General features: G+C 70.6%; 41 protein-coding genes (1 of these 41 only partly in view). 26 read left to right on the forward strand and 15 right to left on the reverse strand.

The window, feature by feature from the left end:
• Positions 1–527 carry the 3' portion of an AAA family ATPase gene (locus ACIBLC_RS23680; RefSeq protein ID WP_399213138.1) on the forward strand. 106 nt of this gene lie to the left of the window's left edge, so 527 of the gene's 633 nt are visible here — the last part of the coding sequence; its start codon lies beyond the left edge, outside the window; the stop codon is at positions 525–527.
• A gap of 22 nt (positions 528–549) precedes the next feature.
• On the opposite strand, the gene ACIBLC_RS23685 is transcribed toward ACIBLC_RS23680, so the two are convergent.
• Positions 550–1,758: a threonine aldolase family protein gene (locus ACIBLC_RS23685; RefSeq protein WP_399213139.1), complete on the reverse strand. Its 1,209-nt coding sequence runs from the start codon at positions 1,756–1,758 to the stop codon at positions 550–552.
• 173 nt (positions 1,759–1,931) lie between these two features.
• Here ACIBLC_RS23685 and ACIBLC_RS23690 point away from each other — a divergent pair, with 173 nt between their 5' ends.
• The 10 genes from ACIBLC_RS23690 to ACIBLC_RS23735 all read left to right on the forward strand — a co-directional run bounded on the left by ACIBLC_RS23690 (position 1,932) and on the right by ACIBLC_RS23735 (position 10,039).
• Positions 1,932–2,864, forward strand: a complete 933-nt coding sequence (locus ACIBLC_RS23690) for a Rossmann-like and DUF2520 domain-containing protein (RefSeq protein ID WP_399213140.1) — start codon at positions 1,932–1,934, stop codon at positions 2,862–2,864.
• Positions 2,861–3,853, forward strand: coding sequence for a pantoate--beta-alanine ligase (panC, locus tag ACIBLC_RS23695; RefSeq protein ID WP_399213141.1), 993 nt, complete (start codon positions 2,861–2,863; stop codon positions 3,851–3,853). Before ACIBLC_RS23690 ends, panC begins: the two co-directional genes overlap by 4 nt.
• Positions 3,850–5,616, forward strand: a complete 1,767-nt coding sequence (locus tag ACIBLC_RS23700) for an L-aspartate oxidase (RefSeq protein WP_399213142.1) — start codon at positions 3,850–3,852, stop codon at positions 5,614–5,616. The genes panC and ACIBLC_RS23700 overlap by 4 nt, the downstream gene beginning before the upstream one ends.
• A 5-nt stretch (positions 5,617–5,621) precedes the next feature.
• Positions 5,622–6,614 (forward strand): carboxylating nicotinate-nucleotide diphosphorylase, encoded by a 993-nt coding sequence (nadC, locus tag ACIBLC_RS23705; RefSeq protein WP_399213143.1) that lies wholly within the window; start codon positions 5,622–5,624, stop codon positions 6,612–6,614.
• A gap of 5 nt (positions 6,615–6,619) precedes the next feature.
• Positions 6,620–7,417 (forward strand): type III pantothenate kinase, encoded by a 798-nt coding sequence (locus ACIBLC_RS23710; RefSeq protein WP_383681607.1) that lies wholly within the window; start codon positions 6,620–6,622, stop codon positions 7,415–7,417.
• A gap of 130 nt (positions 7,418–7,547) precedes the next feature.
• The gene (locus ACIBLC_RS23715; protein WP_399213144.1) at positions 7,548–8,177 is read left to right on the forward strand and encodes a hypothetical protein; all 630 of its coding nucleotides are present in this window, start codon (positions 7,548–7,550) and stop codon (positions 8,175–8,177) included.
• Between the two features lie 13 nt (positions 8,178–8,190).
• Positions 8,191–8,370, forward strand: a complete 180-nt coding sequence (locus tag ACIBLC_RS23720) for a hypothetical protein (RefSeq protein WP_399213145.1) — start codon at positions 8,191–8,193, stop codon at positions 8,368–8,370.
• Positions 8,371–8,480: 110 nt separating this feature from the next.
• Entirely contained in the window at positions 8,481–8,897 is a 417-nt protein-coding gene (locus ACIBLC_RS23725; RefSeq protein WP_399213146.1) for a BlaI/MecI/CopY family transcriptional regulator, read from the forward strand.
• Positions 8,898–8,906: 9 nt separating this feature from the next.
• Positions 8,907–9,476: an amino-acid N-acetyltransferase gene (locus ACIBLC_RS23730; RefSeq protein WP_399213147.1), complete on the forward strand. Its 570-nt coding sequence runs from the start codon at positions 8,907–8,909 to the stop codon at positions 9,474–9,476.
• Between the two features lie 227 nt (positions 9,477–9,703).
• Positions 9,704–10,039 (forward strand): Lsr2 family protein, encoded by a 336-nt coding sequence (locus ACIBLC_RS23735; protein WP_326721505.1) that lies wholly within the window; start codon positions 9,704–9,706, stop codon positions 10,037–10,039.
• Here the strand turns inward: ACIBLC_RS23735 and ACIBLC_RS23740 are convergent.
• Positions 10,018–10,692, reverse strand: a complete 675-nt coding sequence (locus tag ACIBLC_RS23740; RefSeq protein WP_399213148.1) for an SCO3374 family protein — start codon at positions 10,690–10,692, stop codon at positions 10,018–10,020. The genes ACIBLC_RS23735 and ACIBLC_RS23740 overlap by 22 nt on opposite strands.
• Positions 10,693–11,122: 430 nt before the next feature.
• Here ACIBLC_RS23740 and ACIBLC_RS23745 point away from each other — a divergent pair, with 430 nt between their 5' ends.
• Positions 11,123–13,651 (forward strand): ATP-dependent Clp protease ATP-binding subunit, encoded by a 2,529-nt coding sequence (locus tag ACIBLC_RS23745; RefSeq protein WP_399213149.1) that lies wholly within the window; start codon positions 11,123–11,125, stop codon positions 13,649–13,651.
• 83 nt (positions 13,652–13,734) lie between these two features.
• On the opposite strand, the gene ACIBLC_RS23750 is transcribed toward ACIBLC_RS23745, so the two are convergent.
• Positions 13,735–17,016 (reverse strand): NACHT domain-containing protein, encoded by a 3,282-nt coding sequence (locus ACIBLC_RS23750; protein WP_399213150.1) that lies wholly within the window; start codon positions 17,014–17,016, stop codon positions 13,735–13,737.
• A complete protein-coding gene (locus tag ACIBLC_RS23755) occupies positions 17,013–17,387 on the reverse strand; it encodes a trypco2 family protein (protein ID WP_399213151.1) in 375 nt (124 codons plus the stop codon). Before ACIBLC_RS23755 ends, ACIBLC_RS23750 begins: the two co-directional genes overlap by 4 nt.
• Before the next feature lie 544 nt (positions 17,388–17,931).
• Between ACIBLC_RS23755 and ACIBLC_RS23760 the strand changes: the two genes are divergently transcribed.
• On the forward strand, positions 17,932–18,543 hold the full coding sequence (locus ACIBLC_RS23760; protein ID WP_399213152.1) for a M23 family metallopeptidase: 612 nt from the start codon (positions 17,932–17,934) through the stop codon (positions 18,541–18,543).
• A 34-nt stretch (positions 18,544–18,577) separates the two neighbouring features.
• On the opposite strand, the gene ACIBLC_RS23765 is transcribed toward ACIBLC_RS23760, so the two are convergent.
• Entirely contained in the window at positions 18,578–19,174 is a 597-nt protein-coding gene (locus ACIBLC_RS23765) for a TetR/AcrR family transcriptional regulator (RefSeq protein ID WP_399213153.1), read from the reverse strand.
• A 168-nt stretch (positions 19,175–19,342) separates the two neighbouring features.
• Here ACIBLC_RS23765 and ACIBLC_RS23770 point away from each other — a divergent pair, with 168 nt between their 5' ends.
• A complete protein-coding gene (locus tag ACIBLC_RS23770; RefSeq protein WP_399213189.1) occupies positions 19,343–20,932 on the forward strand; it encodes an MDR family MFS transporter in 1,590 nt (529 codons plus the stop codon).
• A gap of 197 nt (positions 20,933–21,129) precedes the next feature.
• On the opposite strand, the gene cseC is transcribed toward ACIBLC_RS23770, so the two are convergent.
• The 5 genes from cseC to ACIBLC_RS23795 all read right to left on the reverse strand — a co-directional run bounded on the left by cseC (position 21,130) and on the right by ACIBLC_RS23795 (position 25,669).
• Complete coding sequence (gene cseC / locus ACIBLC_RS23775; RefSeq protein WP_399213154.1) at positions 21,130–22,488, reverse strand: two-component system sensor histidine kinase CseC; 1,359 nt, start codon at positions 22,486–22,488, stop codon at positions 21,130–21,132.
• Positions 22,489–22,496: 8 nt separating this feature from the next.
• Positions 22,497–23,213 (reverse strand): two-component system response regulator CseB, encoded by a 717-nt coding sequence (gene cseB, locus ACIBLC_RS23780; RefSeq protein WP_399213190.1) that lies wholly within the window; start codon positions 23,211–23,213, stop codon positions 22,497–22,499.
• Between the two features lie 99 nt (positions 23,214–23,312).
• Positions 23,313–24,017: a hypothetical protein gene (locus ACIBLC_RS23785; RefSeq protein WP_399213155.1), complete on the reverse strand. Its 705-nt coding sequence runs from the start codon at positions 24,015–24,017 to the stop codon at positions 23,313–23,315.
• Positions 24,005–24,556: a SigE family RNA polymerase sigma factor gene (locus tag ACIBLC_RS23790; RefSeq protein WP_399213156.1), complete on the reverse strand. Its 552-nt coding sequence runs from the start codon at positions 24,554–24,556 to the stop codon at positions 24,005–24,007. The genes ACIBLC_RS23785 and ACIBLC_RS23790 overlap by 13 nt, the downstream gene beginning before the upstream one ends.
• A 222-nt stretch (positions 24,557–24,778) precedes the next feature.
• Positions 24,779–25,669: an A/G-specific adenine glycosylase gene (locus ACIBLC_RS23795; protein WP_399213157.1), complete on the reverse strand. Its 891-nt coding sequence runs from the start codon at positions 25,667–25,669 to the stop codon at positions 24,779–24,781.
• A 350-nt stretch (positions 25,670–26,019) separates the two neighbouring features.
• On the opposite strand from ACIBLC_RS23795, the gene ACIBLC_RS23800 reads away from it, so the two are divergent.
• Positions 26,020–26,853, forward strand: a complete 834-nt coding sequence (locus ACIBLC_RS23800) for a hypothetical protein (RefSeq protein ID WP_399213158.1) — start codon at positions 26,020–26,022, stop codon at positions 26,851–26,853.
• A 143-nt stretch (positions 26,854–26,996) separates the two neighbouring features.
• On the opposite strand, the gene disA is transcribed toward ACIBLC_RS23800, so the two are convergent.
• Positions 26,997–28,121, reverse strand: a complete 1,125-nt coding sequence (gene disA / locus ACIBLC_RS23805) for a DNA integrity scanning diadenylate cyclase DisA (protein ID WP_399213159.1) — start codon at positions 28,119–28,121, stop codon at positions 26,997–26,999.
• Positions 28,122–28,188: 67 nt separating this feature from the next.
• Complete coding sequence (gene radA, locus ACIBLC_RS23810) at positions 28,189–29,598, reverse strand: DNA repair protein RadA (RefSeq protein ID WP_399213160.1); 1,410 nt, start codon at positions 29,596–29,598, stop codon at positions 28,189–28,191.
• Between the two features lie 255 nt (positions 29,599–29,853).
• On the opposite strand from radA, the gene ACIBLC_RS23815 reads away from it, so the two are divergent.
• Complete coding sequence (locus ACIBLC_RS23815; RefSeq protein WP_399213161.1) at positions 29,854–31,776, forward strand: hypothetical protein; 1,923 nt, start codon at positions 29,854–29,856, stop codon at positions 31,774–31,776.
• A 43-nt stretch (positions 31,777–31,819) separates the two neighbouring features.
• Here ACIBLC_RS23815 and ACIBLC_RS23820 read toward each other — a convergent pair whose 3' ends face one another.
• Positions 31,820–32,659, reverse strand: coding sequence for a hypothetical protein (locus tag ACIBLC_RS23820; RefSeq protein WP_399213162.1), 840 nt, complete (start codon positions 32,657–32,659; stop codon positions 31,820–31,822).
• 146 nt (positions 32,660–32,805) lie between these two features.
• On the opposite strand from ACIBLC_RS23820, the gene ACIBLC_RS23825 reads away from it, so the two are divergent.
• From ACIBLC_RS23825 to ilvD, 4 genes are all read left to right on the forward strand, one after another.
• Entirely contained in the window at positions 32,806–33,738 is a 933-nt protein-coding gene (locus tag ACIBLC_RS23825; protein ID WP_399213163.1) for a Ppx/GppA family phosphatase, read from the forward strand.
• Between the two features lie 232 nt (positions 33,739–33,970).
• On the forward strand, positions 33,971–34,795 hold the full coding sequence (locus ACIBLC_RS23830) for a sugar phosphate isomerase/epimerase family protein (RefSeq protein ID WP_399213164.1): 825 nt from the start codon (positions 33,971–33,973) through the stop codon (positions 34,793–34,795).
• On the forward strand, positions 34,792–35,424 hold the full coding sequence (locus ACIBLC_RS23835) for a TetR family transcriptional regulator (RefSeq protein WP_399213165.1): 633 nt from the start codon (positions 34,792–34,794) through the stop codon (positions 35,422–35,424). The genes ACIBLC_RS23830 and ACIBLC_RS23835 overlap by 4 nt, the downstream gene beginning before the upstream one ends.
• A gap of 284 nt (positions 35,425–35,708) precedes the next feature.
• A complete protein-coding gene (gene ilvD / locus ACIBLC_RS23840) occupies positions 35,709–37,562 on the forward strand; it encodes a dihydroxy-acid dehydratase (protein ID WP_399213166.1) in 1,854 nt (617 codons plus the stop codon).
• 68 nt (positions 37,563–37,630) lie between these two features.
• Here ilvD and ACIBLC_RS23845 read toward each other — a convergent pair whose 3' ends face one another.
• Positions 37,631–39,733, reverse strand: coding sequence for a serine/threonine-protein kinase (locus tag ACIBLC_RS23845; protein WP_399213167.1), 2,103 nt, complete (start codon positions 39,731–39,733; stop codon positions 37,631–37,633).
• 181 nt (positions 39,734–39,914) lie between these two features.
• On the opposite strand from ACIBLC_RS23845, the gene ACIBLC_RS23850 reads away from it, so the two are divergent.
• The 6 genes from ACIBLC_RS23850 to proC all read left to right on the forward strand — a co-directional run bounded on the left by ACIBLC_RS23850 (position 39,915) and on the right by proC (position 44,886).
• On the forward strand, positions 39,915–40,241 hold the full coding sequence (locus ACIBLC_RS23850; RefSeq protein ID WP_399213168.1) for an SH3 domain-containing protein: 327 nt from the start codon (positions 39,915–39,917) through the stop codon (positions 40,239–40,241).
• Positions 40,242–40,288: 47 nt separating this feature from the next.
• Complete coding sequence (locus ACIBLC_RS23855; RefSeq protein WP_399213169.1) at positions 40,289–40,777, forward strand: EamA/RhaT family transporter; 489 nt, start codon at positions 40,289–40,291, stop codon at positions 40,775–40,777.
• Positions 40,778–40,958: 181 nt separating this feature from the next.
• A complete protein-coding gene (locus ACIBLC_RS23860; protein ID WP_399213170.1) occupies positions 40,959–41,753 on the forward strand; it encodes a class I SAM-dependent methyltransferase in 795 nt (264 codons plus the stop codon).
• Between the two features lie 544 nt (positions 41,754–42,297).
• Positions 42,298–43,176: an ABC transporter ATP-binding protein gene (locus ACIBLC_RS23865; protein WP_399213171.1), complete on the forward strand. Its 879-nt coding sequence runs from the start codon at positions 42,298–42,300 to the stop codon at positions 43,174–43,176.
• The gene (locus ACIBLC_RS23870) at positions 43,173–43,979 is read left to right on the forward strand and encodes an ABC transporter permease (protein WP_399213172.1); all 807 of its coding nucleotides are present in this window, start codon (positions 43,173–43,175) and stop codon (positions 43,977–43,979) included. The genes ACIBLC_RS23865 and ACIBLC_RS23870 overlap by 4 nt, the downstream gene beginning before the upstream one ends.
• Before the next feature lie 97 nt (positions 43,980–44,076).
• Positions 44,077–44,886, forward strand: coding sequence for a pyrroline-5-carboxylate reductase (gene proC, locus ACIBLC_RS23875; protein ID WP_399213173.1), 810 nt, complete (start codon positions 44,077–44,079; stop codon positions 44,884–44,886).
• Between the two features lie 39 nt (positions 44,887–44,925).
• Here the strand turns inward: proC and trpS are convergent, their stop codons facing one another.
• On the reverse strand, positions 44,926–45,924 hold the full coding sequence (gene trpS, locus ACIBLC_RS23880; protein WP_399213174.1) for a tryptophan--tRNA ligase: 999 nt from the start codon (positions 45,922–45,924) through the stop codon (positions 44,926–44,928).
• Between the last annotated feature and the right edge of the window lie 578 nt (positions 45,925–46,502).

Genomic DNA, 46,502 nt, shown 5'->3' on the forward strand with positions numbered 1-46,502 from the left:
GCTTCGGCCTGCGACGCATGCTGCCGCCCGAACTGCGCGGTGACTTCCGGAACCTGGCGTCCTGGCGGGCCGGGGTGTACGAGGTCCTCGACCTGGCCCTCACCAAGCACGACGGCGTGGTGATCGCCCCTATGACGATCACGGACCTCGGCCACTTCGGCGAGACCGTCGGGCGGCTGCGCGAAAAGGGCCACGACGTACGGCACTTCGCGCTCCTCGCCGAGCGCGAGACCGTACTGAGACGACTGCGTGAGCGCGGCTTCGGGCACCTGCTGCGGTACGTCGCCGGGAAGAACGCGCCCCTGCGCAGGGAGAGTTGGGCCGTACAGCAGCTCGACCACTGTCTGGAGCGGCTGCGCGGGCCGGAGTTCGCCGAGCACCTGTGGACCGACCGCACGACGGTCGCCAGGACCGCGGACCGGATCGCCGTACTGGCGGGGCTGACGCTCGAACCGAACACGGAGGGCGCGGTGCGGACCCGGCTCAGGCAACTGCGGGTCGGAGTGAAGCACATCCGGTTCGACTGACCTCGCCGCGACCGTGCGGCCGTCAGCCGGCGACCCCGCCGGGCAGCCGCTCCAGGAAGTCCCGTACGGCCGCCCTGACGTCCTCGGCCGTCCACTCCAGGCCGGGCCCCGCGACCGTGACCTCGGTGTACGCGAGTCCCGGCCCGCCCCGCGCCCAGCCCTGGGCGAAGACGCCGGTCTTCGTCTCCTCGAGCTGCCGCAGCGCCGCGTCCCCGAGGGCGTCGTGGTCGTAGGGCAGCCAGACCTGGAACTGGTGGGTGTGCGGTTCCTCGGGGTGGACGCGCACCCAGGGGACCCCCGCCTCCGCGAAGCCCTCGCGCAGGGCGGCGGCGACCACGCGCGCGTGGGCCACGTATTCCGGCAGCCGGGGCAGCTCGCGCTCCAGGCCCATGAGCGCCGCGAGGGCGGTGGGGAACTGCTGGAGGATCATGCCGCCGTACCGGTGCCGCCAGGTCTTCGCCTCGTCGATGAGCGTCCTGGGGCCCGCGAGCGCCGCGCCGCCGAGGCCGTCGAGCGATTTGTAGAACGACACGTAGACGCTGTCCGCGAGGCCCGCGATCTCGTCCAGGGGGCGGCCGAAGTGTGCGGTGCACTCCCACAGCCTGGCCCCGTCGAAGTGCACCACCGCGTCACGCTCCCGCGCGGCGTCGACGGCCCCGGTCAGCTCCTCCCATGAGGGCAGTACGAAACCGGCGTCCCTGAGCGGCAGTTCGAGCATCAGCGTGCCGAAGGGCTCCGCGAGGTCGCGTACCTCCTCGGCGGTCGGCAGCCGGGGCTCGGCCGTCACGTGGACCGGGCGCAGACCGCTGACCCGGCTGAACGCGTGCTGTTCGTGGACCTCCGGATGACCGAGCGGATGCATCGCGACGGTCGCGTTCCCGGTGCGGCCCGCCCAGCAGCGCAGGGCGATCTGCTGGGCCATGGTGCCGGTGGGGAAGAAGGCGGCGGCCTCCTTGCCGAGCAGGCCCGCGACCCGCTCCTCCAGGGTCTCCACGAGCCGGTCGCCGTACATGTCGACCGGCTGGTCGAGGTCGTACACGCCCTCGGCCCCGTCGTTCAGCCACGTCAGCCGGTCGCGGACCGTGCGCTGGTGGCTGGGGCGCCACAGCACCCGCCGCGCGGCCCGCCAGGCGACGACCCGCCGCTCCCGCATCCGATCGGCCGTCCCGGCCGTCTCCTCCACCGTCTCGTCCGCGGTCTGTTCCGTCGCTTCTTCCGCCGTATCGCTCATCCCCGGATGATGCCGCGCGCCCGGCCGCCGCGGCACCTTGATTTCCGCGCTCTCGCGACCTGCGGAAACCCACAGCCTGTGGACAACGAAAACGGCTCTCGGGCCAATCGCGTTAACATGACGAGAAATCGTCCGGTACCCCGAGCGGACTGGAACGGGAAGGCCGCCGTCGAGTGAGTACATTCCAACAGCCAGACCCCAGGGACCGCCCCGCGCGGCTGACCGTCGGTGTCGTCGGCGCCGGCCGGGTGGGCCCCGCCCTGGCCGCGGCCCTCCAGCTCGCCGGCCACCGCCCGGTGGCCGTCTCGGGTGTCTCCGAAGCGTCCGTACGGCGGGCCGCGCAGCTGCTGCCCGATGTGCCGGTGGTGACCCCGGCCCAGGTCATGGAGCGGGCCGAGCTGGTGCTGCTGACCGTCCCCGACGACGCCTTGCCGGGGCTTGTGGAGGGGCTCGCCGAGACCGGGGCCGTGCGGCCCGGGCAACTGCTCGTGCACACCTCGGGGCGGTACGGCGCGCACGTGCTCGACCCGGCGCTCAGGGCCGGCGCGCTGCCGCTCGCGCTGCACCCCGCGATGACGTTCACCGGCACCGCTGTCGACGTACAGCGGCTCGTCGGATGTTCCTTCGGGGTCACCGCGCCGAAGGAACTGCGGCTGGCCGCCGAGGCGCTGGTCATCGAGATGGGCGGCGAGCCCGAGTGGATCGCCGAGGAGAACCGGCCGCTCTACCACGCGGCCCTCGCGCTCGGCGCCAACCACCTGGTGACCCTGGTCGCCGAGTCCATGGAGCTGCTGCGCGCCGCGGGCGTGGACGCCCCCGACCGGATGCTGGGCCCCCTGCTGGGCGCCGCCCTGGACAACGCCCTCAGGTCGGGCGACGCGGCCCTCACCGGGCCCGTCGCGCGCGGGGACGCGGGCACGGTCGCCGCGCACGTCGCGGAGCTGCGCAAGCACGCCCCGCAGGCCGTCCCCGGCTACCTCGCGATGGCCCGCGCGACCGCCGACCGGGCGCTCGCCCACGGGCTGCTCAAGCCGGAACTCGCCGAGGATCTGCTCGGGGTGCTCGCCGACGGGGCGCCCCTGCCCGACGACGGGAGCGACCGATGACCGCCGCCCTCCTGCGCACCGCCGACGAGCTGCACACGCGCGTGCGCGACGGCCGCCGAGCGGTCGTCATGACCATGGGCGCCCTGCACGAGGGTCACGCCACGCTGATCCGCACCGCCCGGGAGATCGCGGGCGACGCGGGTGAAGTGGTCGTCACGGTCTTCGTGAACCCCCTCCAGTTCGGCGCGGGCGAGGACCTCGACCGCTACCCGCGCACCCTCGAAGCCGACGTCAAGATCGCCGAGGAGGCGGGTGCGGACGTGGTGTTCGCCCCCTCCGTGGACGAGGTCTACCCGGGCGGCGAACCCCAGGTCCGTGTCAGCGCGGGCCCGATGGGCGAACGCCTCGAAGGAGCCGCCCGCCCCGGCCACTTCGACGGCATGCTCACCGTCGTCGCCAAGCTGCTGCACCTCACCCGGCCCGACGTGGCGCTGTACGGGCAGAAGGACGCCCAGCAGCTGGCCCTGATCCGGCGCATGGCGCGCGACCTGAACTTCGGCGTGGAGGTCGTCGGCGTCCCCACCGTGCGCGAGGACGACGGACTCGCCCTCTCCAGCCGCAACCGCTACCTCTCCGCCCAGGAGCGGCGCACCGCGCTCGCCCTCTCGCGGGCCCTGTTCGCGGGCCGCGACCGGCACGCCGCCCAGGAGGCCCTGCGCGCGCGAGCCCGCGAAGTGCCCGCCACGCGCGCGCGTGCCGAGGCCCTCAGCGCGATCGGCGAGTCCCGCGCGGCGGCCGACGCGCACGCCATGGCCAAGGCCGTCCCCGGCGGACCCGTCGGTGTCCGCGCGGCGGCCCGCCTCGCCCTGGACGAGGCGGCCCGGACGCGGCCGCCCTTGGTTCTGGACTACCTGGCCCTGGTCGACCCCTCCGACTTCACCGAGATCGACGAGGACTTCACCGGCGAGGCGGTCCTCGCGGTCGCCGCCCGGGTCGGGACCACCCGTCTGATCGACAACCTCCCCCTCACCTTCGGAGCCGCCTCGTGACCGGCAAAGGCACAGGTACGGGTACCGGTACGAGCACCGGTACCGGAATACGACTGCACGCGCCCGCCCCCGGCTGGGCCCTCACCGCCGACGTCGTGGTCGTCGGCTCCGGTGTCGCGGGCCTCACCACCGCCCTCCGCTGCGAGGCGGCGGGCCTGCGGACCGTCGTCGTCACCAAGGCCCGCCTGGACGACGGTTCCACACGCTGGGCGCAGGGCGGCATCGCCGCGGCCCTCGGCGAGGGCGACACCCCCGAGCAGCACCTCGACGACACCCTGGTGGCCGGTGCGGGCCTGTGCGACGAGGGCGCCGTACGCATCCTCGTCACCGAGGGCCCCGACGCCGTACGCCGCCTCATCGAGACCGGCGCCCACTTCGACGAGTCCGCCGAGGGCGCCCTGGAACTGACCCGCGAGGGCGGCCACCACCGCCGGCGCATCGCGCACGCGGGCGGCGACGCGACCGGCGCCGAGATCTCCCGGGCGCTCGTCGAGGCGGTACGCGCGCGTGGACTGCGTACGGTCGAGAACGCGCTCGTCCTGGACCTCCTCACGGACGCCGACGGCCGCACCGCGGGTGTGACCCTGCACGTCATGGGAGAGGGCCAGCACGACGGCGTGGGAGCCGTGCACGCCCCCACCGTGGTCCTCGCGACCGGCGGCATGGGCCAGGTCTTCTCCGCGACGACCAACCCGTCTGTGTCGACGGGCGACGGCGTGGCGCTGGCCCTGCGCGCCGGCGCCGAGGTCTCCGACCTCGAGTTCGTGCAGTTCCACCCGACGGTGCTCTTCCTGGGCGCGGACGCGGAGGGCCAGCAGCCGCTCGTCTCCGAGGCGGTACGGGGCGAGGGCGCCCACCTGGTCGACGCGGACGGCGTGCGCTTCATGGTCGGCCAGCACGAGCTAGCGGAACTGGCGCCCCGGGACATCGTCGCCAAGGGCATCATGCGCCGCATGCAGGAGCAGGACGCCGAGCACATGTTCCTCGACGCCAGGCACTTCGGCGCCGACATGTGGGAGCACCGTTTCCCGACGATCCTGGCCGCCTGCCGCGCCCACGGCATCGACCCGGTGACCGAGCCCGTTCCGGTCGCCCCGGCCGCCCACTACGCCTCCGGAGGCGTCCGCACGGACGCGCGGGGCCGCACCACGGTGCCGGGCCTCTACGCGTGCGGCGAGGTCGCCTGCACCGGCGTGCACGGCGCGAACCGGCTCGCCTCCAACTCCCTCCTGGAGGGACTGGTCTACGCCGAGCGCATCGCGGCGGACATCGCGACCCGCCACGAGGAGAACCGCCTCCACGCGCGCGTGCCCGAGCCGGTCCCGCACCCCCAGAAGCCCGCGCACCCGCTGCTCGACGCGGCGGCCCGGTTCGCGATCCAGCGGATCATGACGGACGGCGCCGGGGTCCTGCGCTCGGCCGACTCCCTGGCCCAGGCGGCCGACCGGCTGCACCGGCTGCACTCGGACGCCCGCGACGCCCTCGACGAGAACGGCAAGACCGCCGAGCCCGGCGTCGACACCTGGGAGGCCACCAACCTCCTGTGCGTGGCCCGGGCCCTGGTCACCGCCGCCCGCCTCCGCGAGGAGACCCGCGGCTGCCACTGGCGCGAGGACCACGCGGACCGGGACGACACGGACTGGCGCCGCCACATCGTCGTACAGCTGAATCCCGACCGGACGCTCGCCGTACACACCACCGACACAGCAGACTTCCCCCCGACCCGGCAGCCCCGGTCGGCCACCCGTCCCCAGGAGCAGTGACAGCAGTGAGCACCCCCGACCTTCCCCTCCTCCAGAGCGGTGGCTGCGGCGACGGCTGCGGCTGCGGCGCCGAGGCGGACGAGACGTACCTCGACTGCGGCCTCGACCCCGCGCTCGTCCAGCTCCTCGCCGACGCGGGACTCGACCCCCTGGAGGTCGAGGACATCGCGAACGTGGCGATCCAGGAGGACCTGGCCCACGGCGTGGACGTGACGACCGTCGCGACCATCCCGGGGGACGCCGTCTCCACCGCCGACTTCACCGCCCGCGACGCGGGTGTCGTGGCGGGCCTGCGGGTGGCCGAGGCGGTCATCTCCGTGGTCTGCACGGACGAGTTCGAGGTCGAGCGGCACGTCGAGGACGGCGACCGGGTGGAGGCCGGCCAGAAGCTCCTGACCGTCACCACGCTCACCCGCGACCTCCTGACGGCCGAGCGCAGCGCGCTGAACCTGCTGTGCCGCCTCTCCGGCATCGCGACCGCCACGCGCGCGTGGGCGGACGCTCTGGAGGGCACCGGCACCCGGGTGCGCGACACCCGCAAGACGACACCGGGCCTGCGCTCGCTGGAGAAGTTCGCGGTGCGCTGCGGCGGCGGGGTCAACCACCGCATGTCACTCTCGGACGCGGCGCTGGTCAAGGACAACCACGTGATCGCCGCCGGCGGCGTCTCCCAGGCCTTCAAGGCCGTGCGCGAGGCCTTCCCGGACGTGCCGATCGAGGTCGAGGTCGACACCCTGGACCAGCTGCGCGAGGTCCTGGACGCGGGCGCCGACCTGATCCTGCTGGACAACTTCACGCCCGCCGAGTGCGAGGAGGCCGTCGCCCTCGTGGACGGCCGCGCGCTCCTGGAGGCCTCCGGCCGCCTCACCCTCGGCAACGCCGGGGCGTACGCCAGGACCGGCGTCGACTTCCTGGCGGTGGGCGCCCTCACGCACTCCTCGCCGATCCTGGACATCGGCCTCGACCTGCGCGAGGCGTCGACGGACGAGGCGGCATAGGAACCATGCTGCTCACGATCGACGTCGGCAACACGCACACCGTCCTCGGCCTCTTCGACGGCGAGGAGATCGTCGAGCACTGGCGCATCTCCACGGACGCCCGCCGCACCGCGGACGAGCTGGCCGTGCTCCTCCAGGGCCTGATGGGCATGCACCCGCTGCTCGGCGAGGAGCTCGGCGACGGCATCGACGGCATCGCCATCTGCTCCACCGTCCCGTCCGTCCTGCACGAGCTGCGCGAGGTGACGCGCCGCTACTACGGCGACGTGCCCGCCGTACTGGTCGAGCCGGGCATCAAGACCGGCGTCCCGATCCTGATGGACAACCCCAAGGAGGTCGGCGCCGACCGCATCATCAACGCGGTCGCGGCGGTCGAGCTCTACGGGGGGCCCGCGATCGTCGTGGACTTCGGTACGGCGACGACGTTCGACGCGGTGTCCGCGCGCGGCGAGTACACGGGAGGTGTGATCGCTCCGGGCATCGAGATCTCCGTCGAGGCCCTCGGCGTCAAGGGCGCCCAGCTCCGCAAGATCGAGATCGCCCGCCCGCGGACCGTCATCGGCAAGAACACCGTCGAGGCCATGCAGTCGGGCATCATCTACGGTTTCGCCGGCCAGGTCGACGGCGTGGTCAACCGCATGGCCCGCGAGCTCGCCGACGATCCCGACGACGTCACCGTCATCGCCACCGGCGGCCTGGCCCCGATGGTCCTCGGCGAGGCGTCGGTCATCGACGAGCACGAGCCGTGGCTGACGCTGATCGGGCTGCGGCTGGTGTACGAGCGGAACGTGTCGCGCACGTAGGTCCCCGGCAGGCCGCCTTCACCGGGCCCGGGAATCGCCCGCGGCGGCTCCTTCGTCGCCGTGGAGGCGAAAGACGCGCCACACTCACCCGCTATGCGCGTTTTGTCTGATTAGCGCGTATCGTCGCCGCATGCCCACGCCATACGGATCCCGCGGCGGCCTGGCGTTCGGTGCGGAGGAGCTGTGTGTGCTCCGTCGCGCCCTCGACCTCGCCCTCAATCCCAGCCCCGTCTCGGCCGAGGACCTCCAGGCCTGCCTACGCCTCGCCGAGTCCGTCGACGAGGCGGCCCGTGAGGGGGCCAGACTCCGGGCCTTCCTGGTGGCCGACCTGGCCCGCTACCGGGCGGCCCTGCCCGGCACGGCGGCCGGCTACCTCCTGCTCCTGGAGGAGACGCTCGGCAACGGCTACCGCCCGAACCCCGACGACCTCGCCGCGCTCCGCGCCCTGCGCGGCAACACCACCGCGGCCCGCCTCCTGGCCCACTGCCGGGCGCTCGCCGAGCGGGACGTACGCGCCCGCCCGGCGGTCCGCGCCCTCCCGTCGTCCCGCACCCGCCTCCTCGCGCTCGTCGGCGGCCTGGCCTCCGACGAGAGCGCCGGGAAGCCCGCGGACAGGCCGACCACCCGGCCGCAGTCGAGCCCTCCGGCCAAGAACCCGCACCCGGAACGCCCCATCCCCACCCCGGGCGAGGTCTTCCCCCCGAAGCGCAAGCCCGCGCCACCACCGGCGAACCCCCCTCAACAGCTCGCGGCGGGGTAGCTACCCTGGAGGCATGGACTATGTCTCCGCGCTCGTGCCCCCCGTAGTGATGGCCGCGTTCTTCGTCGGACTGATCGTGACGATCGTGAAGAGCCAGGGCGGGGCCAACAAGGCCAAGGAGGACGCGGTCGTCGACGCCGCCCTCGCGCGCGCGGACAGCGCCCGGCAGACCCCGCGGAGCACCGAGAACTGAGCACCCGGCCCCGCCGGGACACTCATCGGCGTACGACTCATGCGTTTTTCGAGTCGTACGCCCTTTTTGTTGCCTATGTCCCACTATTGTTCTGAACTGTGCCTCGCCCATTGGGAGAACTCGAAGACTCGGTCATGACGCGGGTGTGGAAGTGGAACCGCCCGGTGACCGTTCGGGAAGTCCTGGAAGACCTTCGGCAGGAACGGTCCATCGCCTACACCACGGTGATGACCGTTTTGGACAATCTCCATCAGAAGGGCTGGGTGCGCCGGGAAGCCGAAGGCAGGGCCTATCGATATGAGGCGGTCTCCACCCGTGCCGCCTACGCGGCGGCACTGATGAACGACGCCTGGTCACAGAGTGACAACCCCGCCGCCGCTCTCGTCGCCTTCTTCGGCATGATGAGCGAGGAACAGCGACATCAGCTGCGCGACGCCGTACGTATGGTCCAAGGGCCGGAAACGCCCGAGACGCAGAACCCGGTCGGTGAGAACCCCGGCTCCGGCCGGGACGACAGCGGGCGATAGCGTCCGCACATGCCAGCAGAGCATCCCGCGGAGCTTCCGGCGAAGCTTCCGTCAGAGCGTCCCGAAGCCAGCGCAAAAGCCATCACCGTCCGGCGTGCCAGGACCGGCGATGTCACGGCCGTGCGCCGACTCCTTGACGCGAACGTCCGACAGCGCATCCTGCTCGACAAAGCGACGGTGACTCTTTACGAGGACATCCAGGAGTTCTGGGTCGCGGAACGGGACGACAACGCCGAGGTCGTCGGCTGCGGTGCGCTCCACGTGATGTGGGAAGACCTCGCGGAAGTGCGCACTCTCGCCGTGAACCCCTCGCTCAAGGGCGTCGGCGTCGGTCATCAGTTGCTGGAGAAGTTGCTCCAGACCGCCCGTTGGCTCGGTGTTCGCCGAGTTTTCTGTCTGACCTTCGAAGTGGACTTCTTCGCGAAGCACGGCTTCGTGGAGATCGGTGAGACACCCGTTGACACCGATGTCTACGCCGAGCTACTGCGTTCCTATGACGAGGGCGTGGCGGAGTTCCTCGGTCTCGAACGAGTGAAACCGAACACCTTGGGCAACAGCCGGATGCTTCTGCATCTGTGATCGCCCGACAACTATTCCGGTTGAACGCCCCGCGCGGGGTCCCTATGTCCGAAACGCGCACGTTTCCGGTCTGCTTGTGCCCCGTGAGTCTCCGCCAGGGGTTTGTGTTTTTCCAGCAAAAGCGGTTTGCTTTCCGACGTACTGCAGTACTGCATATAACAGGGGCCGTGAAACAGCGGCAACCGCCGTAGCCCCCGGCTCTGAAGTTATCGATGAAAGGAAATCCCGTGGCACAGAAGGTTCAGGTCCTTCTTGTCGACGACCTCGACGGTGGCGAGGCGGACGAGACCGTGACGTTCGCGTTGGACGGCAAGACGTACGAAATCGATCTCACGACTGCCAATGCGGACAAGCTCCGTGGCCTTCTCGACGCCTACGTGAAGGGCGGTCGCCGTACCGGAGGGCGCGCTTCGGGTGCCCGCGGAAAGGCCCGCGTCGCTTCCGGTGGCAGCCAGGACACCGCGCAGATCCGCGCGTGGGCCAAGGAGAACGGCTTCGAGGTCAATGACCGCGGCCGAGTTCCCGCGACTATTCGTGAGGCCTACGAGAAGGCCAACGGCTGAGCGCTCACGCGCCGCAGCCGGACCCGGTGGCATTGTGTCGCCATCGTGTCGACGAGTCGTACGAGATCGGGGGCGCCCCCAACGCCCCCCACGGCCGGCAGTTCCGGCAGCGCCGACATGCTCGGCAGCGAGGACTCGACCTCGCACCCAGGCTCGGGGGGCCGCAGCCAGACAGCGGCCCCCTGTGGACTGGCCTCCCCATGGGCCTCCCGGAACTCCGCTTCGCCTCCACCGGCCCCCTGTGAGACGCCCAGGCCCGGCGGCGGTGTGATCCCCGCCCTCCCCGGTGGCCGCGGCGCCTCGATGCTGCCGCCCGCGCCGATCGCCCCGATGTCCAGCGTGAGGGCGCCCCACTCGAGCCAGTCGAGCAGCCCCGGCAACTCGTCCGCGCTCCCCGCGGCGACCAGGAACCGCATCCGCCCCGCACGCGCTCCGTGGCCTCCGTGCAGCACCACCGGAGAGCCCGGGCCCAGATGCCGCAGCGCCGCGTACCCCGCCTCCGCCGGCACGTCCAGGACATCGAAGCGCAGGCCGGTGACCAGTTGTAGAGGAGTGCCGGGCACTGTCGCCCAGCCGAGTTCGTTCTCGTACCAGCGCCGCACCGGATCGCTCCGGTCGAGCGGCCGACGGGGATGGGGAACGGTGGGAACCATGCCAAGAGCAACAGCCGGAACGGCTCCGGAGTTACGCTGGGTGTTCCGGCAGGCGCACAGAGTCCGGGAAGCGGGGGCGTGCGGGGGCGATGGGCGGCGCGAAGTTGTTCGCCCGTAGCGGAGGGAACCGGCGCGCGCGGCATGGACTGTCAGTGCGTGCGGGTAAGACATCCCTAGTGGGAGGGGCGACACGCATGGCTCGGGCATCTCACGTTCGCCATCGGCGTACAGCCAGTGAGGGTATCTGCCTGGCCTGCGGGAACATCGTCTCGCACCATCAGGTTGGAGCAGATGTCGGCGTTCGGGGTCAGGAGGCCAAGGACGGTGTCGGCAGTTGGAATGAGCGGTCCCTGCTTGCGGGACTAAGCTGCGGAAGGACAGGGAGGGGAGCGTCCCCTTACTGCCTGACCGCTCTGAGGAGCGATTAACGATGTTCGAGAGGTTCACCGACCGCGCGCGGCGGGTTGTCGTCCTGGCTCAGGAAGAAGCCCGGATGCTCAACCACAACTACATCGGCACCGAGCACATCCTCCTGGGCCTGATCCACGAGGGTGAGGGTGTCGCCGCTAAGGCACTGGAGAGCCTCGGGATTTCGCTCGAGGCGGTCCGCCAGCAGGTGGAGGAGATCATCGGGCAGGGTCAGCAGGCCCCGTCCGGGCACATCCCCTTCACCCCCCGTGCCAAGAAGGTGCTGGAGCTCTCGCTCCGCGAAGCTCTTCAGCTGGGCCACAACTACATCGGCACGGAGCACATCCTGCTCGGCCTGATCCGTGAGGGCGAGGGCGTCGCCGCCCAGGTCCTGGTCAAGCTGGGTGCCGATCTCAACCGGGTGCGGCAGCAGGTCATCCAGCTGCTCTCCGGATACCAGGGCAAGGAGACCGCCGGCGCCAGTGGCGGTCCTGCCGAGGGCACCCCCTCCACGTCCCTGGTCCTCGACCAGTTCGGCCGGAACCTCACCCAGGCCGCTCGTGAGTCCAAGCTCGACCCGGTCATCGGGCGCGAGAAGGAGATCGAGCGGGTCATGCAGGTGCTGTCCCGTCGTACGAAGAACAACCCGGTCCTGATCGGTGAGCCCGGCGTCGGCAAGACCGCCGTCGTGGAGGGCCTCGCCCAGGCCATCGTCAAGGGCGAGGTGCCCGAGACCCTCAAGGACAAGCACCTCTACACCCTGGACCTCGGCGCGCTGGTCGCCGGCTCCCGCTACCGCGGTGACTTCGAGGAACGCCTCAAGAAGGTCCTCAAGGAGATCCGCACCCGCGGCGACATCATCCTGTTCATCGACGAGCTGCACACGCTCGTCGGTGCGGGTGCCGCCGAGGGCGCCATCGACGCGGCTTCGATCCTGAAGCCGATGCTGGCCCGCGGCGAGCTGCAGACCATCGGTGCGACGACTCTCGACGAGTACCGCAAGCACCTCGAGAAGGACGCGGCCCTCGAGCGCCGCTTCCAGCCGATCCAGGTGGCGGAGCCTTCCCTCCCCCACACGATCGAGATCCTCAAGGGCCTGCGCGACCGTTACGAGGCCCACCACCGCGTCTCCATCACGGACGAGGCACTGGTGCAGGCGGCGACGCTCGCCGACCGGTACATCTCGGACCGCTTCCTCCCGGACAAGGCGATCGACCTGATCGACGAGGCCGGTTCCCGGATGCGCATCCGCCGGATGACCGCTCCGCCGGACCTCCGGGAGTTCGACGAGAAGATCGCGGGCGTGCGCCGCGACAAGGAGTCCGCGATCGACTCGCAGGACTTCGAGAAGGCCGCCTCCCTCCGCGACAAGGAGAAGCAGCTCCTGGCCGCCAAGGCCAAGCGGGAGAAGGAGTGGAAGGCCGGCGACATGGACGTCGTCGCCGAGGTCGACGGCGAGCTGATCGCCGAGGTCCTCGCCACGGCCACCGGCATCCCGGTCTTCAAGCTCACCGAGGAGGAGTCCTCGCGTCTGCTGCGCATGGAGGACGAGCTCCACAAGCGGGTCATCGGCCAGAAGGACGCCATCAAGGCGCTCTCGCAGGCGATCCGTCGTACGCGAGCGGGTCTGAAGGACCCGAAGCGTCCCGGTGGTTCGTTCATCTTCGCCGGCCCCTCGGGTGTCGGTAAGACCGAGCTGTCGAAGACCCTCGCGGAGTTCCTCTTCGGCGACGAGGACGCGCTGATCTCCCTCGACATGTCGGAGTTCAGCGAGAAGCACACGGTGTCGCGTCTCTTCGGTTCGCCCCCCGGTTACGTGGGCTACGAAGAGGGTGGCCAGCTGACGGAGAAGGTGCGTCGGAAGCCGTTCTCGGTGGTTCTCTTCGACGAGGTCGAAAAGGCCCACCCGGACATCTTCAACTCGCTTCTCCAGATCCTGGAGGACGGTCGCCTGACCGACTCCCAGGGCCGGGTCGTGGACTTCAAGAACACGGTCATCATCATGACGACCAACCTCGGCACCCGGGACATCTCCAAGGGCTTCAACCTCGGCTTCGCCGCCGCGGGTGACGTCAAGAGCAACTACGAGCGCATGAAGGTCAAGGTCAACGAGGAGCTGAAGCAGCACTTCCGCCCCGAGTTCCTGAACCGTGTCGACGACACGGTGGTCTTCCACCAGCTCACCGAGGAAGACATCATCCAGATCGTCGACCTCATGATCGCCAAGGTGGACGAGCGGCTGAAGGACCGGGACATGGGCCTCGAGCTCAGCCCGACCGCCAAGTCGCTCCTCGCGAAGAAGGGCTACGACCCCGTGATGGGCGCCCGGCCGCTGCGCCGGACGATCCAGCGCGAGATCGAGGACCTGCTCTCCGAGAAGATCCTCTTCGGCGAGCTGCGCCCCGGCCAGATCGTGGTCGTCGACACGGAGGGCGAGGGTGACGCGAAGAAGTTCACCTTCCGCGGCGAGGAGAAGTCCGCCCTCCCCGACGTCCCGCCGATCGAGCAGGCCGCGGGTGGGGCCGGTCCCAACCTGAGCAAGGAGGCGTAGCCGCTTCGGCGCTCGCCTGAAAGGGGCCGCCCCGGGACTTCGGTTCCGGGGCGGCCCCTTTCGCCGTGCCGGCCCCCGGTGTGTCAGCGCTTCGTTCCGTCGGCCGCGATGCCGAAGGGTTCGCCACCGGTGACGCGCAGCGGGGAGGCGCTGGAGAGGGACACCCGGAGGTCCGGCCGTGCGTGCAGCGGGCGTAGATCCGTCTGTCCGCCGCGCCCTTCCGGGAGAAGGGCCAGCGACAGACAGGAGAGCGCCGGGAACACCGACAGCAGTACGCCGATGTCGCCGCAGTCCACGACCCCGGTGAGCCGGACACTCGTGACCTGGGGCAGCGGAAGCAGATGGCGCAGGTCCGACAGCGAATGAACCGATGTGTCGACTCGGGTGATCCGGTCCATCTCGCGCAGGCAGTCCCAGAATTCGGTGAGGTACAGCGGGAACGGCAGGGTGATGTCGGTCAGGGATCCCCATGCCTCGAGGCCCGTCGTGTCCATCAGCCGTGCCACGGTGAGCTTGAGGTGGGTGACGGTCGGGTGGACGGGGATGGACGCGACCGCGGTGAGGTGGCCGGCGACGAGCGTCAGGGACTTGAGTCCGGGCACGGACCGCACGTACTCCAGGGCGTCGAACGGCAGATGCTGGAGGTGGAGCTCGATGGAGCGCAGGGCGGACATCCGGGTCAGGGACGAGATGTCGGTGAGCGAGGGGCAGGACGAGAGACTCAGCGAGCTGAGCGACTCCGCCTGATCGCCGAGGAAGGCCAGGTCCTCCAGGACGGGCATTCTGAGCAGCGACAGTTTCCGGACCTCCGGGAGCCGGGCCGCCTGGATCTCCTTGGAGGAGAAGGGGCCGGTGAGCCGGAGGTTGCTGGCACCGGGCAGCAGCCGCAGCAGGGACAGTTGCTCCTTGGTGGTCACCGGCAGAGGGCGAGCGGCCAGGTGACGTACATGTCCGAGGACCTCGCGCGCGTACTCCTCGGCGGGGAAGTTGTCCCACATCTCGATGAGCCTCGAGATGGCCGGAGTGCTGGTGCGAGGATGCGTGGCGAAGTGACGGGCGTGGGGGATGGCCTCGGAGCCGCCGACCTTGCCCACCAGATGGGCGACCCGGTACTGCTGGGTGTCCTCCAGCTCGTCGGCGGAGGGCAGGAACGACAGGACGTAGGGGCCGAGCCGGGCCAGTTGGTCGGACTGTCCGGCGGTGACGCCGGAGGTGTAGGACGCGACGAGATCGGTGATGTGGTCGCGGATCCGGTCCCGCAGGTCTGTCTCCAGCCACGCCGCGTGCTCGGAACAGAGAGCGGAGAGGACCAGGAGCCGGGTGCGCAGCGGATCGGAAGGTGACAGGGCATCCGCCTTGGAGAGGAGTCCGGTGAGCAACTCCCGTATTTCGCGGCGGCAGTGGCCCGACGCCATCAGGACGACGTCCTGCCACAACTCGTCGTCGGCGTTGCGGACGAGTTCGTTCAGGGAGCCGCTCTCGACGAGTTCCTTCGCGGCGAGATAGTCCTGGAAGGTGCGGTGGATGAACTGGTAGGAATCCTCCGCGCTTTCCTGGAGCAGGCCCGAGCGGTTGAGCAGGTGGGTGAAGACGGCCTCGGCGGTGCCCTGGCCCCGTACGCGTTCCATGCCCGCCAGGGCGGCTTCGAGCTGGGGGCGGGCCTGAGCGCGGGTGAACTCGGCCTGGCCGCAGCGGATCAGCCAGACCGCGATGCGCTGGAGGATCTGGTGATGCTCCTCGACGGACATGGCGATGCCGTCGGGTGCCGCCACCCGGCGGCGCTTGTCGCGGTTGCCGAGGAGCATCTCCAGGGCCGACTGGTACAGCTTGAAGCGGGTCTCCGGCAGAAAGCCCTGAAGGCGCCGGTGGAGGGCGCAGATCACCGCGCAGAGGAGCGGGGTGCGGGCCAGGTCGCTGAGGGCGGGGTTGTGGCGGAACTGCTGGGACAGGTCCGCTTCCAGTTCGCGCAGCAGGTCGTGGTCGTCGTCGTTCAGGCGGGCGGCGCGGTGCCAGGCCCTGGTGAAGATCTGGATGTCCTCGTCGCGCATCGGCAGGAGGCGTAACTCCTCGAACCCCTCCGACTCGAGCCAGTCGGACTCGACGGCGAGAGGGCGCACGGTGGCCACGCAGCGTGTGTCCGGATAGTGCCGCAGCAAGGTGGACAGCCAGTGGTGCGCTTCCTCCCGGTCGGCCTGCGGGACCTCGTCCAGGCCGTCGACGAGCAGCAGGGCCCGTCCCGCGCGCAGTACCCGGCCCACCCATCCCTCCGGTGGCTCTTCGATCACCAGCCGTGCGGCGTAAGGGAGTTGGGACGGGGGAGGGAAGTCGGCACGATGGGCGCGCAGGGTCCGCAGGGGGACGACGAGGGGGACGAAACCGTTGAGCTCGGCCAGACCGGGGCCGTGTGTGCCGGCGGCGGCGTGCGCGGCCAGCCACCAGATCAGGGTGGTCTTGCCTGCGCCCGCGTCACCACGGAGCAGGACGCGGTGACGGGTGGACAGCAGGGTGTCGACGCGCTGCGGGGTGCGGTCCGTCCGGGACGAGCCCTGCCGCGTGGTGGTGGTGCTGAGGTTGCGCGCATCGGTCTCGGAGACGCGGGTCGCCGCCTCCAGGCTCAGATACGCGGTGTCCAGGTCCCATTCGGATTCGCGGCGGGTGAGGTCGTCGAGGCCGAAGACCTTGGTGTTGCGGTAGGCGGCGCCGACGGCACGCGCGTACTCGGTCTCGTACTGGTGGTCCAGCAGGTGGTGGTGGCTGATCGGCTCGCTGTGCGGCAGGTCGTACGGCATCTGTGTCAGGTCGCTGATGAGGGTGCCCTCGGCGCGGAGGTGAGCGCGGCCCCGGGGGATGCCGGTGACGATGCCGAGCAGGACGTCGCCCGCGAAGACGGGGGCTCCGGACATGCCGGCGAGTGGGGAGCGGCCGTCGGGGGGTTCGGCGGCGGGCGGCTGGTCGAAGGCGAAGGTGAGGACGGAGCGGGGGCGGCCCGCGGCCGGCAGCACGGTGCCTGTGTACTGGTCGGAGGCGAGATGACCTTCAGGGCCGCGGCGCTGGATGTCCGGGTAGCCGATGGCCTCGCACTGCGGCAGCGGCCGGGCGGTGTCCAGATGGCCGACGCGGACGTGGGAGGCACAGGGCAGGTCGGCGTCCGCGATCAGCAGCGCGGCGTCCAGGCGGGGGTCGCGCCATACGACCTCGGCGCCGATCGGTTTTGGGCGACCGGGGTGGGCGATCTCGACGGTGTCGCCGGTGCCGACGACATGGGCGCAGGTGAGGACCAGGCGGCCGTTGAGCGCGACTCCGCTGCCCTGTGTCTGCCCCAGTACGACCACCGCCCGGTCGGCCGGGCCGGCGGCCGGGGTCATCGACCCGCGGGAGGGTTGGGTACCTGGCCGAACGCCGAGGTGCTGCCCTGCCGGTCGTTGCCGACCTGCCACGGGCCGTCGGTGCGCGCGTCGCGTGGTGTGAGGGTGAACGCGACCCGGTGTGTCCGGCTCGTCGCGCGTGAGACGTCGGCTCCCGCCTCGACGACCCAGGCTCTGACCTTGCCGCTCCCCGCCGCCTCCTTGCGCAGTTCGAGAGCGAATTCCATCTCGATGGCGCCGACCTCGAAGGTCACGGGCTGATCCGTCGCCCGTGTCGCGGCCTCGATGAGCTGATCACGGACCGAGGCGATGGCGTCGGCGAGGTCTATGCCGTCCAGGTCGGTGGTGGCGCGCGGTGAAGTGGCGGTCATGATCCCCCCGGACCTGTCAGGCGTGGTGCAAGCAGTCGGATTTTACGGGGTGGTGAGGCCGGGACGGCCGGCTTTGCGGGAGTTGGAAGAGCCGGGAGGGGTTTCCCGGCCGCGCCCTCGCCGAGAGTAGGCCCCGTCACATTTCGGGGGGTGTGGATCTCGGTGGCCGGTGACATGACGCACAGGCGATTTGTCCGTTACTAGCGGGAATAGTTGGAGCGTTCTGATGGACAAATCGGACCTATGGGTTGGGGTGGCAATGCGACGTCCGATGTCCGGAGTAGGGGGAGGGGGCTGCGCGGGCTCCCCCGGGATCCGACCGCTCTAAGTGGTGTTAAACCGGTCTTCCGAGTAAAAAATGCGGAGGTTTCGCTACGGGACGGGGCGTCTGTCAAGGACGAGGAAGTTTCGGTGTCAAGTACGACCTTTCATCGTAGAAGGCGTGTTTGAGGGCGGGCGGGGGTGCGGGTTACCAAGGGGTTGTCCATCCGGCGGGAGTGTTCGCGGCGGGTGGGCTTCCTGTCCCCGTCTCCGTGAGGTCTCCATGTCGAAGCGCGCCACGTCCCGTCCCTCCCGTACGTCCCTGCTCCGCACCCGGGCGGCCGTCCTGACCGTCGGTCTCGGCGCCTCGGTCGTGCTGGGTGCCGGGGTCGCGGCAGCCGCGAGCAGCGGCGGAGCTGTCACCGCGGCGAGCGTCACGCAGGTGAAGGCCGCCGCGAAGCCCGCGGCGGCGAAGGCGACCTGGGTCGACCCGGTGAAGAAGTACACCCTGTCCGCCAGCTTCGCCCAGGCCGGCAACATGTGGTCGTCCACCCACTCCGGGCAGGACTTCGCCGTGGCCACCGGCACCAAGGTCTTCGCCGCGCACGGCGGCACCGTCGTCAAGGCCGGCGGCAACGGCGCCGGTGACGGTCCCGCGTACGGCAACGCCATCGTCATCAAGCACGGCAACGGCACCTACTCGCAGTACGCCCACCTGTCGAAGATCAAGGTGAAGGTCGGCCAGGTCGTCGCCACCGGCCAGACCATCGCGCTGTCCGGCAGCACCGGCAACTCCAGCGGCCCCCACCTGCACTTCGAGATCCGTACGACCGCCAACTACGGGTCCGCCGTCGACCCTGTCGCCTTCCTGCGCGCCAAGGGCGTCTCGGTCTAGTCGGGACGGGCCCCGACGGCCCCCGGAGAGCCGCCTAGGAAGTGGCGGCGTCTCCGTGCGCCTGCGTCACCAGATCGATCGCGACCTCCAGGACGGCCTTGCGCTTGTCCTCGGGGTCGCCTTCGACGTCTCTGAGGACGAACATCCCGGCGTGCATCGTGAAGAGCGCGCTGACGCAGCGGACCTGGTCGGTCAGCGGTGACTCCGGCTCCTTGATGATGTCGAGCATGCTGTGCATACGGTCCTTGAACGTCTCGCCGATGCTCAGTTCCCGTACGGTCGCCTGGTTCTCCTGCATGAAGCGGAAGAGGGGGACCGCGCCGGCGAGGGCCTCGCTGTACCGGCGCAGGACCTCTTTCTTGGTCTCCAGGTTGTGCGGCTGCCGCCCGCCCCACTCGATCAGCTCGTCCAGCGGGCGCGTCAGGTCCTGGAAGAGGCTGATGAGGATCTCTTCCTTGGTCTTGAAGTGGTAGTAGAGCGCGGCCTTCGTGACGTCGAGGTGCTCGGCGATCTCGCGCAGCGAGGTCTTCTCGTAGCCCTGCTCGGAGAAGAGGTCGAGGGCCACGTCCTGGATGCGCTGGCGGGTGTCGCCGCGGCGCTGTCGCTTGGTGCCGTCCATGGTGCCGCCCATTCTCGTGCTCCTCGCGCTCCCTGAAAACTTACCTGTCGCCCGACTGGTAAAGCCCAGCAAAACTTACTTGACGCCCGGCTAGTTGCGAGGCTACTTTCCCAGTGTAGTCAACTTGCCGGGCGGCAAGTAAGTAGCCGACGGGCAGCTGTACCTAGGGGAGTGGGAATGATGGCGGACAACACCGGAGTGGCGGCAGAGCCCGAGAAACAGCCACGCAGTGTGCGCGTGGTCCTGTTCGCGCTGATGGTCGCGATGATGCTGGCGATGCTCGACAACATGATCGTGGGCACCGCGATGCCGACGATCGTCGGCGAACTGGGCGGACTCGAGCACCTGTCGTGGGTGGTGACGGCGTACACCCTCGCGACCGCGGCCTCCACCCCCATCTGGGGCAAGCTCGGCGACATGTACGGGCGCAAGGGCGCCTTCATGACCTCGATCGTGATCTTCCTGATCGGGTCCGCGCTGAGCGGAATGGCCCAGGACATGGGGCAGCTCATCGGGTTCCGTGCCATTCAGGGGCTCGGCGCCGGTGGTCTGATGGTCGGCGTCATGGCGATCATCGGGGACCTGATTCCGCCGCGTGAGCGCGGCAAGTACCAGGGAATGATGGCCGGCGTGATGGCGCTCGCCATGATCGCCGGGCCGCTCGTCGGCGGCACCATCACCGACCACTGGGGCTGGCGCTGGTCCTTCTACATCAACCTGCCGCTCGGTGTCGTCGCGCTCATCGCGATCAGTGTCGTCCTGCACCTGCCGAAGAAGCGGGTCGAGGGGCGGATCGACTATCTGGGCGCCGGGTTGCTGACCATCGGCATCACGGCCATCGTCCTCGTCACCACCTGGGGCGGCAGCGAGTACGCCTGGGGCTCGGCCCGGATCATGGAGCTCATCGCGATCGGTGTCGTCGCGCTCGTCGGGTTCGTGTTCGTGCAGACCAAGGCCGCCGCGCCGGTCGTGCCGCTGCACATCTTCCGCAGCCTCAACTTCACGCTGATGTCGATCATCGGCTTCATCACCGGCTTCGTGATGTTCGGTGCGACGCTCTTCCTGCCGCTGTACCAGCAGTCGGTGCAGGGCGCGTCCGCGACCAACTCCGGTCTGCTGCTGCTCCCGATGCTCGGCGCGATGCTGGTCACGTCGATGGTGGCCGGGCGGGTCACCACCAACACCGGGCGCTACAAGGTCTTTCCGGTCGCCGGCAGTGCGCTGATGGCGGTGGGTCTGTTCCTGCTCTCGCAGATGGACACCGACACGACCCGGCTCACCTCCGGGGTCTACATGGCCGTGCTCGGCGCGGGCATGGGCTGCCTGATGCAGATCACCATGCTGGTGGCGCAGAACAGCGTCGAGATGAGGGACATGGGCGTGGCGTCCTCCACGACCACGCTCGCCCGTACGCTCGGCTCCTCCTTCGGCGTCGCGATCATGGGCGCGCTGTTCAACCAGCGGGTGCAGGACGTGATGTCCGAGCGGGCCGGGGCCATCGGGTCCAAGGTGACCGAGCAGTCCGCGCAGCTCGACGCGGCGAGCCTGGCGAAGCTGCCGGCCGCGGCGCGTGAGGCGTACCAGTTCGCGGTGTCCTCCGGTACGCACTCCGCGTTCCTGCTGGGCGCGATCGTGGCCGTGGCCTCGCTGGTGGCCGCCGTGTTCGTCAAGGAGGTCCCGCTCAAGGGTGCGGGGGCGCCGAAGCCGGCCGAGGAGGATGCGGCTGGGGACGCCGCCGGAGCGAAGCGGGCGGTTGCAGAGGCCGTCTGAGTCACGTCCACTCCTGCTCGGTCCGAAGACCCCCGGCGCTGTCCGCCCCGGGGGTCTTCGTCTGTGGCCGTACGGGGCTGGGCGCGCGTTTCTTCGCCCCCTCCGCCCCTGCCCTTCCCGTCCCTGAGGGCTCCGCCCCCAGACCCCCGTTCGCCCGAAGGACCCGTCCTCGAACGCCGGACGGGCTGAAGGCGTCCCTAGTCCGGCAGCATCGGGTAGCTTCCCGTGTTCGTCGGGGCGTGTTCCGGTAGCCAGAGGACCGCGACCGCGCCCTCGGCGGGGACGTCGTCGGGGGCGCCGGGGGCGCGGATGTTGCGGAAGGTCAGGCGGGCGCCGAGGACGCGGGCCTGGCCTGCCGCGATGGTGAGGCCGAGGCCGTGGCCATGGCCGGAGCGGTCGGTGCTGCCGGTGCGGAAGCGGCTAGGGCCGTCGGCGAGGAGCTCGGCCGGGAAGCCGGGGCCGTGATCGCGTACGCGGATGACGCGGCCCTCGACCGTGACCTGGACCGGCGGCTTGCCGTGCCGGGCCGCGTTGGCGAGGAGGTTGAACAGGACGCGCTCCAGGCGGCGCGGGTCCGTCGTGACCTCCGACTCGTGCACGACGCTGATGTCGATGTCCGCGTCCTTGGCCGCCACCCGCCGGGACACGAACTCGCCCAGCAGGATGTCCTGCAACTCGGCCCGCTCGGAGGCGCCGTCGAGCCGCGCGACCTCCAGCACGTCCTCCACGAGGGTGCGCATGGCCTGGGCCCGGTCCCGGACGAGCTCGGTCGGCCGCCCCGGAGGCAGCAGTTCCGCCGCGGTCAGCAGCCCCGTGACCGGCGTACGCAGCTCGTGCGCGATGTCGGCGGTCACCCGGCGCTCGGCCTCGATGCGCTGCTGGAGCGCGTCCGCCATCGCGTCCACCGCCCGCGCGAGGTCGTCGGTCTCGTCGCGCAGGACGCCGCCGATGGAGGCCCCCACCCGTGCGTCGGTGTCGCCGCTCGCGACCCGGTTCGCCGCGGCGGCGGCCTTGCGCAGCCGGCGCGACAACTGCCCGCCGATGAGCACACCGAGCGCGCTGCCGCCGAAGACGACCGCGATCGAGCCGATGATCAGCGCCTGGTCGAGGTCGGTCATGACGTCGGTGTTGCGGTCCGTGAAACCGGTGTGGAGCGAGAGGACGTGACCGTCCTTGAGCGGTACGGCGGCCCAGATGTCCGGCACCCCGCTGGGGCCGTCGGCCACGTAGGTGGCGCGCCGTCCCTCGGCGACCTTCGTCAGCAGGTCCTTGGGGATCGCCGGGTCGTCGACCTCGACGCCGAACGCCTGCGTCCGCCCCGACTCGTACATGCGCTGCGCGACGAGCAGGCGCTCGTCCGCCAGATCGCGCGAGTTGTCGAGCATCGACACCTGCGCCGCGTTGTGCACGACCAGGCTCAGCGCGATCGCCACGAGCGCGCCGACGAACGCGATCGCGGCGCTCAGCTTCCAGCGGACGCCGGTCCGGATGCCCGCTCCGTGCCTGGTGGCCCGGTCCGCTCTCCCCGGAACCAGGCGTTGGAATATCCCCCGCATACCCCTGCTCAGGCCTTCAACTTGTAGCCGAAGCCGCGGACCGTCTCGATCCGGTCCTGGCCGATCTTCGTACGCAGTCGCTGCACATGGACGTCGACGACGCGGGTGTCTCCGCCCCAGCCGTAGTCCCACACCCGTTCGAGCAGCTTGTCACGGCTCAGTACGGTGCCCGGCGCCGACGAGAACTCGAGGAGCAGCCGCATCTCGGTGGGGGTCAGCGCCACCGGCGTACCGCCTCTGCGGACCTCCATGCCCTCGGTGTCGATCTCCAGGCTGCCGTCGCCGAAGGAGAGCACACTGCCGTCGACCGAGGAGTGCCCCTCGGCGGCCGGGCCGTTCGCCGAACCGCTCGCGTGTCCGAAACGGCGCAGGACGGCCCGGATGCGGGCGACCAGGACGGCGCCGTCGAAGGGCTTGGTCACGTAGTCGTCGGCGCCCGCCTCCAGGCCCAGTACGACGTCGATCGAGTCGGCGCGCGCGGACAGCATGATCACGGGGACGGTCGACTCGTCGCGGATACGGCGGCACAGGCTGACGCCGTCCAGGCCGGGCACCATGACGTCCAGGAGCGCGATGTCGGGGCGGTTCGCGCGGAACGCCTCCAGGCCCGAGAGGCCGTCGGGCATCGCGGTGACCGCGAAGCCGTCGCGCTCCAGCGCGAGTTGCGTTGCCTCGCGGATGACGTCGTCGTCCTCGACGAAGAGGACGTGGGTCTGCTCTGACATCCGGTATTCCGACATCCGGTATTCCGACATCCGGTTCTCCACCATCCGGTTCTCCGACATCCGCTGGTCTGCCATCCGAGGGTCCGTCATCCCCTGCTCTCAGTTCCCGGGCGGGGCGGTGGGCTGGGCCGAGCCGCCCACCGCCTTGCTGTAGTCGTTGTGGATCCGGGACTTCTCGGCGAAGCGGGCCGCGGACCAGCCGTAGGTGATCACTTCCTCGCTGGAGGGATACGACACCGGGTCGCCCTTCGCGTAGAGCTGCTGGGTGACCACCAGGTCACCGCGGTCGATCTCGGCGTAGACCGGCGGCTCCTCGGCCTTGAAGACGTTCTCGTACCGGCCGTTCTTCTCGCGGTACACGTACGAACCGACGCCGACGGCGTCGGCGCAGGTCATCACATTGACCACGATGTCGTTCGTGGTTCCGCCGGTGAGTTTCCCGTAGGACACGTCGACCGGGTACTCGTCGGCGACGCAGGGCTTCAGGGCGCTCTTGACGTCCGGGCTGACCGACGGGTCGTCCTGGACGAGCTTGACGGCGTCGACGCTCTGGGCCGTCTTCGAGGCGGAGGCCATGGGCGTCGGGGCGGTGCCGGTCACCGCGTCGCTGCCCGCCGGGCCCTCGTCGCGGGCGCCGGTGCCGCCCGTCCCGCAGGCGGCCAGGAAAAGGCCGAGGGCGGCGAGCGCGACCGTCGCCGCACTCCCCGCCTTGAGGGTCCCCCGGGCCGAGGACCGGGGTGAGCCGGTCCGCCCCGCCTGCCGGGCCGCCCCGGTCTTACTGGCCCGGTCTTCTAGGCCGCGCAACGCTCCCGCCCCTCACTCGGTTCGAACGCGCGCGATCCGCGCTCCTCGTGGTCCCGGTTCTCCAGCTCCTCGCGGAGCCGGGCCAGCGCCCGGTGCAGTGTGCTCTTGACGGTACCGGCCGACATGCCGAGGGCGGCGGCCGTCTCCTCCGTGGACATCTGCTCCCAGTGTCGCAGCACCACGACGCTGCGCTGCTTGGGAGCCAGCACCTTCATGATGTCCATGAGGAGGGCGCGGTCCGCGTGCTGTTCGGTGGAGTCGTCGACGGAGGCGTCGGGAAGCTGCTCGGTCGGAACCTCTTCGAGCTTCCGGGCCCGCCACCACTCGGTCCGCGTATTGATCATCACGCGCCGCAGGTAGGCGTCGGCGAGCCGCTTGTCCGCGATCCCGTCCCAGCGGCCGTACGTCCGTACGAGCGCGGTCTGGAGCAGGTCCTGGGCGTCGACCGGGTCGGGGACCAGACGGCGGGCACTGCGCAGCAGCGCGTCCTGCCGGGTGCGGACGTATTCCTCGAACTCGAGCACCTCGCCGTGCGCCATGATCAACCGCCTCCATCCCCGTTTCCGGCCTTCCGGCTGTCGCCGGCGACCGGTTGTCCGTTGCCTGAGAAGAAGCTACGGAGGGGTTGTCACGGGGGTGTCCGAGCCAGCACGCGGGGAACGCTCGGCTGTCCGTCGGTTGTGTAACGGATGTAGGCCATGGGCAAGGCGAGGCGTCGGTATATTCCGATTGCGGCTGTTTTGCCGCGCCAGTTACGTCAGTTACGTCAGCGGAAGCCGATACAGACCGCCGGGAAGAGGTTCCGCCAGCCCGTCCGCGACGAGGCCGTCGAGGGCGCGGGCCCGCTGGACCGGCTCGTCCCACACCCGGTCGAGCACGGACTGCGGAACCGGGGCGACGGCTTCCCTGAGCACGGCGAGAAGCCTGCCGCGGACCTGGCGGTCGGTACCGGCGTACGTCTGGCCGCGGCGCGCCGGGCCCTCGTGCTCGGGCTTGCCCGCCAGGCGCCACGCGCACCGCTCCGCGATCGGACAGCGGTCGCAGGTCTCGTTCCTCGCCGTACAGACGAGCGCGCCCAGTTCCATGGACGCGGCGGCCCAGCGGGAGGCGGTGCGCTCGCTGTCGGGCAGCAGTGCGCGGGCGAGTTTGCGCTCCGCCGCCGTCGTCGCGTTCGGGGGGTAGCGCACGCCGGTGACCGCGCGGGCGAAGACCCGCCGTACGTTCGTGTCCAGCACGGCATGGCGCCGGCCGTACGCGAACGACGCCACCGCCGCCGCCGTGTACTCGCCGATACCGGGCAGCGCGAGCAGTTGCGCGTGCTCCGCGGGTACGTCGCCGCCGTGCCGTTCCGTTATGGCCACCGCGGCTCCGTGCAAGCGCAGGGCGCGGCGGGGATAGCCGAGGCGGCCCCAGGCGCGGACCGCTTCGCCCGGTGGTTCCTTGGCCAGGTCGGCGGGGCGGGGCCAGCGGGACAGCCACTGCTCGTACACGGGCAGCACGCGGTTCACCGGAGTCTGCTGCAGCATGAACTCGCTGACCATCACTCCCCAGGGGCCGGCGTCGGGGCGGCGCCACGGGAGGTCACGGGCGTGCGCGTCGAACCAGGCGATGACGGGAGTGTGCAGGGGCGTGGGTGTGGTGGGTGCAGTCATGGCAGGGTCGATCCTGCCATGTGAAGGGTGTCGGGTTGGTGCAGGTTGGTGCGTGCCGATGCCGGAGAGTCTTCAGCCAGTCGGGCGTTCGAGGACGGGACGTCGCCATCCCTACCCCTCACCCCGTGCGTTTTCAGCCTGTCCGGCGTGTGAGGGCGAGGCCGTTCAGGCCGATGCGGGGGTCTGGGGGCGGCAGCCCCCAGGAACAAGGGACGGGTAGGGGCGGAGGGGGCGAAATACCCAACCCCGGTGCCCTGTAAGCGCGTAGGCCGGGATGATGATCCGGAAAAGTTGCCCCGGGGCGGCGGGTGGGGCAAGTGCCGGGGCGGATCTCTCGTACAGTTTGCGCCGTGGGATCACTGCGCAATCCTGTCGGGCCGCTTCCCTCCACCATCTACTGGCGTCGGAGGGCCATTCTGCTGTCCATGCTCGCGCTGTTGGCGCTGCTGATCATGTGGGTGGTCGGCACCGGCGGTGGAGGCGGGAACAACAACGGCGACGGGTCGAACGGAAAGAACCCCGCGCCCTCGATCACTCCCGGGCCCTCCGGCTCCGGGCCCGCGATCAGTGAGAACCCCGGCGGGCGCGACGAGTCGAGCCCCGGCACGGGCGGGTCCGACGACGAGTCCGGTTCCGGCTCCAGTGCCGGGTCCACCGCCGGGTCGGGGGGCTCCGCGGGGAGCGGCGGCACCGGGTCCGACGGCGGTTCCAGCGGCGGTGCCAACGGCGGCTCCAGCGGCACCGGCGGGTCGGCCGATCAGCTTCCGGCCGGTTCCGGTATCCCCAACTGCACCGCGGGCGCCGTCCAGTTGTCGCTGCGCAGCGTGCGCAACACGTACGCGCCGGGTGAGAAGCCCAAGTTCGAGCTCATCGCCAAGAACACTTCCGGCAGCGACTGCAAGGTCGACCTCGGCCCGAAGAACACCCTCCTGACGATCACTCAGGCCGGGAGCGACGAGGACATCTGGGACTCGGGCGACTGCCCGAAGGGCTCCGCCAGTCTCCTCTTCCGGGTCGCCGCCAACGCGCAGGTGACCCACACCGTGGAGTGGGACCGCAAGGCGAGTGCCCCCGAGTGCGGCACACCGCCCGCGATCTCGGCGACCGCGGGCACCTACCTGGTGGAGGCGAAGGCGCCGGGGCTGACCAAGGCCCAGACGTCGTTCGTCCTGTCAAAGGACTGAACGGCTCCTGCGGCGCAAAGGCCAAGGGGGCGAACGGCTCCTACGGCGCGCAGGCCAAGGAGCGAACGGCCCTACGGCGCGCAGGACATGGCCGGCCCGCAGCACACCAGGCGGAGTGCCAGAACGTGGCGCTGGGCGTCGTGCTAGACGTAGCGCTCCAGGATCGACGACTCCGCCAGCCGCGAGAGGCCTTCCCGGACGCTGCGCGCCCGCGCCTCGCCGACGCCGTCGACCGTCTGGAGGTCGTCGACGCTGGCGGCGAGAAGCTTCTGAAGGCCCCCGAAGTGCTCCACCAGACGGTCGATGATCGCGCCGGGCAGCCGGGGCACCTTGGCGAGCAGGCGGTAACCGCGCGGCGAGACGGCGGAGTCCAGCGCTTCGGGGGAGCCGGTGTAGCCCAGCGCCCGCGCCACGGTGGACAGTTCGAGCAGCTCGGCGTGGCTGAGCGCGTTGAGCTCGTGGAGGGCCTCGTCGACCGTGCGGGAACGCTTGGCGGTCGGCTCGGGCACGTAGTCCCGTACGACGAGTTCACGCTCGGGCTCGACACCGGCGATCAACTCGTCGAGCTGGAGGGAGAGAAGGCGGCCGTCGGTGCCCAGCTCCACCACGTACTCGGCGATCTCGGTGGCGATCCGGCGCACCATCTCCAGCCGCTGGGCCACCGCCGAGACGTCGCGGACCGTGACCAGGTCCTCGATCTCCAGGGCCGACAGGGTGCCCGCGACCTCGTCGAGACGGAGCTTGTAGCGCTCCAGGGTCGCCAGGGCCTGGTTGGCGCGGGAGAGGATCGCCGCGGAGTCCTCGAGGACGCGGCGCTGGCCGTCCACGTAGAGGGCGATGAGGCGCATCGACTGGGAGACCGAGACGATGGGGTAGCCGACCTGCTTGCTCACCCGGTCCGCGGTGCGGTGCCGGGTGCCCGTCTCTTCCGTCGGGATCGTCGGGTCGGGCACCAGCTGGACGCCCGCCCGCAGGATCTTGGTGAGGTCCTTGTCGACAACGATGCCGCCGTCGAGCTTGCACAGCTCGCGCAGCCGCGTCGAGGTGAACTCGACATCCAGCACGAATCCGCCGGTACACATCGATTCGACGGTTTTGTCCCAGCCGAGCACGATGAGCCCGCCCGTGTTGCCGCGGAGGATCCGCTCGAGCCCGTCACGCAGGGCCGTGCCGGGTGCCACGGCGCTCAGGGCGGCGCGCATCAGGCCATCGGCACCGGAGCTCCCACCGGACTTTCCGGGAGCTGCTGCCCGGTCGTTGGCTGCCACTGCACTCCTCCGGTCGCGGTTTCCGGCCGCCCTCAGTTCGTCACGACGGGCAAGACCAGGGCAAAGTCTACCGGCGCGGTTCCTCCTCCCGTGGGGCCTCTCGACGACGGGAGCGCGGGAGGACGTTCAGCGCGGCTCCCATGTCGGCGACTTCCAGGACCTTCATGCCGGCCGGGATCTTGCCCGGGTCGGTCGGGACCAGGGCGTGCGTGAAGCCGAGACGGTGTGCTTCGGCGAGCCGGCGCTGAACGCCTGTGACCCGTCTGACCTCGCCCGCGAGGCCCACTTCGCCGATCGCCACGAGGTTCTTGGGGAGCGGGGTGTCGCTCGCCGCGGAGGCGAGGGCGAGCGCGATGGCGAGGTCCGCCGCGGGCTCGGAGAGCTTCACACCACCGACCGTCGCCGAGTAGATGTCCCGCTTCCCCAGGGCGGTGATCCGGCCGCGCTGCTCCAGGACGGCGAGCATCATCGAGACGCGGGATGTCTCCAGACCGGAGGTCGTACGCCGCGGGGAGGGGATCTGTGAGTCGACCGTGAGCGCCTGCACCTCTGCCACCAGGGGGCGGCGGCCTTCCAGAGTGACCGTCAGGCAGGTGCCGGGGACCGCCTCGGCGCGACGGGTCAGGAAGAGGCCGCTGGGGTCGGCCAGGCCGGTGATGCCCTCGTCGTGCAGCTCGAAGCAGCCGACCTCGTCCGTCGTCCCGTAGCGGTTCTTTACCCCTCGGACGAGCCTGAGGCGCGCGTGCCGGTCGCCCTCGAAGCTCAGGACGACGTCCACGAGGTGTTCGAGGAGGCGGGGGCCCGCGATCGCGCCGTCCTTGGTGACATGGCCCACAAGGAGTGTGGACATACCGCGCTCCTTGGAGGCGCGGATGAGTGCCCCGGCGACCTCTCTGACCTGGGCCATGCCGCCCGGCGCGCCGTCGATCTCGGGGGAGGCGACGGTCTGCACGGAGTCCACGATGAGCAGGGACGGCTTCACCGCGTCCAAGTGACCGAGAACGGCGGCCAGATCGGTCTCGGCGGCGAGATACAGGTGGTCGTCGATCGCCTTGATGCGGTCGGCGCGCAGCCGCACCTGGCTGGCCGACTCCTCGCCCGTCACGTACAACGTCCGGTGTTCCTCGCTCGCCGCCTTCGCCGCGACGTCCAGCAGCAGCGTGGACTTGCCGACGCCCGGCTCGCCCGCGAGGAGGACGACCGCGCCGGGGACGAGACCACCGCCCAGCACCCGGTCCAGCTCGGGCACACCGGTGGAGCGCGCGGTGGCCTGGCGGCCGTCGACCTGCCCGATGGGCACGGCGGAGGTCGTGACGCGGCCGGGTGCCGTCGTACGGACGGCGGGCACGCCGAACTCCTCGACCGTCCCCCACGCCTGGCATTCGGTGCAGCGGCCGAGCCACTTGGCCGTCTGCCAGCCGCACTCGGTGCAGCGGTAGGACGGCCGGTCCTTCGCGGATTTCGTACGGGCAGCCATGGACCGAACCGTAACCGAGCCCACTGACAGCGCGGACGGCGCTGTGCGCGCGGCCACCCTGAAGCGTGCCCGGCACACGCCCGAAGCGGTCCGGCACGCGCCCCCCGTATGGCATTGCCATCGCCCGCCGTGACGGCGTAGGCCATGGAAACGGAGGTTCCTGTCCCCTTATGAGGGATCGTTTCACCCGTACGGATTAAATGTGCTCAAGGGGGAGGAAGGGGCCACCGATTGGCCCCTACGGTCGCACGGGTGATGAGCAGCAGTCCGGAGACCTCCACACACACCACCGGCGCACACCGGGCGCACGGAGACGCGCGCAAGGGGGCGGCCGCGCCCCGCGGCGCGTCGCCCCGCACCACCGCGGCTCAGCACCCACCCGCGTGCTACGAGCCCTATCTGGACGGCCTGTTCACCTACTGCCTGTCCGTCCTGTGCGACCACGACGCGGCGACCGCCGCCCTCGGGGACGTCCTCGCGCTGGCCGAACGCCGGGGCACGCGCGTCCCGGAGGCCGTGGGTGACCGCAGGGCGTGGCTGTACGCACTGGCGCGCTGGGCCTGCCTGCGCAAACTCGCCGAGGCGAGGCGCAGGCGCCAGGCGGCGCACGCCTCCGGCAGGGGGTGCGGAAGCCACAAGGGCGCCTCCAGGAGCGCCCTCAAGCCCGCGCGCGGGACGGCGGACGAGGCGGCGCACACGACGGTGGACAAGGACGCCGCGGACCGGCGCGCGGCCGAGGCCGTGAGCGCCTCCGCCGCGGCTGCCGGCAACGCCCCCACTCCCGTCCCCGTCCCCACTCCCGTCCCCGTCCCCACTCCCACTTCCGCCCCCGGTTTCGCTTCCGCTTCCGTTTCCGAGGAGACCCAGGCGTGGCGTCGGCGCGAACTCGCGCTCCTGGCCTGGCCGGAGGCCGCCGGCACCACTCCCGAGCAGCGCGAGGCGCTCGAACTCGCCGTACGCCACCAGCTCGCCGCCCACGAGGTCGCCGCCGTCCTCGGTATGGACCTCGCCTCCGCCCGCGAGCTGCTCGGCTCCGCCGCCTGCGAGGTCGAACGCACCCGCGCCGCGCTCGCCGTCGTGGAGACCGGCACCTGTCCGAGCGTCGCCCGGCTCACCGGCGACAACCAGCTCGTGCTCGGCACCGCCCTGCGCCGGGAGCTGGTCCGACATGTCGACGACTGCCCACGCTGCCGCCGTACGGCCGAGCGCGCGGTCGCGGGCTCCTGGCCCGGCACCACTGTCACGCCCGCCGCGCTACCTGTTCTCGAGGCCCCGCGCGCGGCCCTGCTCGTCGCGATGGCACACGTCCCGCGCGCGCGGGGCAGCGCTCCGCGCTTCGACCGGCGCGGTTTCCCGATGGACCCCAAGGACCGTGCCGCGCGCCGGGACCGGCTCCGCGCGCGTGCCGTCACGACCACCGTGGTCGCCACCGTCGTCGCGGCCCCCGTGCTGGCCCTCTGGGCGGCCTACCGGAGCGCGCCGCTCACCGGCGAGGGCACGGACGGCCGCTCGATCAGCGCCGGCGAGGCGCAGGACGACAGCGGAAGCGACGGCGGGCAGCCGGGCGGCTACGAGAACGCCGGCAACGCCAGTACCCAGCCCGACAGCCGTTTCACCGAGGGCGGCCGCTCGGCCGACGTCTCCGTGGAGGTCATCAGCGCCCCCGGGAGCAGCCGGGCACCGGGCGCCGGACACCTCTCCGTGTCGGCCGGCAACAGCGGGGACACGACCCTCGTCACGCTGACCGCTTCCGGGAGTTCACCGGTCCACTGGTCCGCGCGCACAGGCGCCCACTGGCTCTACCTGAGCCAGTCCTCGGGAACGCTCGAACCCGGCGAATCGTTGACGATCAAGGTGTACGTCGACCACCTTCGCGAACCGGTGGGCCCCTGGAGCGCGCGGGTGTCGATCGCACCGGCGGGCGCCCTGGTCACGATCGGCGGGTACGGCACCGCGCGCCCGACCGAGCCCGGTGGACCCGGCCCGCGCCCCAGCGATCCGACGCCGTCCGACCCCGGCCCCACGCCGAGCGGCCCGGGCCCGTCCGACCCGGATCCCACGCCCAGCGGCCCGGGCCCGACGGACCCCGAGCCCACGCCCTCCGACCCGGCGCCGTCCGACCCGGGCGGCTCGACCCCGCCGCCCGGCGGCAGCGGCGGTCCGAGCCCGTCCTCGTAACCCGGCGTCCGGCCGGAGGCCAGAACGTCAGATCGTCAGAACCTCAGTGGACCGGGTCGGCCGGATGCGGAGCCAGCAGGGGCAGCTGAGAGGCCAGTCGCTCCTCGCAGAGCTCGGCCAGCCGGTCGTAGCCCTCCTTGCCCATCAGCTCGACGAGCTCGGGGCGGTAGGAGACGTACACCGGGTCGCCCGCGCCGTGCGCCGAGGTCGCCGACGTGCACCACCAGTGCAGGTCGTGGCCGCCGGGACCCCAGCCGCGGCGGTCGTACTCACCGATGGACACCTGGAGCACGCGGGTGTCGTCGGGCCGGTCGATCCACTCGTACGTCCGTCGCACGGGCAGTTGCCAGCAGACGTCGGGCTTGGTCTCCAGCGGCTCGCGCCCCTCCTTGACCGCGAGGATGTGCAGCGAGCAGCCGATGCCGCCCGCGAAGCCGGGGCGGTTCTGGAAGATGCAGGAACCCTTGTACGGGCGGGTCTGGCGGTCGCCGTCCTCGTCCTCCGAGACCCAGCCGGTCTTCGTCCCGACGTCGTGGTGCTGCCAGAGATCCGGCGTGAGCCTCGCCACGAAGCCGGCCACCCGCTTCTCGTCGTCCTCGTCCGAGAAGTGAGCTCCCAGCGTGCAGCAGCCGTCGTCGGCGCGGCCCGCCTGGATGCCCTGGCAGCCGCTTCCGAAGACGCAGTTCCAGCGTGAGGTCAGCCATGTCAGATCGCACCGGAACACCTGCTCGCCGTCGGCGGGATCCGGAAACTCCACCCACGCGCGAGCGAAGTCGAGCCCCTTCTCGTCGCTCCGGTCGGGAGACTGCTTGGACTTCGTGGCCTTCGCCTGCGAAGAACCCTTGGCCGATTTGTCGGGCTTCGCCTTTTTCGTCTTTGGCACCTGTCCAGGGTAAGTCGCCCGAGCCCGCTCCGGAGACGTCCGAGCGCGCCGCGGAGGCGTCCCACCAGTCGCCCGACCAGCGCTCCTCGTCGACCGGCTTCGCCCCGGGCCACTCGAATGGCCGGACTCGCAGTAGCGTTCCGCCCATGAGACTCGGTGTCCTCGACGTGGGATCGAACACGGTGCACCTGCTGGTGGTGGACGCGCACCCCGGCGCCCGACCGCTGCCCGCGCACTCGCACAAGGCCGATTTGCGGCTCGCCCAGCTGCTCGACGCGAGCGGGGCGATCGACCGCGGGGGCGTCGACAAACTGATCGAGACGGTCAAGGACGCGATGGAGGCCGCCGAGGACAAGGGCGTCGAGGCGCTGCTGCCGTTCGCGACCTCCGCCGTGCGCGAGGCCAGCAACGCGGACGACGTACTCGCCCGGGTCCAGGCCGAGACCGGAGTCGAACTCCAGGTCCTGACCGGCGCGGAAGAGGCCCGGCTCACCTTCCTCGCCGTCCGCCGCTGGTTCGGCTGGTCCGCGGGCAAGCTGCTCGTCCTCGACATCGGCGGTGGCTCCCTGGAGATCGCCTACGGGATCGACGAGGAGCCGGACGCGGTCTCTTCCCTGCCGCTCGGCGCGGGCCGGCTGACCGCGGGCTGGCTGCCCGAGGACCCCGTCGATCCCGCCGCCGTACGGGCGCTGCGGCGTCATGTGCGGGCCCAGATCGCCCGTACGGTCGGGGAGTTCAGCCGCTTCGGGGCGCCGGACCACGTGGTCGCCACGTCCAAGACCTTCCGGCAGCTCGCCCGAATCGCCGGCGCCGCCCGCTCCGCCGACGGCCTGTACGTCCAGCGCGAACTCAAGCGCCGCTCCCTCAAGGACTGGGTCCCCCGGCTCGCCTCGATGACCGCCGAAGAGCGCGCCGAACTCCCCGGAGTCTCCGAGGGCCGCGCGGGCCAGCTCCTCGCCGGGGCGCTGGTCGCCGAGGGGGCGATGGACCTCTTCGACGTGGAGACCCTGGAGATCTGCCCGTGGGCACTGCGCGAGGGCGTGATCCTGCGGCGACTGGATCAGATGGCTTCGGAGTAGCGGGGGCGGGGGCCTCGGAGTTCGTAGTAGAGGGGGCGGGTGGGTTTCGGGGCGGCGGGGAGTCCGGCAGCCCGGGGTCCGCAGGCCGAGGTCCGCGGTCCACGGTCCGGGCGTGGAACACGGGCGGACCGCACACCGCTCGCACAGGCCCCGCACACCCCCACAGCCCCGGCAGGCAACGGCCGAAGCCGCCCTCAGCCGACCGCCGGAGGCAACCCGTACCCTGTCCCTCGTGGCAGAACCAGTTGTGCGCATCCCGGATGCGAAGGTCGCGCTGTCCACGGCGTCCGTGTATCCGGAGTCGACGGCGACGGCCTTCGAGATCGCCGCGCGCCTCGGGTACGACGGCGTCGAGGTCATGGTGTGGACCGACCCGGTCAGCCAGGACATCGACGCGCTGCGCAGACTCAGCGACTACCACCGGGTCCCGGTCCTCGCCGTCCACGCTCCCTGCCTGCTGATCACCCAGCGCGTGTGGTCCACCGACCCGTGGATCAAACTCCAGCGCGCGCAGGCGGCGGCGGAGAGGCTCGGCGCCGACACGGTCGTCGTCCATCCGCCCTTCCGCTGGCAGCGCCAGTACGCCCGTGACTTCGTCACCGGGATCTGGCGGATGGCGAACGAGACGGACGTACGGTTCGCCGTCGAGAACATGTATCCCTGGCGCTACCGCGACCGCGAGATGCTCGCGTACGCACCCGAGTGGGACGTGACGAAGGAGGACTACCGTCACTTCACGATCGACCTCAGTCACACGGCGACGGCCCGCACCGACGCCCTGCACATGATCGACCGCATGGGCGACCGCCTCGGCCACGTCCACCTCGCCGACGGCAACGGCTCCAACAAGGACGAGCACCTCGTACCCGGCCGCGGCACCCAGCCCTGCGCCGAACTGCTCGAACACCTCGCGCTCACCGGCTTCGACGGCCACGTCGTGATCGAGGTCAACACCCGCCGCGCCATGTCCAGCGCCGAGCGCGAGGCCGATCTGGCGGAGGCGCTGGCCTTCACCAGGCTCCACCTCGCCTCCGCGGTGAAAGTGCCACGCCGGTGACGAAGGCCTCGCCGCAGGACGCGGCCACCCCCCGCCGCCGGGGACGCCCCTCCCGTACGCAGACGGAGGCGGCCCCCGCCACCCGCGACCGCATCCTCGACGCGGCCCGCGAGGAGTTCTCCGAGCGGGGGTACGAGAAGACGTCGGTACGCGGAATCGCCAAGGCCGCCGGCGTGGACTCGGCGCTCGTGCACCACTACTTCGGCACCAAGGAGCAGGTCTTCGAGGCGGCCATCGCGGTCGCGGTCGCGCCCGCCCTGGCCGCGTCGACCGCCGTCGCGGAGGGACCGCTCGACGGCGTGGGCGAGCGACTGACCCGCTTCTTGTTCGGGGTCTGGGAGAACCCGACGACCCGGGCGCCGTTGCTCGCGATCGTCCGCTCGGCCTTCAACAACGAGGCCGCTGCCGAGGTTTTCCGCCGCCTCCTGGTCGCCCAGCTGATGCGCCGCATCGCGCAGCAGTTCGACCTTCCGGACGCCGAACTGCGTGCGGAGCTCGCGGCGGCCCAGCTGGTGGGCGTCGCGATGCTGCGATACGTGATCAAGGTGGAGCCGCTGGCCTCGACGGACGTGGAGCGGATCATCGAGCGGGTGGCGCCGGTGGTGCAGAGGCATCTGACGGCTTCATGACAGATCAGACGGATCGGACGGATCGGACGGGTCGCACGTAAGCGTTTACGTAAACCCTTACGTGCGACACATGCGATTCGCCGAGTGGTGGATCCGCTTGTTCGATCGATCCGGTTCGCGCCAGTTCCACCCCTTGTGGATGACCGCCGGCCGAGACGCCCGTCCCGCATACCGGACACCCTGTCCAGCCCTTGGAGCACCGGCGTACGCTCGAATCAGTCACCACCAGCAGTCACGACTGCCGGCCCGCACGAGCCGGTATCCCTGCGAAGGAGCGAGCGACGATGCCCGAGCTGAGGTCCCGCACAGTCACCCACGGCCGCAACATGGCGGGCGCACGCGCCCTTATGCGCGCCTCCGGTGTACCGGGTGCGGACATCGGCCGCAAGCCGATCATCGCGGTCGCCAACTCCTTCACGGAGTTCGTGCCGGGTCACACCCACCTCCAGCCGGTCGGCCGGATCGTGAGCGAGGCCATCACCGCGGCCGGAGCGATCCCGCGCGAGTTCAACACGATCGCGGTCGACGACGGCATCGCGATGGGCCACGGCGGCATGCTGTACTCGCTGCCCTCCCGCGACCTGATCGCGGACTCGGTGGAGTACATGGTGGAGGCCCACTGCGCCGACGCCCTGATCTGCATCTCGAACTGCGACAAGATCACCCCCGGCATGCTGATGGCGGCCCTGCGGCTGAACATCCCGACGGTCTTCGTCTCCGGTGGCCCCATGGAGTCCGGCCGGGCCACGCTGGTCGACGGCACGGTCCGCACGCTCGACCTGGTCGACGCGATCTCCGACGCCGTGAACGACAAGATCTCGGACGAGGACATCCTCCGTATCGAGGAGAACGCCTGTCCGACCTGCGGCTCCTGCTCCGGCATGTTCACGGCCAACTCCATGAACTGCCTGACCGAGGCCATCGGCCTGTCCCTCCCCGGCAACGGCTCGGTCCTCGCCACCCACACCGCCCGCAAGGGCCTGTACGAGGACGCGGCCCGCACGGTCGTCGACATCACGCGCCGGTACTACGACCAGGACGACGAGTCGGTCCTGCCCCGCAACATCGCCACCATCGCGGCCTTCGAGAACGCCATGGCCCTCGACATCGCGATGGGCGGCTCCACCAACACGATCCTGCACCTGCTGGCCGCCGCCCAGGAGGCGGGCGTCCCCTTCGGCCTGGACGAGATCAACGAGGTCTCGCGACGCGTGCCCTGCCTCGCCAAGGTCGCGCCGAACGTCGCCAAGGACCGCACGTACTACATGGAGGACGTGCACCGCGCGGGCGGCATCCCGGCCCTGCTGGGTGAACTGCACCGTGGCGGCCACCTGAACGAGGACGTGCACTCGGTCCACAGCCCGTCCCTCTCCGACTGGCTGAAGACCTGGGACGTGCGCGCAGGCTCCCCGTCCCCCGAGGCCCTCGAACTGTGGCACGCGGCCCCCGGTGGCGTCCGCTCCTCCGAGGCCTTCTCCCAGTCCGAGCGCTGGGAGGCCCTCGACGTGGACGCGGAGGGCGGCTGCATCCGCTCCGCCGAGCACGCGTACTCCAAGGACGGCGGCCTGGCCGTCCTCAAGGGCAACCTGGCCGTCGACGGCTGCGTCGTGAAGACGGCCGGCGTCGACGAGTCCATCTGGACGTTCGAGGGTCCCGCGGTCGTCTGCGAGTCCCAGGACGAGGCCGTCGACAAGATCCTCCGCAAGGAGATCACCCACGGCGACGTCGTCGTCATCCGCTACGAGGGCCCCAAGGGCGGCCCCGGCATGCAGGAGATGCTCTACCCGACCTCCTTCCTCAAAGGCCGGGGCCTCGGCAAGACCTGCGCCCTCATCACCGACGGCCGCTTCTCCGGCGGCACTTCGGGCCTGTCCATCGGCCACGCCTCCCCTGAGGCGGCCTCGGGCGGCACGATCGCCCTGGTCAACGACGGCGACCGCATCCGCATCGACATCCCGAACCGTACGATCGAGCTCCTGGTCCCCGACGAGGAGCTCACCGCCCGCCGCGACGCCCTGAACGGCGTCTACGCTCCCGCGAACCGCGACCGCAAGGTGTCCGCCGCCCTGCGCGCGTACGCGGCGATGGCGACCAGCGCGGACAAGGGCGCGGTGCGGGACGTCTCCCTGCTGGGCTGACGATCCGTAGGCGGGGCCGCTCCTACGGGGGCGGCCCTTTCGCTGTCACCAGGCCGACGGGTCGCCTGTCACCAGGCTGACGGGTCGCGTCCGTCCATTCCGAGGACCGTGCCGTCGGGGGCACTCCCGTAGACCCGGCCGTCGACGATCACGGGCTCGGGCAGCGCGGCCTGGACCCCTTCCGATCCGGCGCCGATCCGTGGTGGTGTCTGTCCGAGGAGCTCTCCGCTCCGGGCGTCGATGGCGAGCAATCGGCCGTCGGCGGCGGTGAAGTACACGTGCCGGTCGTCGGAGACCGGCGCGGAGCCCCAGGTCACGGACGTCTCCAGGCGCCACTTCTGCTCCTGGGCCTCCAGGTCGACGGCGACAAGAGAGCCGCCAACGGTCAGCAGATGCACAAGGTTTCCGCGCACGGTGGCGACAGCCTGCTCGAGGTGAACGGGCAGGGGCACCCGGCGTGACGCCCGGGTCTCCGGGTCGTAGCGCACCACGGCATCCACGTCTCCGTAGACGCTGTCGACGGAGACGAGGACGACGGCACCGTTCGTACTCCCGATCGGCTTCAGCGAGCCGTCGAGCTTCGCGTCCCACCGAACGTCCCCCGTGTCCGGGTCCACCGCGGTGACGCGCGTACTCGCCCCGTCGCCCGCCGAACTCGTCGCGTAGGCCAGCGGGTCTCCGGCGAACGAGACGAAGTACGGCACACTCTGGTTCGCTATACGGCCGCTCCACTTCGTCTCGCCCGTCGCGCTGTCCACGCCGGTGACCTTTCCGGCGGTGCTGGTCAGCAGGAGCATGCCTCCCGCGTACTGCCTGTCGTTGTACGCCGAGACGTCCAGGCTCCAGCGCGCCTTGCCCGAGGCGGGATCGAGCGCTTGCAGGCGTCTGTCGCCGTTCGTCAGGATGTGCACCAACCCACCCGACAGGACGGGCGGCTTGTCCGAAACGCCCAGCTCGGCGATGGGGCGCCGCCACCGCACGGTGCCGCCCGCCGGGTCGAGGGCGACGACCATGCCCGGCTGCGCGCAGATCAACTTCTCTGCCCCGTACGAGCATTGGGGCATTCCCTTGGCTCCGGGTGCCGGCTTGGTGGCCCAAGCGCCGAACGTCGCCGACGTGGAGGTGGAGTGCGAGGCGTCCTTCCGCGGTGTGCCGCTGTCACCGCCGAGCAGCTGAACCGAGGCGAGTGCGCCGCCCGCGAGAAGGGCGACCGCGCCGGTCCCGAGGACGGCTCGCTTACGGAAGTGCCTCCCGAGGCGCGCCTTGGACGCCTTGACGCCCGGCTGCGGCTTCGGTGAACCACCCAGTCGCTGGGCCGGAATGAACGCCTGAGTGTCGTACGAGGCCGCCACCGAACGAAGTTCCCGCATCAACTCGTCAGGAGTGGGCCGTTCCTCGGGCTCCTTGGCGAGGCAACGCAGCACCAGCGGAGCGAGGTTCTCCGGTACGCCGGTCAAGTCGGGCTCGTCATGAACGACTTGGTAGGCGACGAGGTAAGGACTGTCGGAGTCGAAGGGCCCGCGCCCGGTCGCGGCGTGAACCATCACCGAACCGAGCGCGAAGATGTCGGCGGCAGGGCCCACCTCCCGCGGCCGGCGGAACTGCTCCGGCGCCATGAAGGGCGGCGTGCCGATCAACTTGCCCGTCTCGGTGTGCAGTTCGCTGTCCTTTGGCCGGGAAATGCCGAAGTCGATGACCTTCGGACCGTCCTCGGCGAGCAGGACGTTGCTCGGCTTCAGATCCCGGTGCACGACTCCCACACGGTGAATGTCGCGCAGCGCCTCGGCGAGACCGGCCATCAGCCGGCGCAACTGGCCGACTGGCATGGCCCCGTTCCGCTTCACCTCGTCGTCGAGAGTGGAACCCGGAATGAATAGCGTGGCCATCCAAGGACGTTCGGCCTCCGGGTCGGCGTCGACGACGGAGGCCGTGAAGGCGCCGCTCACCCGCCGAGCCGCCGCGACCTCCTGCCGGAAACGCCCCCTGAACTCGGGGTCCTTGGCGTACCGGGCGTGCACGACCTTCACGGCCACCCGCATCCCGGACGTACTGCGGGCGAGATGCACTACACCCATGCCGCCTGAGCCGAGGCACGACTCCAGGCGGTAGTGGCCCGCGTACTCGGGAAGTTCCGCTTCCACGCCCGCTTCGTCGTTCCGCTGTGGCGCCATGGGAACCCCCGTGCTGTGTTCGTCCGCGCGCGCGACGCACGGAGCCTAGTCGATGACTCGTGCGGGACGGAGGCGGCTTGCTAGCCTCCGCGTGCGAGAAACGCACGGGTGTGAATGGCCTGATTCAGGGGAATCAACGGGGTCCCATGGCAGTCATGGGGTCCAACGGGGGAGAGCTTTCATGTCTGTTGACGGTATTGAGGAAATCGAGAGCGGGGACCAGGAACTGGTCCTGACCGCTGCGACCGCGGCGGCGGTTCTGCGCTACTACCCGGTCGCGCCGGGTGTCCGGCTCAACGTCCGCAGTGGTCCGGGCACCAGCTACGGCGTCGTCCGAGTCCTGGCGGAGGGCGCCCAGGTCCCGATCCGCTGCCAGCGACCGGGAGGAACAGTGACCGGCCCGTACGGCACGTCGAACATCTGGGACAACATCGCCAGCGGCGAGTACGTCTCGGACGCGTACGTGAACACCGGCAGCGACGGCTACGTGGCCCCTCGCTGCGCCTGAACGACCACCGGCAGGGCCCCGCGGCCGCCCGGAGCGATAATCGACGCGTGAGCGACGACAACACCGGCACCCCCGCGGGGCCCCAGCCCGAACCCATCCGCTTCTTCGGCACGACCTGGGTGGACCACACGGACGGCTACACAGTCCGTCGAGCGGCCGTGGCCGTCGGTTCGCTGGCCGCCGCCGCGGCCGCCTGCCTCGTTCTCCGCTTCGCCTACCAGGGCCTGGAGATCGCGAACGTGGGTACGCCGGTGAACCTCCTGGTCGTCGTGATGTTCGCGGTGTGCAGCGCCCTCGCGTTCCGTCAGACCTCGGCCGCGTTCACCAAGCGCCCCGACCCCGACCGGCAGGCCTCCCTCCGGGGCCTCCTCGCGATCGGTTTCATCGGCTCGCTCCTCGCCTACTTCTTCCGCTCCCTCACCGAGGCCCCCGGCGAGAAACTCCACCGCGAGGAGTACGAGACGGCTCGCGAGCAGTACGAGCGCCGCAGCAAGCGCCGTACGGGCAACCCTTCGAAGAAGCGCCGCACCTCATAGCGGGCCCAGTTCAGCCCGTCCGGCGTTTGAGGACGAGCGCGGAGCGCGACAGGGGGGTCTGGGGGCGCAGCCCTCAGGTACGGGACGGGAAGGGGCGGAGGGGGCGAAAACTCCCTGTCCGCCCACCCCGAATCCCATCCCGAACCCCTCCCCGTACAACCACCCGCGCCACCATGACCGTATGACGCCCCACACGCACTCCCACTCCCACACCACCCGAGCCCACTCCTTCAACGCCGCCGCAGCCCAATACGCCGCGAACCGCCCCTCCTATCCCCCCACCCTCTTCGACGCGATCGAGGACCTCGCGCGCCGCCCCCTCACCGGGGCAAGAGTCGTGGACGTAGGCGCCGGCACGGGCATCGCCACCGCCCTCCTCGGGGCGAGGGGCGCGAACGTGCTGGCCGTCGAGCCGGGCCAGGGCATGGTGGCCGAGTTCCGCCGCACGCTCCCCGACACCCCCGTCGTCCTGGGCAACGGCAACGCCCTCCCGCTGGCCACAGGCTCCGCCGACTTCCTCACCTACGCGCAGTCCTGGCACTGGACCGACCCGGCCCTCGCCGTCCCGGAGGCGTTCCGCGTGCTGCGCCCGACGGGCGGCGCACTCGCCCTCTGGTGGAACACCGAGGCGCTGGACATCCCCTGGATCGCGGAGGCGGCCGACCGGATCGAGCGCTACCTCGGCATCGACGCGGTCGTGACGAAGAACGGCAGTGGCGCCCAAGCCGCGGCCGCCCTCTCCACCAGCCCGGCCGTCCCCCTCCACGTCGACCGCCACCAGGTCCGCTGGAGCCGCCGAGTCCCCCTCGACACCCACCTCGCGAACGTCGGCAGCCACTCCGCCTTCCTGGTCCTCGGCGAGGAGGGCGCGAACACCTTCCTCGCCGAGGAGCGCGCCCACCTCCTCGGCGCCTTCCCGGACGGCATGGTCGAAGAGGTGTACGACGTCGAACTGATCGTCGCCACCCGTTCGTGATCCCGCCCGGCGGCCCACCCGTCGAGGGCCGCCACCGGAATCACGCCGAGCACCCCGGGCGCCACAGCGCTGAACACCAGCAACCACACCCCGTACAGCACCCGCGACACGTACGTGCCCGCGCCGGCCCCATTCCCCCGAGAGCCGGCGCGCACGAACGCCGTGATCATCGGCGGCGCACCCAGCACTCCGCGGACATCGTTCCCGGCGCTCTGCGCGATCAGCCCGCGGCCGTAGCCGGTACGCGGCCCTCGACGCGGCCGGCCCACCGCCCCTCCGCCGAACAACTATTCGGCCGAAGCGATCAGCGCGAACACCAGCACGCTCCTCGACCCGCCGCACGGACAGATGGAACACCCCGGTTCCGGTCACGACCGACGCGAGCCCCACCGCGAGAGCCGCGGATGGGCTTGAGGCCGGGCTCGAAGCCGGACTTGAGGCCAGGCTCGAAGCCGGACTTGAGGGTGGTTCGTGGCCGGGATTGAGGAGGACAGGCGTGCGGCCGGGCTTGACGGGTCCGACGAGCGAGAGCAATATTCATCACATGATGAATATTGCTTCGGGTCCACCCGACCCCACCGCGGAACCGCCCCACCCCACAGGCCCGCCCGCCGTCCGCGCCGAAGCCCTCACCGTCGTACGCGGCACCCGCACCGTCCTGCGCGGACTCGACTTCGCCGTACCCCGCGGCCAGATCACCGGGCTGCTCGGCCCCTCCGGCTGCGGCAAGTCGACCCTGATGCGCGCCACCGTGGGCACCCAGGCCAAGGTGACCGGCACGCTCGAAGTCCTCGGCCGCCCCGCGGGCGACGCCGCACTCCGCTCCCGCATCGGCTACGTCACCCAAGCCCCCTCCGTCTACGACGACCTGACCGTCCGCCAGAACCTCGACTACTTCGCCGCGATCCTCGACCCCGGACACGCGAGCGCCGAACGCCGCCGCGCCGACGTCACCCAGGCCATCTCCGACGTCGACCTCACCTCCCACGCCGACTCCCTCGCCGGCAACCTCTCCGGCGGCCAGCGCAACCGCGTCTCCCTCGCCGTCGCCCTACTCGGCACCCCGGAACTCCTGGTCCTCGACGAACCGACCGTCGGCCTCGACCCCGTCCTGCGCCGCGACCTCTGGAACCTCTTCCACACCATCGCCACCGAACGCGGTGCCACCCTGCTGGTCTCCTCCCACGTCATGGACGAGGCCGAGCGCTGCCACCGGCTCCTCCTGATGCGCGAGGGCGAGATCCTCGCCGACGACACCCCGGACGCCCTGCGCGACCGCACCGGCTCCGACACCGTCGAGGCCGCCTTCCTCCACCTGGTCGACGAGGCGAACGCGGCGGGCAACCGGCCCACGACGACACACGGGGCGGCCGGCAACGACTCCCCCTCCGGCGACCACCCCCGCAAGGAGACCGTCCGATGAGCACGACGACCACGCCCACCGCACCCCGCCGCACCGACGGCCACGAGAGCCCGCGCGCGAGCGCGATCAACCTCTCCCGCACCTCCGCCACCGCGGCCCGCGTACTGCGCCAGCTCCGCCACGACCCGCGCACCATCGCGCTGATGGTCCTCATCCCGTGCGTGATGCTGCTCCTGCTCCGCTACGTCTTCGACGGCAGCCCGCGCACCTTCGACTCCATCGGCGCCTCCCTCCTCGGGATCTTCCCGCTGATCACGATGTTCCTGGTCACCTCCATCGCCACCCTGCGCGAACGCACATCCGGCACCCTGGAACGCCTCCTCGCCATGCCCCTCGGCAAGGGCGACCTCATCGCCGGCTACGCCCTCGCCTTCGGAGTCCTGGCGATCATCCAGTCGGCCCTGGCCACCGGCCTCGCCGTCTGGTTCCTGGGCCTCGCCGTCACCGGCTCGCCCTGGCTGCTCCTCCTGGTCGCCCTCCTGGACGCCCTGCTGGGCACCGCCCTCGGCCTCTTCGTCTCGGCCTTCGCCTCCTCGGAGTTCCAGGCCGTCCAGTTCATGCCGGCCGTGATCTTCCCGCAGCTCCTCCTCTGCGGTCTCTTCACGCCCCGCTCCAACATGCACCCCGTCCTCGAAGCCATCTCCGACGTCCTCCCCATGTCCTACGCCGTGGACGGCATGAACGAAGTCCTCAAGCACACCGACATGACAGCCACCTTCGTCCGCGACGCGCTGATCGTCGCGGGCTGCGCTCTGCTGGTCCTGACCCTGGGCGCGGCCACCCTGCGACGCCGGACCGTGTGACCGGTGGGCCGTCCGCCCAACGGACAGCCCACCCCGTCCCGCATCCCCGGTGCGAGGATGGGCCCCCGGACGACGCACCCCCGGAGGGCACCGCACCATGACCCAGAAAGTCGCAGTCCTCGGCACCGGCAAGATCGGCGAAGCCCTGCTCAGCGGAGTGATCAGGGCCGGCTGGCCTCTCGCCGACCTGCTGGTCACCGCCCGCCGCCCCGAGCGCGCCAAGGAGCTCCAGGAGCGCCACGGGGTCACGCCGGTCACCAACGCCGAGGCAGCCAAGGCCGCCGACACCCTGATCCTCACGGTCAAGCCGCAGGACATGGGCACCCTCCTCGACGAACTCGCCCCCCACATCCCCGCCGACCGTCTGGTCATCAGCGGCGCGGCAGGCATCCCCACCTCCTTCGTCGAGGAGCGCCTGGCCACCGGCACCCCGGTCGTCCGTGTCATGACGAACACCCCCGCCCTCGTCGACGAGGCCATGTCCGTCATCTCCGCCGGCAGCCACGCCACCGCCGAGCACCTCGCCCACGCCGAGGAGATCTTCGGCGCCGTAGGCAAGACGCTCCGTGTCCCGGAGTCCCAGCAGGACGCCTGCACCGCCCTCTCCGGCTCAGGACCGGCGTACTTCTTCTACCTCGTCGAGGCCATGACGGACGCGGGCATCCTGCTCGGCCTGCCCCGCGACAAGGCCCACGAACTCATCGTCCAGTCCGCGATCGGCGCCGCCGTGATGCTCCGCGACAGCGGGGAGCACCCCGTGAAGCTCCGCGAGAACGTCACGTCCCCCGCGGGCACCACGATCAACGCGATCCGCGAACTGGAGAACCACGGAGTGCGCGCCGCGCTGATCGCCGCGCTGGAGGCAGCCCGCGACCGCAGCCGCGAGCTGGCCTCCGGCAACAGCTAGAGGAACCGGGGCCGGGCCCGCCCCCGGCCCCACCGTCCTTCAGCCCGCCGCCAGCAGGCCGATCGCCTGATACGCCGCGTCCACCCTCGGCCGTGCCATCGCCCTGGCCTTCTCCGCCCCGATCCGCAACACCCCCTCCACATACGCAGGATCCGCGCACAATTCCTTGTGCCTTTCCTGTACGGGCCTGAGGAGCTCGACCACGGCCTCGGCGGTGTCCTTCTTCAAAGCTCCGTACGATTCATATACACCGCCCAAGGCCTCGGGGTTCCCGCCCGAACAGGCCGCGAGAATCTCCAGCAGATTCGAGACCCCCGGCCTGGCCTCCCGGTCGTACCCGAGGTCCTGCCCGCTGTCGGTCACGGCCCGCATGATCTTCTTCCGCACGACCTCGGGCTCGTCGAGCAGATAGACGACCCCGGGCCCGACGTCATCGGTCTTCCCCATCTTCGACGTCGGCTCCTGGAGATTCATGACCCGCGCGGCGACCGCAGGGCGCGTGGCCCGAGGCACCGCGAACGTGTGCCCGTAACGCTGGTTGAACCGCGTGGCCAGATCCCGGGTCAGTTCCACATGCTGCGTCTGGTCATCACCCACCGGCACCTCATCGGTCCCGTACGCCAGGATGTCCGCCGCCATCAGCACGGGATACGTCAGCAGCGACAGCCGCACACTCCCACCGCGTACCCGCTCCCGCGCCGCCTTCTCCTTGTACTGGATCATCCGCCGCATCTCCCCGTCGGTCGCGACGCACTCCAGCACGTACGACAGCCGTGCGTGCTCGTCCACATGACTCTGTACGAACACGGTGCACAGCTCCGGATCGAGTCCCGACGCCAGCAGCAACGTCGCCGCCTGCCGACTGAGTCTGCGTACCCGCCCCGGATCGTGGTCCACGGTCAGGGCATGCAGATCGACGATGCAGAACAGGGCATCGGCCCGGTGCTGATCGACGTCGGCCCACCGCCGCACGGCGCCCAGATAGTTCCCCAGCGTCAGATGCCCGGTCGGCTTGATCCCACTGAAGATGCGCGTCATCTCTCCACCTCCTGGTCGAGGCCGCCGCACCCGCCGGCCGGCTCTCCAGGAGGGAGATACAAAAACGGCCACCGAGGCGGCGGCCGTTGAGTACATACGTGTGTACGGCCGCCGTCAGGCGGCCCACCACTGCTGGGTGCACGTATGCGTAGTCACGGTCACAAGCTACGCCTCCGAGGCCCCTCCTGGAGCGGAGTTGACACACCTCGACGTCGTACGTAATGTTCTCCGGGCTGTCCGACGTGAGCGCCGACTCCGGTCGGTCCCCGGACGGCCATTCCGCAACAAGCACTCAACGAACGACGAACCGTTGTCGGCTCGTTTTCCTGCGTGTTTGCGAAATGAGGAATCCGCGTTCGAAAGAACGCCACCCCGATTAGCTCGGGAGCCGAGATTCCGCTAATGTCTCACTCGTCGGAACGGCCGAAGGGCCGGGAAGACAAGCCCCGCTGACTGGGAATCAGGCCCGAAAGGATCTGGTAGAGTCGGAACCGCCGGAAAGGGAAACGCGAAAGCGGAATCCTGGAAAGGCGCCGAGGAAATCGGGTCGGAAACGGTCTGATAGAGTCGGAAACGCA

Origin of the sequence: Streptomyces sp. NPDC050535, assembly GCF_044457665.1 — a bacterium.
In the GTDB taxonomy this organism is placed as follows: domain Bacteria; phylum Actinomycetota; class Actinomycetes; order Streptomycetales; family Streptomycetaceae; genus Streptomyces.

What these genes read in the sequence shown, in the direction of transcription:
- ACIBLC_RS23685 (WP_399213139.1), bottom strand. Translation starts at nt 1,758, where the DNA reads ATGAGCGATACGGCGGAAGAAGCGACGGAACAGACCGCGGACGAGACG.
- panC (WP_399213141.1), top strand. Translation starts at nt 2,861, where the DNA reads ATGACCGCCGCCCTCCTGCGCACCGCCGACGAGCTGCACACGCGCGTG.
- ACIBLC_RS23710 (WP_383681607.1), top strand. Translation starts at nt 6,620, where the DNA reads ATGCTGCTCACGATCGACGTCGGCAACACGCACACCGTCCTCGGCCTC.
- ACIBLC_RS23715 (WP_399213144.1), top strand. Translation starts at nt 7,548, where the DNA reads ATGCCCACGCCATACGGATCCCGCGGCGGCCTGGCGTTCGGTGCGGAG.
- ACIBLC_RS23720 (WP_399213145.1), top strand. Translation starts at nt 8,191, where the DNA reads ATGGACTATGTCTCCGCGCTCGTGCCCCCCGTAGTGATGGCCGCGTTC.
- ACIBLC_RS23730 (WP_399213147.1), top strand. Translation starts at nt 8,907, where the DNA reads ATGCCAGCAGAGCATCCCGCGGAGCTTCCGGCGAAGCTTCCGTCAGAG.
- ACIBLC_RS23740 (WP_399213148.1), bottom strand. Translation starts at nt 10,692, where the DNA reads ATGGTTCCCACCGTTCCCCATCCCCGTCGGCCGCTCGACCGGAGCGAT.
- ACIBLC_RS23745 (WP_399213149.1), top strand. Translation starts at nt 11,123, where the DNA reads ATGTTCGAGAGGTTCACCGACCGCGCGCGGCGGGTTGTCGTCCTGGCT.
- ACIBLC_RS23750 (WP_399213150.1), bottom strand. Translation starts at nt 17,016, where the DNA reads ATGACCCCGGCCGCCGGCCCGGCCGACCGGGCGGTGGTCGTACTGGGG.
- ACIBLC_RS23755 (WP_399213151.1), bottom strand. Translation starts at nt 17,387, where the DNA reads ATGACCGCCACTTCACCGCGCGCCACCACCGACCTGGACGGCATAGAC.
- ACIBLC_RS23760 (WP_399213152.1), top strand. Translation starts at nt 17,932, where the DNA reads ATGTCGAAGCGCGCCACGTCCCGTCCCTCCCGTACGTCCCTGCTCCGC.
- ACIBLC_RS23765 (WP_399213153.1), bottom strand. Translation starts at nt 19,174, where the DNA reads ATGGGCGGCACCATGGACGGCACCAAGCGACAGCGCCGCGGCGACACC.
- ACIBLC_RS23770 (WP_399213189.1), top strand. Translation starts at nt 19,343, where the DNA reads ATGGCGGACAACACCGGAGTGGCGGCAGAGCCCGAGAAACAGCCACGC.
- cseC (WP_399213154.1), bottom strand. Translation starts at nt 22,488, where the DNA reads ATGCGGGGGATATTCCAACGCCTGGTTCCGGGGAGAGCGGACCGGGCC.
- cseB (WP_399213190.1), bottom strand. Translation starts at nt 23,213, where the DNA reads ATGTCAGAGCAGACCCACGTCCTCTTCGTCGAGGACGACGACGTCATC.
- ACIBLC_RS23790 (WP_399213156.1), bottom strand. Translation starts at nt 24,556, where the DNA reads ATGGCGCACGGCGAGGTGCTCGAGTTCGAGGAATACGTCCGCACCCGG.
- ACIBLC_RS23795 (WP_399213157.1), bottom strand. Translation starts at nt 25,669, where the DNA reads ATGACTGCACCCACCACACCCACGCCCCTGCACACTCCCGTCATCGCC.
- radA (WP_399213160.1), bottom strand. Translation starts at nt 29,598, where the DNA reads ATGGCTGCCCGTACGAAATCCGCGAAGGACCGGCCGTCCTACCGCTGC.
- ACIBLC_RS23815 (WP_399213161.1), top strand. Translation starts at nt 29,854, where the DNA reads ATGAGCAGCAGTCCGGAGACCTCCACACACACCACCGGCGCACACCGG.
- ACIBLC_RS23825 (WP_399213163.1), top strand. Translation starts at nt 32,806, where the DNA reads ATGAGACTCGGTGTCCTCGACGTGGGATCGAACACGGTGCACCTGCTG.
- ilvD (WP_399213166.1), top strand. Translation starts at nt 35,709, where the DNA reads ATGCCCGAGCTGAGGTCCCGCACAGTCACCCACGGCCGCAACATGGCG.
- ACIBLC_RS23845 (WP_399213167.1), bottom strand. Translation starts at nt 39,733, where the DNA reads ATGGCGCCACAGCGGAACGACGAAGCGGGCGTGGAAGCGGAACTTCCC.
- ACIBLC_RS23850 (WP_399213168.1), top strand. Translation starts at nt 39,915, where the DNA reads ATGTCTGTTGACGGTATTGAGGAAATCGAGAGCGGGGACCAGGAACTG.
- ACIBLC_RS23860 (WP_399213170.1), top strand. Translation starts at nt 40,959, where the DNA reads ATGACGCCCCACACGCACTCCCACTCCCACACCACCCGAGCCCACTCC.
- ACIBLC_RS23865 (WP_399213171.1), top strand. Translation starts at nt 42,298, where the DNA reads ATGATGAATATTGCTTCGGGTCCACCCGACCCCACCGCGGAACCGCCC.
- ACIBLC_RS23870 (WP_399213172.1), top strand. Translation starts at nt 43,173, where the DNA reads ATGAGCACGACGACCACGCCCACCGCACCCCGCCGCACCGACGGCCAC.
- proC (WP_399213173.1), top strand. Translation starts at nt 44,077, where the DNA reads ATGACCCAGAAAGTCGCAGTCCTCGGCACCGGCAAGATCGGCGAAGCC.
- trpS (WP_399213174.1), bottom strand. Translation starts at nt 45,924, where the DNA reads ATGACGCGCATCTTCAGTGGGATCAAGCCGACCGGGCATCTGACGCTG.